This window comes from Actinoplanes italicus, from assembly GCF_003001815.1.
GTDB lineage: Bacteria > Actinomycetota > Actinomycetes > Mycobacteriales > Micromonosporaceae > Actinoplanes > Actinoplanes italicus.
Genome location: NZ_PVMZ01000009.1, coordinates 1 through 57,671 on the forward strand (window position 1 = coordinate 1; position 57,671 = coordinate 57,671).

The following is a 57,671-nucleotide window of genomic DNA, read 5'->3' on the forward strand; positions in this document are numbered from 1 at the left end:
ACCACGGACCCGGTTGAGACGACCGACCCGTTCGAGACCACGGACCCGGTTGAGACCACGGACCCGGTTGAGACCACGGACCCGGTTGAGACGACCGACCCGTTCGAGACCACGGACCCGGTTGAGACGACCGACCCGTTCGAGACCACGGACCCGGTTGAGACGACCGACCCGTTCGAGACCACGGACCCGGTTGAGACGACGGACCCGGTTGAGACCACGGACCCGGTTGAGACGACCGACCCGTTCGAGACGACCGACCCGGTTGAGACGACGGACCCGTTCGAGACCACGGACCCGGTTGAGACGACCGACCCGGTTGAGACGACGGACCCGGTTGAGACCACGGACCCGGTTGAGACGACCGACCCGGTTGAGCAGGCAGAGGCCGACTCCGGCACGGGGGAACCGACGTTCGCAGTGCCGGCGCGATGGTTGCCGTGACGGATCGGTGTGGCGCCGGGACAGTGGGCGCCTGAACGAGTGAAAAGCACAGGCCGCATCCCGAGACGGGGTGCGGCCTGTGACCGTTCGTACGGGGACGGCTCGTCAGCCGTACCCCCGGATTATTTGCTTGCCCAGATGTCCAGGTTGAAGCGTTCGAGCACGCCCGGAACGAACAGGCCGCCGATGGAGAGCAGGGAGATCACCGTGAAGGCGGTCCGGAGGATGACCACCTCGACCTTGCCGCCCACCTTGACGGCCATGCTGTTCGGGATGCCGATCATCAGCCACATGCGGCGTCTGATCGGGATCGGCCAGAGGATGGGTACGCCGTTCTTGGTGATCATGTCGCCGAGGATGTGGACGAAACAGCCGACCGCGACAGCCAGGCCCAGCAGGGGGTAGCCGCGGTCGCTGGGCAGGTTGGCGGCAGTGAACCAGGCGATCGCGGCCGAGGCCAGGGTCACGATGACCCAGCCGGCGCGTTCCGCCCAGTCGTCGAAGAGGCCGCGCAGGGCGAGGCCGCTCATGAAGAAGACGATGCCGATGACCGCCCAGTACCCGTAGCTGTCGGCCAGCGAGGTGGTGCCCCAGCCGAGGAGGGCGCAGAACGGCAGCGTGTGGGTGAAGGTGCGGTGGCCGTTGTCGCGGCGCGGGTCACGCTTCAGCTTGGTGGCGGTGTAGACGCCCAGCGAGAACTTCTCCACGACCTCGGCGACGAACAGTGACGCCACACCGAAGGTCCGGGCGACCGTCGCCCCGCCCTGATTGCGGGTCACCTTGCCGGACATGTCCAGGTCGGGCAGGAGGGCGCCGCCCGCACAGATCGCCGTGCCGACCGCCACCTCCAGCGGCGTCTGGCTCACGTTGGCGAACTGGTCGAGCGCCCAACTGCCGGCCAGCCAGGCGGCCGCGCCGGATAGCGCGTGCGACGGACCCATCATCTGCGTTGTCCCTCCCCGAACAAAACTCGGCCACTGTGGCAGAGAGAACGAAGAAGATCAACGACTGGATGAGCGTGTCGTACGTGGGGTCGGCCACCCGACAGCGGACGGTCAGTGCCGGACCCAGTGGCCGAAGCTGTACTCCGGGTTCCACCGGCCGTACCGGGCGTGCTTCACCAGCCCGATCACCAGGAACGACAGCGGAATGACCGGCCAGAAGAACTGGGAGCCCGACAGGATCCACAGTGCGGTGAGGACGCCCGCGGCGATCAGGATGAAGCTCGCGTGCCGGGTGAGCGATCGGCGTGTCGCGGCGCGGACCTGCGGGGTGCGGGCCAGTGCCCGGCGGCCCCCGTCCGGCAGATCGGCGGTCAGCGGCATCAGCTCGTCACGGAACTTGGAGGCGTACGCCCTGGTCAAACGCTCTTCGCCCTCGGTGAGGTCGAGGCGGCCCTCCGCCATGGCGGCGCGCACGATCTCGGCGACGGTCTCCCGTTCCGCGTCGGAGGTCCGCAGGCGGGTCGTTCCGGGGGCGGTTCCTTGGGGGTGCATGGCCTTCTCCTTCGCTGGCGGCGTTCTTGCCTGCCTCCAGAGTCGGCTGCGAGGCCTCCGGGCGCGTCGGTCCGGCGAAGCATCCGCCGGGCGCATGCGGAGTCGAATTCGATCTCTGCGGTACGCCCGGAGTCGTATCCGCCGCACGCCGGCTGCGCCCGTGGTGGTAGCCGCCGGGCACGCCCGCGGGCCGATGCCGGGCGGGGTGCGGGTGTCGTAGGTTCGGTGCATGAAGCCGGTCGACCGAGTGGACGGGTGCGACCCGCCCGAGCCCGTGAGCCGGGCCTCCGAAGACCTGGACTCCTGGTCGCGGCGCAGGCCCCGGAGGCACGCCGACTGGCCGCCCGGGGCTGCGATCGCCGCGACGATCTTCCACCTCGCCGGCACGCAGGACCTGGCCGACCGCGGGTTCGTCCACGTCGACTCCACACTGCTCTACTACGTGCTCCTGCTCGCGGGCCCCGTCGTGCTGCTCGGGCGGCGCAAGGCGCCGATCGCGACGTTCGTGGTCGCCGCGACGGCGTCGATCGCGTTCGCCACCCACGCCCAGCCCTACTGGATGTACGCGGTCGCCCCCGCACTGGCGCTGTTCAACCTGGCCAAGCTGGGCCGGCGCATCGAGGCGGCGATCGCCGGCGCCGTCGCGTGGGCGGTCTATCTGCTGGTCACCGTGGCGCTGGCCGGCCCGCTCGGCCTGCCCGGCGACGCCCGGCCCGACCTCCGGGAGGCGGTCCTGGCCGCGGTCGGGATCGCCGGTTCGGTCCTGATCGGCACCGTGTCGAAGGCCCGCCGCGAGCAGCTGGCCGCCCTGGCCCGCGCGCGGGAGGAACGGCAGCGGGCCCGCGACGAGCAGGAACGCCGGCAGGCCTCGGAGGAACGGCTGCGGATGGCGCAGGAGCTGCACGACGTGCTCGGCCACCACCTTTCACTGATCAACGTGCAGGCGGGAGTGGGGTTGCATCTGATGGACAACCGCCCGGAACAGGCCCGCGAGGCGCTGTCGGCGATCAAGACGGCGAGCGCGGAGGCGTTGCGGGAGGTGCGGTCGGTGCTGGGCGTCCTGCGGACCGAGGGGGAGGCGGCGCCCCGGCAGCCGGCCCTCGGGCTGAGCAGGCTCGCCGGGCTGACCGCCGACGCCGGCTTCCCGGTGCGCACCTGGATCGGCGGCGAGCCTCGGGTGCTGCCGGCCGAGGTCGACCGGGCCGCGTACCGGATCGTGCAGGAGGCGCTCACCAATGTCCGCCGCCACGCCGGGCCGGACCCGCATGTGCTGATCGAGATCACCTACCAGCCCGCCACCCTGGCCCTGTCGGTCACCAATACCGGCGCCACGACCGAGGGCAACGCCGCGGGCAGCGGCATCACCGGTATGCGGGCCCGGGCCGAGAGCCTGGGCGGACGGCTCACGGCCGGACCGCGGCAGGCCGGTGGTTTCGGGGTCACAGCCGTCGTGCCGGCTCCACCGGTTCCCGGAGCCGGCCCGCTCCCGGCGGGTTCGCTGCCCGAGTCGACCGGCCCCGAACCGTCGCCGTGGGGCACGCCGGTCACCCCGCCGTCCGCGCCCGAGCCGGTGGAGGAACCGGCCTGGCTGACGGCGCCCGTCCCGCCGGCTGAGCCGGTCGAGATGCCGGTGGTCCGCGCGCCCGAGCCGCCACCGGACTGGCGTCCCGGTCCATGCGCCCCACGCCGCAGCGACCTCGTTCCCGGCACGGCGCCGGATTCCGCGCCGGCGCCGGGTTCGGCGGCGCCCGGGGAAGCGGCAGGGCCGGGTTCGGCGGCGCCCGGGGAAGCGGCTCGATGATCTCGGTGGTGCTGGTGGACGATCAGGCCCTGGTGCGGGCCGGGTTCCGGGCGCTCCTCGACGCGGAAGAGGGCATCGAGGTGGTCGGCGAGGCCGCCGACGGCTTACGGGCGGTCGAGGTGGTCCGGGAGACCCGGCCGGACGTCGTTCTGATGGACATCCGGATGCCCGGCGTGGACGGCCTGGAAGCGACCCGGCGGATCGCCGCGGATCCGCAGCTGGCCGCCACCCGAGTGGTCATCCTGACCACGTTCGAGCTGGACGAGTATGTGTTCGAGGCGCTGCGTACCGGCGCGTCCGGGTTCCTCGTGAAGGACACCGAGCCGGTGGACCTGCTGCGCGGCGTGCGCGCGGTCGCCGCCGGTGACGCGTTGCTGTCGCCGAGCGTGACCCGCCGGGTGATCGGTTCGTTCGTCTCGGCGGCGGCCGGCGGCCGGCAGCCCGAGCCACCCCGCGAACTCGACCAGCTCACCGACCGGGAGCGCGAGGTGATGGTGCTCGTCGCCGAGGGTCTGTCCAACGACGAGATCGCCGCCCGCCTGGTGATCAGCCCGGCCACCGCGAAGACCCACGTCAGCCGCACGATGATCAAGCTGGGCGCCCGCGACCGGGCCCAGCTGGTCGTCCAGGCGTACGAGGCCGGCCTGATCCGCCCCGGCTGGCTCGGCTGAAAGCCCGCCGGCCGGGCTACGACCGGCGGGTGAGGGGTGTGGACGGGGACAGGACGGCGCGGTTGCGGCCGGCGGCCTTGGCGGCGTACAACGCCTCGTCGGCGGTGCGCATCAGGGCGTCCGGTTCGGGACGGCTCTCCGCGGCGGCGCCGATCGAGACGGTCACCGCCAGCAGGTCGCCGCCGACGTCGACGGGCAGGCCGGAGACCTCGGTGCGCAGGCGCTCGGCCAGGGCGAGCAGCTCGTCGGGGCCGGTGTGCGGGGCGAGCACCACGAACTCCTCGCCGCCGTACCGGGCGACCACCCCACCGGCACGGCTGCCCACGGTCAGCCGGCGGGCCACCTCACGCAGCACCTGATCGCCGGCCGGGTGGCCGTACCCATCGTTGACCTGTTTGAAATGGTCGACGTCGATGACGAGAAGGCCCACCCCATGGCCGGTACGCGCAGACCTGCGACATTCGACGGCGAGCGCCTGCGTGAAGTGCCGCCGGGTGTGCAGCCCGGTGAGCGAGTCGGTGACGGCGGCCCGGCGCTGGGCGGCGACGAGGCCGGACATCCGGGCCAGCACGAGCAGGAACATCACCGCGCAGGCGGCACTGATCAGCGGCACGCTCACCGGATCGTCGAACAGCCACTGGATGAACTGCACGCCGGGCGCCATCAGCACCGCGACGGTGAGCATGCCGAGCCGGCCCGGTGACGCGTCCGGCAGCGCGGTGTCGCTGCGCTGGTCGAAACGGCGGATGCCGGGATGCAGGGCGGCGGAGCCGAGCATGCCGAGCGAGATCATCCACATGGCGTCGAGGTACGACTCCGAGGCAGGGCTGCCGTCGGCGATGCCCTCGACCGCGTACGCGGTGTCCACCACGAACATCAGCGACATGCTGCCGAGCAGCAGATAGAGCACCGCCCCGCGGGTTCCGGTGCCCATGACCAGGCGGATCGCCAGGATGAAGACCATCAGATCCAGGACCGGGTACGCGGCCTGCGTGAGCTTCGCGTTGAGCGGCAGCCCGGAGTCGGCGGTGAGCGGTTCGAGGACGTAGATCCAGCTGAGCAGGCCGGCACTGATCGCCACGACCAGCGCGTCGACCCCGCTCGGGATGTCCCAGCCGGGCGCGCGGCGGCGGATGAACACCAGCACGGCGGCGCACAGCAGCAGGTAGTAGAGGAAGTAGGTGAGGTCGGCCGGGGTCGGCTCGAGGTAGCCGCCGAGCCAGCTGTCGTAGACGGTCATCCCGTCCGCGATCGCGTAGAGCACCTGGGCGGCGAACAGCAGGAACCAGCCGGCCCGGTGCGGCGGCCGATGCCACAGCGTCCCGATCAGGACGACGATCGGCACACCCGCGCTGACCACCATGTACGGCGCGATGGTGGCCAGGTACGGCGCCTCCACGATCCCGGACCACACGCGCATGGCGACACAGATCGTCAGCACACCGAGCCAGGCGAGCCCGGCCCGCCGATCACGTCGCACCAGCCGAGCATCCCGGCACTCGGTTGCATTCCGGGTGCGGAGCCGGAATCCCCCGGTTGCGGGAGCACGGTCAGAGGCGGCGGGCGCGCAGGTGCTCTGCGACCGACCAGGCCTGGAACGGGCAGCCGGTGGCCCGGTGCGGCGGGTCACCGTCGGCGGTCTCGGAGATCGAGCCGAGCCCGTGCTCGGACAGGTGGGCCTCGGCGTCGGTCAGCACGTCCTCGCCGCTCGCGCCGACCCGGTGCAGGGCGGTCACCCACGGTCCGGTCAGCCACGGCCAGACGGTTCCGGTGTGGTACGCCCGATCGCGCTCCGCCGGTGTGCCACGGTGCCGCCCCGAGTAACCGAGCTCGCCGGGCGCGAGACTCCGCGGCCCGAGCGGGGTGAGCAGCGCGGAGCCGAGCCGGTCCAGCGTCTCCCGGCCGGGCCGGGCCGGCGCGTGCGGCAGCGACCAGGCGAGCAGCTGGTTGGGCCGCAGCACCGGGTCCTCCCCGGAACCGCCGACCACGTCGTGGAGCAGGCCGCCGGGCGCCGGGAAGAGCCGGGCGAACCCCTCCCGGGCCTGCGGGCAGGCGCGTTCGGCGGTTCCGGGCGGGATCCCGGTCCGGGCGGACAGCTCCAGCACGGTGGCCAGTGCGTTGATCCAGAGCGCGTTCACCTCGACCGGCTTGCCGGCGCGCGCGGTCACCGGAACCCCGTCGACGCGCGCGTCCATCCAGGTCAGGGCCTTACCCTGGGCGCCGGCCCGGAGCAGGCCGTCGGCCGGGTCGGTGCGGATGCCGTACCGGGTGCCGGACAGGTGGTACGTGATCACGTCACGCAGTGCGGGCAGCAGTTCGGCGGCCAGGTCGTCGTCGCCGGTGACCGCCACGTGCCGGCCCGCCGCGTGCAGGAACCAGAGGGTGCCGTCGACGGTGTTGTATTCGACGGCCCCGGTGTCGGCGGTGTTCGCCAGCATGCCCTCGGACAGCGTCCCGGCGTACGCCCGGAGCAGTTCCCGCCCCTGCTCGGCCCGGTTCGTCGCCAGGAACAGGCCCTCGTAGGCGATCATCGTGTCCCGCGACCACGACCCGAACCACGGGTAACCGGCGACCACGTCCGGCCCGTTGCGGGTGCGGACCACGAACGCGTCGGCGGCCAGGGCCAGGGTCGCCTGGGTCTCGTCGGCAGGTGACGCCGCCAGGACGACCGCCCGGTTGCGGGTGCGGGCCGCGACCACGGCCGGACCGGCGGGTGGCGGCGGATCGTCGAGGTCGCCCGCCCAGGCCGACACCTCGGCGATGTCCCCGGGGGCCGGCAGATCCACATGGAAGCTTCCGCCGTACCAGAGATCCTCTGCCGAAGTGAGGCCTCGCTCGTCCTCCGTCCGGTGACGGACGTCGCGGAACCACTCGCCTCCCGGCGTGAAGCCCGGCCCCCTGATCCGGTAGGCGTTCTCGACCACGCAGCCGTCCGCCGTCGCGGTGACCGCCGGAGGCGCGCCGGCCGCCGTCCGCTCGCCGTGCGCGTCCCGCCAGGTGCAGAGCGCCTCGAGGGTGAGCCGGACCGGGCCGCCGGCGACCAGCCGGTGCACGATCGCGACCGCGGGCCGGCCGTGCACCGCGGCGATCTCCCGCTCGATCACCACCCCGCCGAGGCGCCACCGCCACCGCGGCACCCCGTCGATCAGGGCGAAACCGGCGAGCAGCCGGTGGCCGGCCGGGGCGATGGCGCCGTCGGCCCACTCGTGCACACCCAGCCGGACCACCGCGCCGGACGGCAGGGTGACGACCGGATCGAGGGACGCGAGGCCCAGATGGCGGGACGCGGGTGTGTCGCCCGCCACCACGAGCAGGCCGTGATAGCGGCGGGTCCGCAGTCCGCTGACCGTTCCCATGGCATAGCCGCCGACCCCATCGGGTACCAGCCATTCCCGTGTGGCGCCCTCGTTGAGGCGGGCGCAGACCTGAGGACCGAAAGTGATCGGGCGGACCGTAGACACGGGAAGAACCCCAATCGCGCCGAGGCTTACACACTTGACACATCAGCGTGACAGTCTTCAGGGTGATCGACTGCGGGATTCGGGTAGTGGGGGTGAGAACGGACGTGTCGGAGCGGGTGCGCCTGGCCCAGGCCGACTCCGGCGAGCAGCCGTGGCGGGCGTGGGGTCCCTACCTCGCGGAGCGCGCCTGGGGCACGGTTCGTGAGGACTACAGCGAACACGGGACGGCGTGGGACTACTTCCCGCACGACCACGCGCGCTCCCGGGCCTACCGCTGGAACGAGGACGGCATGGCCGGCCTCTGCGACGACCGGCAGACGTTCGCCTTCGCGCTGGCGCTGTGGAACGGCAAGGACCCGATCCTCAAGGAGCGGATGTTCGGCCTCGGCGGCGACGGCGGCAACCACGGCGAGGACGCCAAGGACTACTGGTGGTACCAGGACTCGACGCCGACCCACTCCTGGATGCGCTGGCGTTACCACTACCCGCAGGCGGCGTTCCCGTACGACCAGCTCGTGCGCGTCAACGGGGCCCGGTCCCGCAACGAGGGCGAGTACGAGCTCGTCGACACCGGCGTCTTCGACCACGACCGGTTCTGGGCCGTCACCGTCGATTACGCCAAGGCCGGTCCGACCGACGTCTGCATCGCGATCACGGTGAGCAACCGCGGGCCCGACCCGGCGGTGCTGCACGTGCTGCCCACCCTGTGGTTCCGCAACACCTGGTCGTGGGGGCTGCCCAACCGGCAGGCGCCGGCCATGACGGGCACGCCCGGCCGCCTGGACGCGGAGCACCGGTCGCTCGGCCACCTCACCCTCGACGGGCAGGGCGCGCCGGTCGCGCTGATGTGCGACAACGAGACGAACGCGCAGCGCCTGTGGGGACTGCCGGGGCGCAGCCCGTACCCGAAGGACGGCATCAACGACCACCTCATCCACCGCACGCCGACCGTCAACCCGAACGGCGTCGGCACCAAGGGTGCTCTGCACTACCGGCTGTGGATGGGCGCGGGGGAGACCCGTACCCTCCGGCTTCGTCTCACCCAGAGTGACCGCCCATTGCCTCCCGCCGACCTGGGGGACGGCTGGGCCGAGGTGATGCGGACCCGGCTCGCTGAGGCCGACGAGTTCTTCGGCGAGGTGCTGCCCGAGGCCGCGACCGACGACGAGAAGGACGTCGCACGGCAGGCCGTCGCGGGTCTGATGTGGGGCAAGCAGTTCTACCACTTCGACGTCAAACAGTGGCTGCGCGGCGATCCGGGCAACGCGCCGCCGCCACCGGGCCGGCGCTACGGGCGCAACAACGGCTGGTGGCACATGAACAGCTTCGACGTCATCAGCATGCCCGACCCGTGGGAGTACCCCTGGTACGCCGCATGGGACCTGGCGTTCCACTGTGTCAGCATCGCGCGCGTGGATCCGGGTTTCGCGAAGTCCCAGCTCCTGCTGCTGCTCCGCGAGTGGTACATGCACCCCAACGGCCAGATTCCGGCGTACGAGTGGTCGTTCTCGGACGTGAATCCGCCGGTGCACGCCTGGGCGGCCCTGCAGGTGTTCAAGATCGACGGCTCCCGCGACTTCGACTTCCTGTCCCGGATCATGCACAAGCTGCTGCTCAACTTCACGTGGTGGGTCAACCGCAAGGATGTCGGCGGCCACAACGTGTTCGAGGGCGGCTTCCTCGGCCTCGACAACGTCGGCCCGTTCGACAGGTCCGCCGCGCTGCCGGTCGCCGGGGTTCTCGAACAGTCCGACGGCACGGGCTGGATGGCCATGTACGCGCTCAACCTGCTCGACATGTCCATCCTGCTGGCCCTGCACGACCGGACCTACGAGGACATGGCCACCAAGTTCTTCGAGCACTTCACGTACATCGCCGAGGCGGCGTACCGGCAGGGGCTGTGGGACGAGGAGGACAGCTTCTTCTACGACGTGCTGCGCCTGCCCGACGGACACAAGGTGCCGCTCAAGGCGCGCTCCATCGTGGGCCTGCTGCCGCTCGCCGCCACCACCCGGCTCACCTCGGAGACGCTCAACCGGCTGCCGGGGATCAGCGCCCGGGTCCGCTGGATGCTGCATCATCAGGGCGAGTTCGGCGACGTGATCAGCGCGCGGCGCCTCGGCGGCGCCGATCGGCGCCAGCAGCGCCTTCTCAGCATGGTGGGTCAGGACCAGCTGCTGAGGATCCTGGCCCGGCTGCTGGATCCGGAGGAATTCCTTTCACCGTACGGCCTCCGCACGCTGTCCCGGGCCCACCTGGAGAAGCCGTTCACCGTGTCGCTCGGCGGCTCGGACTTCACCGTCGGCTACGAGCCGGCCGAGAGCACCAGCGGCCTGTTCGGCGGCAACTCCAACTGGCGCGGTCCGGTGTGGATGCCGGTCAACTACCTGCTGGTGCAGGCGCTGCGCGAGTACGCCGAGTTCTACGGTGACGACCTGAAGGCCGAGTACCCGACAGGTTCACAGTGCAAGAAGGGCCTCGGTGAGATCGCCGACGATCTGTCCCGCCGCCTGATCGGCCTGTTCGTGCCGGACGCCGAGGGGCGGCGGCCCATCTACGGCGCCACCGAGCTGTTCCAGACCCACCGGGACTGGAAGGACCTGATCGCCTTCCCGGAGTATTTCAACGGCGACAACGGCGCCGGTCTGGGCGCCTGGCACCAGACCGGCTGGACGGCGCTCGTCCTCGACCTCGTCTTCAACCTGAGGTCCGGCCCCGATCGCTAGAGATCGACGTCTGTCGCTGAGGTGGCCGAGTCGGGCCGGCCGCCGGGTGCCAGGCGCATCATGAGATTCCGGGCCGTCGCGCGACGCCCCGGAAAGTCGCGTTCACCGATCGGTGATCATCGCTAGAGTGTCCCCTCGGTCCGGCCGCGTCGGTCGGACCGTCGAAGGGGAGGCCGGATGGGCGTGCGGATCAGTTTTCGTGGCGGTGCCGGTGTGCTGCTGGCGACGGCGCTTGCAACCGGTGGCTGTGCTGCCGGGGACGGCGCCCGTGCGGTGAAGCCGGGCACCACCACCGTCAGCGCGCCGGCGAGCGCGGCCGCTGAGCGGACCGACGCGGCCGCCGCACTCGCCGCGTCTCTCGGGGCGCTGAAGACGGAGAACTACCGGTTCACCTCGTACATCGGTGAGAAAGGCACGATGACCGGCCTGATCAACCCGGCGAGCAAGAACCGCGAGTTCGTCGCCACCACCACGACATCCGGCAATGCGAGCACCATCACGATCCGGGACGTCGACGGGGTGGTCTATGTGAAGGTCGAGAAGGCGGACGGCAGCGGCGGGCCCGCCGACGGGAAATGGCACCGGATCGGCGACGACAGTCCGCTGAACTCCGTATCCAAGTTCGATCCGTCCGACGTGACCAAGCAACTCGAGACCGCCGCCGACGTGCAGTGGGCCGCCGCAGATACCGTCAAGGGCACGATCGACCTGACGAAGCTCATGCCGTTGGGCGGCGGTCCCGCCGCCAGCGGCACGCCGACCTTGAAGGCCATGCCGTTCGAGGCGAGCTTCGACGATGCGGGCCGGCTCGTGGACTACCGGTTCAAGCCGGAGGGGGACGCGGCGAAGGTGGCCGCCGGGACCGGCATGACGTTCTCCGACTACGGCGTCCGCGTCGGCGAGGTCGTGGCTCCGCCCGCCGCGAAGCCGCTGCCCTCCTGACCTGTCGCGTGTGGACCCCGGGTGCCCGGGATCCACACGACGGTCAGTGCGAGCGGGTAACGATCACCTCGGCCACGTGGCGCAACTGCTCGTGGTCGGGGTTGAAGCCGGCGGCGATGTCCGGGTGCAGGCCGGCCTTGGCCTGCTCCAGTAGCATTGCGGCGACCTGTTCGACGCTCTCCCCGGCGTAGTGCTGCTCGACCTTGACGGTCGCGGCCTGAAGAGCGGAACTGAGCTGATCCTCCAGCGGGCCGCGGAGCTTCTGCTCCACGGGGTTGAGGGTCTGCGGGTCAAGGGTCACATGCGGCTCGGCCAAGGTTCTCCTCCGGAGTTCAGCGACGCAAGCCCGGGTACCCGTACATGGGGCGACGGTAAACCCCGAAGGTCGGCTCCGCCCGGGTTTCACCTCGAAGAGGTAGTCGATCCTCATAGGGGTGACGGTCGCATCCCAGATCGCCGGCCTGTCCTCCCGTTCTGTCCTCCCGGCCCGGCGCCTCGGACACGATCGGCCCGTGCAGCACTCGGGCCGCGCCTTCGCCCCGCAGCACCGGCGACCTGATCCCCGGCCCGGCCAGCCTCCTCGCCGTCTCGCGCGACGCCCGGACCGATGTTGCCGGTTGACGGTCGGTGGGGTCGCGTGGGTGCCGATGTGGCCGGTTGAAGCCTGGCGCGGGGTCTGGGCGGGGTGTGATCATGCCGCCGCTGGGTGCCGGGGGACGGCTGTCCGCCGCGCCAGCCAGCTGCGTACAGGGCTGCCCGGACGTCCGCGATGACTTCCCGCGGGCGGTAGCGGACGGCCCAGCCGGGGAAGCGGAGCAGCCGGACACCGCTGATGGCGATCTCGTTGCCGGCTCGCATGTCGGCATACCACCCCACCCGTACACGTCCATGTGTTGTGCACCGTCGATCTCGATCTGCACCCGCCAGACGTCGAAATACACGTCGCGGTAGCGGTTACGGCCGGATCGGTCGCGCCGCACCGTCTGCCTGGACGGGCGTGGAAGTCCTGCCTGCCGGCAGAGACGGAGGAACTCGATCTCGTACGCGGACTCCGACCCTCCCGAGGCATCGGCCACCGCGGACTCGATGACGGATCGGCGGCGTATCCGCTGCTCGGCACCGAGCACGGCGTTCACCTCGGCCGCTGTGACCAGTCGCTGCTGGAAGGTGGCCGCAATGATCGAGACCGCGCCCGCATCGGTGAACGCCCACCGGGCCGCGTCGACCAGGGAACGTGCGGCCGTAGTACACGGTGGGGCCGTGTCGAAGCGAGCGTCGGCACGGGGAAGGTGCCGGCTGCGGTGCACCACCACACCCGGCGGAGGATCACGATCGGTCAGGTGGGCCGGGAGCAGGACGTGGACCGGCTCCGCGTCGTCGGGCAGGCGCAGGCCGAGCACCCGGAGAGCGGTGGAACCGCCGAGCAGCGCGGGCCGCCCGTTACCCACCGCCAGCGATGCCACCCACAAACCCTCCGCTCGGCCGATCGGTCCGGCGTGCGCCAGGAAAACGCCCCGGTGGACGCGACGCCAACTCCCGGAAGCGACCCGGTGGCGAACGGTGCTCTCGGACAGATGACGGCGAGCCTGCCGCCAGCTGATCACCGCACGCTGCCGGTCGAGGAGCGCGGTGAGGGCGGGGTCGGTGTCCCGGGTGGCGTTCACCGATCCAGCATTACGCCGCCGGAAGCGGCGTGTAAGCCCCTGTGGACAACCCAGGGAACGCCCGCCGGTCGCGACCTCGCACGGTGCTGTCCTGTGTGTGCTCCGGCCGTTCGCCAGCAGCGCTGGAGTCACACATTGCATGGTCGTGTGTGCGTCGCTCGCGCTTCTGGCGACGCTGAAAGCGCACGCTGGCGTTCCGCGGACGATGGCCGTCGCCATAGCGACGGTGGGGTCACTTGCACCCGTCCCGTGCGCGCCGAGCGCCCCGACGCGTAAGCGGAGTCACAGCGCGCTACCCAAGGCGGCCGGTCCGTGCCGGGTGGCGGTCCGTGCTGGGTGGTGATCGGCGCCGAAGGCGGCCGTGCAGGTCAGTCGGCAGAGCCGGAGGGCACGGGCGAGCCGGTCCCGGACGGAAAGACGTAGCCGGAGTACGAAGGAAAGGCTGCGTGGCCGAGCAGGGCCGGGTAGGCCGGAGGGCGGGACGAGAGAGTTGAGTGGGAGAAAAGGGTCGGTGGTCCAAGGAGAGGCTCTCGATCGCCTTGGACCACCGACACTGTTTCGCTACCCGGGAATCGCGGGGTTAACCATGTGGGCGAGAAGTGGTGGAAGAAGTTCGCGGAGGATGTCGACGCCGTCGCGGCTCAGTACGGACTCCGGGTGGAACTGGACGCCCGCGAAGCCGTCACCGCGCAGCGCGTGGACGGTGCCGTCGGCGGGATCGACGGCCAGGTCGACGGGGCCGTGAGCAGTGATCACGCCGGTGGTGGAGCCAGGCGGTGCGGGGACGGCGGAGCTCACGGGTGCGGCGGAGCCCGGGCATGCGGTGATGGCAGAGCCGGAGGATGCGGTGGCGGAGGATGCGGTGGCGGAGAATGCGATGGCGGCGGAGTCGGAGGATGCGGGGGGAGCGGTGGCCACCGCGGAGAAGCTGGAGTAGAAGCCGACTCGGCGGTTCGTGCCGAACAGGCTGACGTCGCGGGCGAGACCCTGGTAGGGCGAGTCCCGGCGGGCCAGGGGCAGCCCGAGCAGCGAGGCGAGGATCTGCTGGCCGAGACAGACCGCGAAGAGCGGATGCTCCGCCGCGAGAGCCGCGGTGACGAGCCGGTGCAGGGTCGCCATCTTGGGGTCGCCGAGGTCGGACGGGTCACCGGGGCCGGGCCCGAAGAGGATCAGATCCGCCGAGGCGAGGACGTCCGGCAGCACCGGTGATCCGCCGGGGACGGGCACCGACGAGGAGGCCAGGGATTTCCAGGAGTGGACGGTGACGGTCAGGCCCAGGGCTTTCAGCTGGTGGGCGAGCATCGCCGTGAAGGTGTCCTCGGCGTCGACGATCGCGGCGTGCCGGCCGGCCAGGGACGGGACCGTCAGCGCTCCGGGAGCCCGGGAGTCGAGCCAGAAGCGGGCCAGCTCGTCGTTGCGGGCGGCCAGAAGCGACTGGACCTCCGGCGAGTGCGCGTCACTGCGTACAACATGAGGGTTTGCAGGAACCGCGCCCAGCGCGGACAGCAGGCCGGACGCCTTGGTGTGAGTTTCCGCCACCTCGCCCGCCGCGGTGGAATGGCGGACGAGCGTGGCGCCCACCGGCACGCGCAGGACACCGTCGGGGGTGATCTCGGCGGTCCGGATGAGGATCGGCGCGTCCAGCGTCTGCCGGCCGGAGTCGTCGTGGTCGAGCAGCGCCAGTACGCCGGCGTAGTAGCGGCGGCCGCGGCGTTCGTGGCGGGCGATGACGCGGCAGGCGTTCTCGATGGGGCTGCCGGTGACGGTGGGGGCGAACATGGTTTCACGCAGCACCGCCCGCACGTCCAGGGAACCGCGACCGGCCAGCAGGTACTCGGTGTGGGTGAGCCGGGCCATCTCCTTGAGGTACGGGCCGGCGACCTGACCGCCGTGTTCGGCGACGGTGGCCATCATCTTGAGTTCCTCGTCGAGGACCATGTACAGCTCCTCGATCTCCTTGGGGTCGCGCAGGAAGTCGAGGATGTCGCCGGAGCCGTTGCGGAAGGTGCCGCTGATCGGGTTCATCATGACGATGCCGTCGAGGACGCTGACGTGCCGTTCGGGGGTGGCGCCGACGAGGATCCGGTTGCCGGTGTCGACCAGGAACGTCCAGTAGGTGCCCTGCTCACCGGCGAGCAGCCGGCCGAACGCGGCGCGCGGGTCGCCTTCGAAGCGTGCCGTGTAGGTGCGGTGGATGACGAAGTTGGCGCCTTCGCCGTGCCCGATCTCGTCGCGGAGCACGTCCTCGACGATGCTGCCGTACTCGTCGTCGGACAGGTCGAAACCGCCGTCGCGCAGGGTGATGTCGCCGGGCGGGAAGTTCTCCAGCGGCTCACGATGCCGTGACCTGACCAGCAGGCATTCCAGCGGGGCACCGTCGTCGACGCAGTCGAAACCACGTTCGGTGATCTGCCGGTACCCGATGACGGCCAGCACGGGTGTGCCGGGCGTCATCGGGATCTCGTCGAGCGTGCCGACGGTGACCACGTCGCCGGTGAGGACGTCGACGTGGTCGGCGCCGTCGCGGTGCAACAGGGCGTATGGCATGGTCCCTCGTTTCTGGTGAGGGCCACCGGGCCGAGATCCGGCCACGAAAAAGGCCGCCTCAGCGAGGCGGCCGCGGTGTGTAGCGCGCGGGAAGGGGCCGCCGGTCAGGCGGGCCACCACATGGTCAGTCTTGCGCGCATGGCGGGAAGCTTACGGTGGGCCGGGGACTTGTGCCAGACCCTTCATCTGTACGGGAATCGCGGACCCGTACAGACGAAAGGTCTTCTCAGGCGGCGAAGGCGAGCCGGATCGCATCGCGGGCCCACAGCATGCGCCCGATCGCGCAGTCCGGGTGTTCGCCGAACTCCTGGGCGACCATCTCGGCACACCCTGTCTCGCCGATCCGGCCCACTACGTCCGTGACCGCGGCCCTGATCAGTTCGGGCGTCGGTTTCCAGGAGCGCTGCAGGTCGGAGGCGAAGAGGGCTTCGCAGCGGATGTCGTCGATCGTCGCGTTCATCGGTTCCTCCCAGCCGTTGTCGTGCGCGGTGGTGTGTTCGGAACTCAGCACACCGTCCGCCGGCTGCAGACCGGGCACGCTGCGGTTGCGGGCTGGTTGCGGGCCAGATTTGCGAACATCACCAGCATCAGGGGGTATATCAGGATATGGTCCGAACACACATAGCCAACGGACCGGGGGATTCCGCGTGACGACCGTTCTGGTGGCCGACGACGACGCTGACATCCGCGATCTGGTCGCCTTCAAGCTGGAGCAAGCCGGGCTCGAGGTGCTGGCGGTCGGTGACGGTCAGGCCGCCGTCGAGACGGCACGCAGCCGCCTTCCGACGCTGGCGGTCCTGGACGTGTCGATGCCGGGGCTCTCGGGCATCGACGTGTGTCGCACGTTACGTGCGGATCCGGCCACCGCCGGCATGCTGATCATCATGCTCACCGCGCGGGTCCAGGAGCAGGACGTCGAGGGCGGGTTCAGCGCGGGCGCCGACGACTATGTGACCAAGCCGTTCAGCCCGCGTGAGCTGGTGTCCCGGATTCAGGCCCTGCTCACGCGGGCTCGCACGTGATCTTGCGCTAGTTCGCCGCCTCGACCAGCTTGTCCAGGTCGGCGGCGCTCAGCGGGCTCCCCGGGAACGACGCCATCCGGCTCAGCGGCAGGCTCCCCAGCATCATCAGCATCTCCGGGTTCGCGGTCATCGCCGACATCGGCCCGTCACCGGCGGACGCCGCGAACGCCGCGCCCAGCACCTCGGCGCCGCGCGGGTCGGCGAACCACTCCCCGACGCTCGACTCGGTCGTCAGCGGCACCCGGGCCGGGTCACCGGCCACGTGCACGGTCGTCGAGGCGCGGACGTCCCGGGACGAGGCGCCGACCTCGATCAGGTACTCCCCGCCCTCGACGATCCACCGGCCGAGCCGGGTGTCCCAGTAGGCGAGGTCCTCCCGCTCGACGGTCAGCACGGCCTCGGCGGTCTCGCCGGCCGCGATCGGCACACTGGCGAACGCCTTCAGCTCGCGCGGGGCGCGCCGGACCTTCGAACCGGGCAGGCTCACGTACACCTGCACCACCTCGCGACCGTCCCGGCCGCCGGTGTTGGTGACCGGCACCCGGATCTCGACGCCCGACGCGGTGGCCGTCGCGCGGGCGGCGCCGTAACCGAACGTGGTGTACGACAGCCCGAATCCGAACGGGTACGCCACCTCCTGCCCGCGCGCGTCGAAGCCGCGGTAGCCGACGTGCAGACCCTCGCCGTACCGGACGTGGCCGTGCTCGCCGGGGAAGTCGAGGTAGGACGGGTGGTCGGCGAGCTTAAGCGGGATGGTCTCGGCGAGCCGGCCGGACGGGTTGACCCGCCCGAACAGCACGTCGGCGATCGCGCTGCCGCCGGCCTGCCCGAGCAGCCAGCCCTCCACCAGGCCGGGCACGCTCGCGTCCCACGGCTTCGTGGCGATGACGGCGCCGTTGGAGAGCACGACGACCGTGTTCGGGTTGACGGCGGTGACCCGCTCGATCAGCTCGAGCTGGGCGGCCGGCAGGTCGAGCGAGTCGCGGTCGGCGCCCTCGGTCTCGTGCAGGCTGCCGACGAAGACGATCGCCACATCTTTCTGGGCGGCGACCGCGACAGCCTGGTCCAGCAGGGCCTCGCCCTCCACCGTGTAACCGGGTGCGAAGTTCACCTCCGCGGTGGTCGAGGCGGTGATCGCGGTGAGCGCGTCGTCGAGCCTGGTCGGGGTGATCTGCGAGCTGCCGCCGCCCTGGTAGCGCGGCGTCCGGGCGAACTCGCCGATGACGGCGACGCTCTGGGTGTCGTTCAGCGGCAGCAGGTCACCGTCGTTCTTCAGCAGGACGATCGCCCGTCCGGCGATCTCCCGGGCGAGTGCGTGATGGGCGTCCGCGTCATAGGTCCCGGCAGGCCGTTGCCCGGCCTTCTCGATCATCTGCTGTACGAGAGAAGCGCTCTTGCGCAGAGCCGCCGGATCCAGCCGGCCCGACTCGACGGCGTCGACCAGCGCCCGGTCGCCCTCGGTATCCGGCCCCGGCATGGTCAGGTCGAGACCGGCCTCGATCGCCCTGACCCGGTCGACCACGGCGCCCCAGTCGGACACGACCAGGCCCTCGAAGCCCCACTCGCCGCGCAGCACCTCGGTGAGCAGCCAGTGGTGCTCGCTCGCGTACACCCCGTTGACCTTGTTGTAGGCACACATCACGGTCCACGGCTGCGCCCGGGTCACGACCTTGTGGAAGGCCCGCAGATACATCTCCCGCAGGGTGCGCTCGTCGACGTCGGCGCTGACCCGCATCCGGTCGGTCTCCTGGCTGTTGACCGCGAAGTGCTTCAGCGAGGCGCCGACGCCCCTGCTCTGCAGGCCGCGCACCCACTCGGTGGCGAGCACGCCGGTCAGGATCGGGTCCTCGGAGAAGTACTCGAAGTTGCGGCCGCCGAGCGGGCTGCGCTTGAGGTTGACGCCCGGGCCGAGCAGCACGGCCACGTCCTGTGCCCGGCACTCGTCGCCGAGGGCCTCGCCCATCCGGCGCAGCAGGTCGGGATCCCAGGTGGAGGCGCTGGCCACGGCCGGCGGGAAGCAGGTGGCGGGCACCCCGGCCAGCAGGTCGTCGCCGGAGGCCTGCATGCGGACCCCGTGCGGGCCGTCGGTCACGGTGACGGAGGGAATCCCTTGGGACTCGACCCCCTCGGTGTGCCAGAAGTCGAGGCCGCTGGTGATCGCCGCCTGTTCCGAGGTGCTCAGTCCCATCGGATCCCGTCCTTACTTAGTACCTACTAGGTATTAACTGCTTTGAAACATAGCCCAAGGGATTGCTGGTAGGAAAGACACGTGCAGACCTCCCCACCGTTCCGTCGCGACCGCGCTCGGTTACCCGCCGCCGAACGACGCCGTCAGATCCTTGAGATGACCACGAAACTGATCGCGGAGAGGGGTTTCTGGGGTCTTTCGATGCAGGACGTGGCCGACGGCTGCGGTCTGACCGTGCCCGGCATGCTGCACCACGTCGGCTCCAAGGACAGCCTGCTCGTCGCGGTGCTGGAATACCGCGACGAGCAGGACTCCCTCTCCCTTGCCGAGAAACTGGGCCGCCCTCTGCACCAGCTCTTCAGCGACGGCCGGATCAGCCTGGCCGAGGTGTGCGACGCGGTGGTCCGGCGCAACGCCGAGCAACCGGAGATCGTCCGGCTCTTCGCGGTGCTGGAGGCCGAGTCGCTCGCGCCCGGTCACCCGGCACACGCCTACTTCAAGACCCGCCAGCGGCGCACCCTGGACGAGTTCGCCGCCCTGGCCGAGGGCGTCGTCGACGACCCCCGCGAACTCGCCGCGCAGGTCGTCGCCATGATGGACGGCCTGCAGATCCAGTGGCTGCGCGAGCCGGAGACCGTCGATCTGGTCAGCGCCTGGCAGCCGGCGGCGCGGCGCCTCTTCGAGCGCTAGGCCCTAGGCCTTCGGGTCGGGGGCGCCCAGCCAGGAACGCACCTGGGCGCACTCCTCGTCGGTCAGGGCGATCGCGGCCGCGTCCGCCCGGTTCAGCACGTTGTCGGCGAACGCCGTGGCGATCTCCTCGGCGTCCGGCGGCGGCTGCCGGTAGAGCGGCGCCCCGCCGAACGCGGTGCCCCGGGTCACGAACGCGATCGCCGACCGGCTCACGTCGACCCCCTGCTCGGCCAGCAGGTCACGGGCCCAGCGGGTGGCCTCGGTCAGGTTGAAGTGGTGCGACGCCGCATAGTCGGCCAGCGCCCGATAGACCGGCGGCCACATCTCCCGGGGCAGCCGCGGCAGGCCCAGCGGCGCGCTGAGCCGCACGATCGACTCGGGGGCGGGCCCGGTGGCGGCCGACGTCTCCGGCGGGCCGTGCCGGCTGTCGTCCCAGACGAAGTGGTTCGAGAACTTGGCGTGCGGCAGCCGCAGGCTCTCCAGGGCCCGGACGAACCCGCCGAACCCGAACCAGTTCGACGAGTCCACCCCGTTGCCCAGCTGCCGCCGCAGGTCGTGCGCCAGCGAGGCCAGGTTGAGCGGGCCCGGCGCGGCGGCGAAACGCCAGCTCACCAGGTCACGGAACTGCTCGTAGGAGGCCTCCGGCTCGGGCTCGCCCGGCGGGCTCACCACCACCGCCTCCTCGCTGTCCACCGGCTCGCCCTGCACGAGCTCCAGCAGCTCCTGGCTGGTGATCAGCCGGTCGGCGATCGAGGTGAAGGCCAGCGCCGCGTCGGCCGGCGAGACGATCGTGGTCCGCCGGTCGGACCGGCGCAGCCGCACCAGCAGCGGGGTCATGTCCGAGTCGCCGGAGGCGATCACGAACTCCTCGTACCTCACGGGGTCGGCCAGCGCGTCCACCGCGTCGACCACCATCCGGATGTCGGCGGCGTTCTTGGTGTGCGTCAGGCGCGGGCAGTCGATGACCTCGAAACCCGCGTTCACGAAGTACGGCCGGAAGCGCGAGTAGTAGAGCCGCTGCAACCCGCTCGACGGGTCCGGGTGCGGCACCCATCCACCCGGGTTCATGTAGCAGCGCAGGATCAGCCAGCGCCGCGGCGCCTCCACCGTCAGCGACGTGGTCAGCCGCGACAGCCAGGCACCGGGCTCCTCGGCGAACTGGATCGCGACATCCGGGTCCTGTCTGATGAGGGCGCTGAACACGTTGTCGAAGTCCAGGTACAGCGCGGCACGTACGCGGTCCATGACCGAAAACCTACCCCGCGTCGCACACCGGGGGCGGTCGGCACGCTCCGAAAGCCGGTTGACTGCGGCGACGCCACCGCCGACGGATCGGAGCCACCCGGTGCACCTCGCCCAGGCACTCGACGTGCTGGAGACGCTGTTCGCGGCCTCGGGGCACCCGGAGATCGAGGCGGTGGAGCGTTTCGGCACCGACGCGGCACCGGGCGGTCCGTCACCCGCAGGGGTACGCCTGCGGTACGCGGGCGGCGCTCTCGCGTACCTCTGGGGTGCCGTGTGGCCTTCGGAGACGGATCTGCCGACACCCGAGCGACTGCCGCCACCGCGCGGCAACCGGCCGGACCGCGCGGTCGTGCTGGCCGCGCTGCTGCTCGACGCCGCCCGCCCGCCGGAGTTCCGCTCGTGGCAGCTGGTGGCGCTGGCCGACCTGGGACCGACCGGGCAGCGCGGCAAGGTGCCCCGCGGCCTGCGGATCGTCGCCGCCGACGGCACCTCGCTGCTGCTGCGCGCCACCGCGGCCGGCGGCCCGGACCGCGACCCTTCGGACGAGCCCTACCCGGACTGGCGGGTGCCCTCCTTCAGCGCAGACCTCAGCGCAGGCCTCAGCGCAGGCCTCAGCGCAGGCCTCAGCGCAGGCCTCAGCGCAGGCTGAACACCGGGCCGCGTGGGGTGAACGGCAGGCGGGCGCCGCGCGGCATCAGGAACGCGTGCGGCCGGCGGATCCGCAGCACGTCGCACTCCCCGTCGGTGATGATCAGGATCGGTCCGGACGGGGGGAAGTCCTCGGCGCGTTGCAGCAGCTCGATCGCGGGCTGCAGGACGGTGCCGCCCCGGCCGCGGACCCGTACCCGCCCGGCGATCTCCTCGACCCGCAGATAGCCGGCGTCATAGGCGGCCGCGTCGCAGAACACCACCCGCGCCGCCGGCACGTCACGGGCCGTCGAGTAGGACGCGATCGAGCCGAGCGCTTTGCCCATCAGCTCGGCGCCCATCGACCCCGAGGTGTCCACCACCACGCCGAACGTGCTCCGCGGGACCGCCTCCTCGGGACGGTGGCGGCCGGGACGCGGGATGTCCGGCGTGGCGGCCTGGCGGCGGGACATCCGGGCGTACGACCGGACCGGCTCCACCACCGGCACGTGCTCGTCGAACCAGCGGGCCAGTGCGACGTCCCACGGCGGGGGAGGCTGTTCGAGCACCCGGATCTCGGCGACCAGCCCGGACGGCAGCAGCCCTCGCCCGCTGCTCTGGTGATAGGCGTAACCGGTCAGCAGGGCGCGACGGCAGTACTCGTCCAGGTCCACGCCGCCACCCCGCCTGCCGGCCCACGGCAGCGGCTCACCCAGCATGTCCCCGGCGCCGTGGCCGCGCAGCGTCGCGAGCTTGCGCATCCGGCGCAGGTCGCCGGCGATCCGGTCGTAGACCTGCTCGGCCGACGCACCGGCGAACTCCGGGTCGTGCAGCACCCCGTCCGGCAGCACCCCGACGCCCATCTCGACCAGCCAGCCGTTGATCACGAAATCACAGGCCACGTTCCACAGGTACGGGTCACGGGCACCCGACCGGTCGGCGTGCCGCAGCGCTACGTGCAGCAGCTCGTGGGCCAGCACGAACCGCCACTCGCCCTCGGTCATCGACCGCCACGGGTTCACGTAGATCTCGCCGGCCTCGGCCGACACCGCTGCGATCGAGATGTCCCAGGCGCGAGCCAGCGGACCCTCGGCGACCAGCGTGAACCCGGCCGCCACCGCGCCGAGCAGCGGGTACGAACCGATGAACCAGCTCATCGCCAGCTCCCACGGCTGCCGTACCGGAGCGCGGCCGTCCACCGACTCGCGGGCGCCGCCGGCCACCTCCACACCGGCGGCCGCCGCCGCGGACAGGCCCAGCGCGAACCGGTCCGCCCAGACCGGCTCGTGCCCGTCCCGGAACCGGACCGGCGTGAGATCCAGATCGGGCGCCACCGACAGGTCGGCCGGGACGCCGTGCCGCCGCCAGCGCTCCGCCAGATCCACCTCGTCGGCCGACGGCAGGAGCTCAGGCAGCGGGTCCGGCTCCCGGCCCAGCTTCACCGCACGCTGGAACCGGGACACCGCGAGACAGGCCGCCGCCCGGGACGCCTCATCGGGCTCGCCCTCCGGCGTCAGGTGGTCGAAGCCGAGATGGAGCAGGCTGTGCGCGAGAACCCAGCGCCACTCCTCCCGCGTCAGCCGCCGGGCGCGGCTCACCACGATCTGGCCGTCCACCGACACCCGGGACAGGGCGGTCATCGGCTTGTCGATCATCGTGACCGACACCTCGGGTCGCGGATAGGTGCGCTCGGTCATCGGGGCGAACAGTGGATGACCGGCCAGTTCGTTCCAGGCGGCGCGGAACTCCAGCGTGTTCGGGTCGGCCTCCGGCTGCCGCTGCTTACGGGCCATCCCCGCGCCGCCCGCTCAGGCCCGCGCCGCGACCAGGCGCGGCAGGTCGCGGCTCACCTCGACCAGGAACCAAGCCGGCAGCACCGGGTGGCCGTCGTTGTCGGGGGCGATCACCAGCCGGCCGCACTCCAGGGACAGCTCGGAGAGCTCGACCAGCATCGCCTTGGCCCGGTGCGCGAACTGGCGCAGGTTCGCCGAAGCGTGTGCCTTGCCGGCCGGCAGATCCTTGATCAGGCGGGCGCGGAAGGCCTCGGCCAGGAAGTAGAGCAGGTCACGATCGTCGGGGCGGGACGGCCAGCCGGCGTCGCCGCGAACGATCGCGTCCAGGCCGTACCGATGCCGGACGATCTTGACGTAGCCGCCGAAGGCGGTGGCATGCGCCGGCGTGAGCGTGCCCGCGGCAAGCAGGCCGACCGTCTCCTCGTCGATGCCGTCGCCATAGGACCGCAGCGCGTCGGAGAGCATGTGCCAGCTGCGCGGGGTGGAGAACGGCTCCTCCACCTTGGGCGGCGCCGACCAGAGGTGATCCGGGCGCTCGGTGAGATAGCCGAGCACCCACTGGTGGATGCCGGCCTCCCGCGCCCAGGCCGACCAGTCCGCCCAGGCCGCACGCAGGTGCACGTGGATCAGGCGGTTGACCAGTGCCGACGCCATCGGGCGGGCGAGCGCGTTGTCACTCGAGCGGTTGCCCGCGCCGATCACGATCGAGCCGGGCGGAAGCTCGTACGCCCCGATCCGCCGATCGAGGATCAGCGAGTAGAACGCCTTCTGGACCTCCGGGCTCGAGGAATTCAATTCATCGAGAAAGAGGCAGTACGGCTCGTCGCGCGCGATCGACTCGGGCGGCGCGAACCGGCTGCGGCCGTCCCGCAGCTCCGGCACCCCGATCAGGTCCTCGGCCGCCAGTTGCGTGCCGACCAGGGTCACGCACTCCAGGCCCAGCGAGTCGGCGAAGTCACGGACCAGCGAACTCTTGCCGATGCCCGGCGCGCCCCACAGGAACACCGGCCTGGCCACCGCGACGTGCAGAAGCAGGCCGGGCAGCTGGGCGGGAGTCACCGTGATCGCGGAGTGCACGCCGATCAGTCTGGCCTTTCCGCTGCTCGGCCTGCATCCGTATTAATCGCCGGACATCCTCACCCACCGGACATCGAGGCCCCCACACCATTGCCGGTGGACAGATAGTCGGTGCCGGGCAGCTTCGCGGCCGCGGTGCGTGCCCCCTCGGCGGTGGACGCGTCCTCCGAGCGGAAGGTCAGGCCCGGCTCCTGCCAGCTGTTGTTGCTCGGCTTCGCCCCGGAGGACAGCGCCTGCTCACCCCGGGTGTTGCCGACCGACGCGTTGTTGCGCAGCACCGCCGGGGCGGTCGTCATCGAGAAGCCGAGACCCGTGTTGCGGTACGCGGTGTTGTTGCCGAGTTCGATCGCCGCCGCGTTGCCCTCGTCGACGAAACCATGACCGTCATTGCCCCATGACGCGTTGTGCCGGACCTGATGAGCGGCCGCCGCCGGATTCGGGGAACCGCCGCCGACCGCGAACCCGTTCGCCCCGTTCCGGAACGACCAGTTGTACTGCACCTGCACCCGGCTGCCGAACGCGCCCAGGTTGATGCCGTCGCCGCCGTTGCGGAACGCCCGGTTGCCGCGCAGCAGATTGCCGTCACCGTCGCCGAACTGTACGGCCAGACCGGACCCGCGGTTGGCGTAGAAGTCGCCGTCCAGCACCTGGTTTCCGGCCGTGCCGGGGTCGCGCAGCATCAGGCCGACACCGGCGTTGTCGTGCACGGTCAGTCGCTCGAACACGTTGTTCGTGCAGGCCAGGCACGTCCAGGTGGCGTTGCGGGCGCCGGTCACCGCCAGGTCGCGCACGGTCCAGTACGACGCCCGCTGGGTGATCGCCCACTCGTCGGCAGGGATGCCGGAGGCGTCGATCACGGCGCGCTCGGAGCCGTACCCGGCCAGGGTCACCCGCTGCGCCGCGGTGCCGCTCGTGGTGATCGAGAGCGGACTCGTGGGGCGGTGGGTGCCGCCGCGCAGCGCGATCGTCTGTCCCGGCTTCACCACCGAGACGGCTTTGGCGATCGAGGCGTACGGGCGGGCGAGGCTCCCGTCACCGTCGTCCGAGCCATCCGGTGCCACGAAGATGTCGGCCTTGGCCACGCCCAGCCCGGTGACTGGCCGCTGTGTCGGCGTCTGGGTAGGCGTCGCTTTCGTATCGCTGCTCTTCGCCGGTGCCGCGGTGGTGATCGTGGGTGCCGGGTTGGTGACGGCGGGCAGGGGTGCGCTCGCCTGCGGGGTGTCCGGCTCGTTCACCACCGCGAGACTCAGGCCGCCGCCGGCCACGACCGCGGCCGTGACCGCGGCCACCAGGGTCTTGTGCTGCACCAGCGTGTGCGCGACCAGGGTCGGCGCGGCGGCCAGCGCGGGCACGGTCGCTCCGCTTTGGAAGGCCGACTGGATGCCGGCCCACAGCGCCACCGGCACCGGCATCGCCGCCATGCCGAGCAGCAGCCGCTCCGGAGACACCATGCCGGACTGGTGGGAGTGGCACTTCGGGCAGTCCCGCACGTGCCGGGCCAGCCGCTTGCGCCACACCGAGTCGGCGTTGCCGTCCCAGAACCGCATGGTGCTCGCGAGCTCCGGGCACACCGGGTTGGCCCGCAGCGCCCGGACCACCCCGCGGGAGAGCTCCAGCTGCGCCTTCATCCTCTGCACCCGCACCGCGGCGTGCTTGGGCTTCACGTCGAGCACGGCCGCCAGCTCGGCCCGGGTCAGATCGCCGCGGGCCTCCTGCCACCACAGGGCCAGCAGCTCCCGGTCGCCGTCCTCCAGCCAGCGGATCGCCTCGCCGAGCTCGCGCCGCTGATCGGCGACGACCAGCTCGGCGGTGGTCCGCTCGGCGAAGTCCCCGACCGGGTCCGGCACGTCCACCGGTTCCGGATGGTGGCGCATCAGCGTCATCTTGCGCGTGCGCAGGTGCATCTGGACCCGCCGGTAGGCGATCGTGACCAGCCAGGACCGGAACCGTTCCGGGTCGCGGAGCCCGCCCAGCGCGTTGATCGCCTGGAGCATGGTGTCCTGCACCAGATCGTCGACGTCCGGATGGCCGTTGAGCGCGCGGCCGATGATGTTGTAGATCAGCGAGAGGTGGTCGGTGATCAGCTGATCAAGGGCGTGCACGTTCCCACGTTGCGCGTCACGGACCAGGCCCGAGACGTCGGGCGCCATGGTGATCTGACTCTCCGTCACCGTCCCGCTTCCTTCGTCGAAGTGGCCCCGCGGGCCGGCGATATCGGCGTCGATGGCTGCCTTGCTCGGGGAGTCGTGCCCGCTAGCTGCGAGAATGCGTATTCACTTGTGGCTTCGCCGTATCGTGGCACAGCCTCAGGAGCCGTGTAAAGCGACTCTCACGTCTGATTGGTAGCGCTCCCATGCGTGGGGGTCTACTCTCTGCCACGGTCGGGGTTGCCGCTTTTGGTCTTATCCGGGGTTCACGCTGCAGTGGTGCTCTCCGTGGCTTCCGCGTGCTTCCTTGCTTCCGCGTGCTTCTTTGCTTTCGCGTGCTTCCTCGGTCCCGCGTAGTTTCCTCGGTCCCGCGTAGCTTCCTCGGTCCCGCGTGCTTCCTCGGTCCCGCGTAGCTTCCTCGGTCCCGCGTGCTTCCTCGCTCCGGAGTGCTCCCTTGCTCCCGCGTGCTTTCCATGCTTCGGGTCGTTGCGTGCCTCGGGTCGCTGCACGCTTTGGTCGCCGCACGCTTTGAGTGGCTGACCGTTTTGGGGTCTCTGCGCGGTTTGAGCCGATTCGCGCGTGCGTGTCTTTTCCGGGTTTTTGTGGCGTTCTCTGCTCTTGCGCTCTCTCCGCCTCGTCTTGGCCCGGCTGCGGCTGTCCTGCCGCCCTTTGGTGCCATGGCCGTCATGGTTTGTTGTGCTGGGTGTCGTGGCTGCGGTTGTTTTGTCGTACCCGGTGCCGGGCTGCAGTTTTTTGTCGTACCCAGTGCCTAGGCTGCGGTCGTGAGGAGGGAACCGAGCATTCTGCATGTCGACCTCGACGCGATGTTCGCCGCCGTCGAGCAGCGCGACAAGGTCTCGCTGCGCGGCAAGCCGGTGATCGTCGGTGGGGTCGCCGGGCGCGGCGTGGTGTCCACCGCCTCCTACGAGGCCCGTGCCTATGGCGCCCACTCGGCAATGCCGATGGCCCAGGCCCGGCGGCTCTGCCCACCCAACACAGCGTTCCTGTCGCCACGGTTCCCGGCGTACCAGAGGACCAGCAAGGTGGTGATGGCGCTGCTGGCCGAGGTGTCACCGCTGGTCGAGCAGGTCTCCATCGACGAGGCCTACGTCGACCTCGCCGTCACCGGCCACGACCTGAGCCTCACCGGCGTCACCGAGCTGGCCGGCCGTCTGAAGACCGAGATCGCCATCGCCACCGGCGGTGTCACCGGCTCGATCGGCGCCGCCTCCAGCAAACTCCTCGCCAAGATCGGCTCCGACCTCAACAAGCCCGACGGCCTCACCATCGTCCCCGCCGGCGCCGAGCTCGACGTGCTGCACCCGCTGCCGGTCCGCAGGCTGGGCGGCGTCGGCCCCGCCACCGAGCAACGCCTGCACAGAGCCGGCGTACGCACCGTCGGACACCTCGCCGCCGTACCGTTGGACGACTTGATCGACTGGTTCGGCACCGCACACGGCCACGGCCTGTTCCGCCTGGCCCGAGCCGAGGACAACCGTCCCGTGGTGAGCGAGCGCGAGGCGAAGTCGGTCTCCGCCGAGGAGACCTTCGACGTGGACCTGACCGACCCCGCCCGCCTCAACCGCGAACTGGACCTGCTGGCGGCACGGGTCGCCGGCCGCCTGAGCCGCTCGGGCCTGACCGGCCGTACCGTGAACATCAAGGTCCGCCACCCCGACTTCACCACCGTGACCAGGGCCATCACCAGAGACCAGCCCACCGACGACGGTCGCCTGATAGCCCAGCTGGCCCGTCGCCTGCTGGCCGAGCTGGACACCTCCGGCGGAGTCCGCCTACTGGGCGTCGGAGTCTCCACCTTGGCCGACTTCGCTCAGGACGACCTGTTCACCGCCGCCGGCGAAGACCCACCCGTGCCGTCGTTCCCCTTCCCCGAGGAGGACACACCCACCCTGTTCCAGCAGGCCCCGACCGCACCGCCCCCGGCCGTCAGTCTCCCGTCCTCGGCCGTCATTCCGTCGTCCTCGGCCGTCATTCCGTCGTCCCCGGCGGTCATTCCGTCGTCCCCGCCCGTCATTCCGTCGTCTTCGGCCGTTGTTCCGTCGTCCCCGGCCGCAGCACAGTCCTCTCCAGCCGGCACCGAGCTATCGCCCGACAGCTCGGTGCTGACTCCGGCCTTCGCCGAAATCGATACGGTTGCTTTGCCGCCCGCCATCCCGCAGCGTCCACCGGCAGGCACCCCCGGCCTGGCGGAACGACTCGGGCCCTCACCCACGGGAACCTCCGAATCGCCCGGCCCGAAGCGATCCGCGTCCACCGCCCCAGCACCATCCACCCTCGCCGCCCCCACACCATCCACCGTCGCGGCGGCCCCAACACCATCCACCCTCGCGGCACCAGGACCGGTTCCGCTGCCCTCGGCGGAACCAACTTCGCCCGGTCCAGCGGGATTGCTTCTGCCGGGTCCAGCGGGATCGTCCTCGTCCGGTGCGGCGGAGTCGCGTCTGCCGGGTCCAGCGGGATCGTCCTCGTCTGGTGCGGCGCAGTCGCGTTTGTCGGGTTCGGCGGGGCGGTCCTCGTCTGGTTCGGGGGAGTCGCGTCTGTCGGGTTCGGCGGGGCGGTCCTCGTCTGGTTCAGGGGAATCGCTTCCGCCTGGTTCGTTGGGATCGTTCTCGTCTGATCCGACGGGATCGCGTCCTTCAGGTTCGGCGGAATCCCATTCGTCTGGTCCGGCGGGATCGCTTCCGCCCGGTTCGGTGGGGTCATCCTCGCCTGCTCCAACGGGAACGTCTTTGCCAGGTTCGGCGGAGCCATCCTCGTCGGGCCCGCCAATGGTGCCCGAATCTGATCCGGTGGGACTGCCTTCGCCATCCCTTTTGCCGCCACCGCCCTTGCCGGTATCGCCCGCGCTCGTGTCAGCGGGTCGGTCCGCTACCCCGGGAACACCCGTGCCGGCGGCCGTTCCGATTTGGCGTCCGGGCCAGGATGTCCGGCATGAGGACTATGGCGCCGGGTGGGTTCGCGGCAGTGGGGTCGGCCGGGTGACTGTCCGTTTCGAGGGCCCGCATACTCCACCGGGCCCCGTGCGTACGTTCTTCGTCGACGATCCGAAACTCCAGCCCGCGGACCCGCCCGACTGGATTGTTCCGGCCACCGCGATGCCGTCGTGACGGCGAGGGCCGTCCACCGTTTCCGATGCGATCTGCCCTGACCCGCCAGCGAACGACCGGGCCCACACCTGGGAACATCGGCAGTGGTGCGCTGATCTCGCGCGTCGCCCCACACCACCGTGCCGCGTCGCCGCACCGCAGCGTCGGCCGCGCCGCACGGCACCGCAGCGTCGGCCGCGCCGCGCCGCACGGCACCGCCGCACCGCAGCGTCGGCCGCGGCGCACGGCACCGCCGCACCGCAGCGTCGGCCGCGGCGCACGGCACCGCCGCACCGCAGCGTCGGCCGCGGCGCACGGCACCGGCGCGCCGCCGCGCCGCGCCGCGCCGCGCCGCCTCATGCCACCGTGCCGCGTTGCCGCACCGCAGCGTCAGCCGCGCTGCACGGCGCCGCCGTGCCGCCGTGCCGTCCCGCGCCGCCGTGCCGCCACCTCGCCGCGCCACTTCGTAGATCTTGCGAGCTTCTGCCGTATGAGCAGCCGTAACTGCACAAGATCAGCTGAACGGTGGGGTTGGGTGACCAGGTTCGCTGTCCGCTGCAGAAATCTTGCTGGTTTTCGCCCTCTGGTCGACCCCAACCTCACAAGATCGACGACGGGCGGTGGAGGGCGGCTGCGGGAAGGGGCGGATGGCAGCGCGCGGCGGTGGATGACGCGAGTGGTGGATGACGTGAACAGTGGTGAAGCGGGTGGTGGATGACGTGAACAGTGGTGAAGCGGGTGGTGGATGACGTGAACAGTGGTGAAGCGGGTGGTGGATGAGAGCTGGCGGTGGATCGTGGCGGCAGGTGGAGTGGACGGCGGGTGACGCGGCGGGCGGGGTGGTAGAGGGCGGCGCAGGCGGTGGAGTTCAGAGGGACACGATCGTGAGCCAGTCGGCCGAGCGCGGCCGGTAGCCGTAACGCGCGGCGAGGCCGTGAACGACGGCAGGCATGTGTCCGGCGCCGTAGACGACGGCCACCTCGATGTTCTCGGTGCCTCGTTCCTCGTGCAGGCGGTAGAGCGCCTCGAGCAGCATGGCGTCGCGGTCGCCGAGGAAGGCGTTCTCGAGTTCGGGGTGGCTGTCGAAGATCGCCTCCTCCTGTTGTGACGGCAGATCGTTCTGTTCGGCGGCGGCCCGTGTCCAGATCAGCCGGGTGCCGCCGAACAGCCGCAGCAGGATGACGACGGGCAGCACCAGGAACATGGTGGAACGATCGCGGAGCGGGACGCGGCGCCAGCTGTGGCCGAACTCCTCGTCGGTGGCGTCCGGGTGCACGATGGTGGCGTCCAGCGAGTCGTAGTCGATCTCCTGCTGGACCAGGTTCCCTGCTCGCCGGTTGAATCGCAGCACGCTGTAACTGAGCGTCAGCGCGCGCACGACGACCGAGGCCCGGCCGGTGCCGTCGCCGACGCCTTCGGTCACGATCACGTCGGCGGTCCGCAGGCGCCGGGACACGGACCGGTAGAACTGCGCCTCGCCCATGTGGATCATCGGATAGAGCACGAACGTCATCGGCGTGTCACGCCGCTTGAGGCGGATCACGGCTGACCGTACCGCCAAGTCACTGACCTCGACGATCTGCATGGCGTCAGGGTGACATCGGCATTCAACGGGGTATGCGGCCCTGCGCCGCCGTCCGCCGCCGGGTTGTGCGCATGGTGCACGGCCCGGGTCTTGATCGACGACCGTGAGTGTGACTCGGGTTGGCAAGCAGGTCGGCGGGGAGTACGAACAGTCCAGGGAGGACTTTCGATGACCGCTGTTTCCCCTCGCCCCGTGGAGTCGCGGCCGTGGCCGGTGCGGCGTCAGGTCAGAGGCTCGTGGCTGGCCAGGACGATCCGCACCACGGACGCGAAACAGATCGGCATCATGTATCTGTTCACGGCCCTCGCGTGGTTCGTGATCGGTGGCCTCATGGCGCTGCTGATGCGCGCCGAGCTGGGCCGGCCGGGCATGCAACTGCTCTCTCCTGAGCAGTACAACCAGCTGTTCACCATGCACGGCACGATCATGCTGCTGTTCTTCGCGACGCCGATCGTGTTCGCGTTCGCCAACTTCGTCGTGCCGATCCAGATCGGGGCGCCGGACGTGGCGTTCCCACGGCTCAACTCGTTCGCGTACTGGCTGTATCTGTTCGGTGGTCTGCTCGCGTTCGGCGGGTTTCTGGTGCCGGGCGGGGCGGCGGACTTCGGCTGGACCGCGTACACGCCGCTGAGCACGTGGCAGCACTCGCCGGGGTACGGCGGCAACATGTGGGTGGTCGGGCTGGCGCTCTCCGGTGTCGGCACGATCCTCGGCGCGGTCAACATGATCACCACGATCCTGTGCCTGCGGGCGCCCGGGATGACCATGTTCCGGATGCCGATCATGACGTGGAACATCCTGCTCACGAGCGTGCTCGTGGTTCTGGTCTTCCCGTTCCTGGCGGCGGCGCTGTTCGCCCTGGCCGCCGACCGGGTGCTCGGCGCGCAGGTCTTCAACACCGAGACCGGCGGGCCGATGCTGTGGCAGCACCTGTTCTGGTTCTTCGGCCATCCCGAGGTCTACATCATCGCGCTGCCGTTCTTCGGGATCATCACCGAGGTCGTCCCCGTGTTCAGCCGCAAGCCGGTCTTCGGGTACAAGACGCTGGTCGCGGCCACGGTTCTGATCACCATGCTCTCGATGAGCGTGTGGGCGCACCACATGTTCGCCACCGGCCAGGTGCTGCTGCCGTTCTTCAGCCTGCTCAGCTACCTGATCGCGATCCCGACCGGCATGAAGTTCTTCGTCTGGATCGGGACGATGTGGCGGGGGCAGCTGACCTTCGAGTCGCCGATGCTGTGGGCGATCGGGTTCATGGTGACGTTCCTGCTCGGCGGTCTGACCGGCGTGCTGCTCGCTTCTCCGCCGGTCGACTTCCACGTCACCGACAGTTACTTCGTGGTGGCGCACTTCCACTACGTGCTGTTCGGGACGATCGTGTTCGCGGTCTTCTCCGGCATCTACTTCTGGTTCCCGAAGATGTTCGGCCGGATGCTCGACGAACGCCTCGCGAAGGTGCACTTCTGGCTGACCTTCATCGGCTTCCACGCCACGTTCCTGGTCCAGCACTGGGTCGGCAACGAGGGCATGCCCCGGCGGTACGCCGACTATCTGGAGAGCGACGGCTTCACGGCGCTGAACATGGTGTCCACGGTCGGATCGTTCGTGCTCGGCGCGGCCACGCTGCCGTTCATCTACAACGTGTGGAAGTCGTACCGGGTCGGCCAGGTCGTGACCATCGACGACCCGTGGGGGCACGGGAACTCCCTCGAGTGGGCCACCACCAGCCCGCCGCCGCTGCGCAACTTCGACCGGATGCCGCGGATCCGTTCCGAGCGGCCCGCGTTCGATCAGAAGTTCCCGCAGCTGGCGGCCGGTGGACAGTCGGAGGCCGGGCCGCCTGAGGGTGGCGCGCGACCGCTCACCGAGGAATCCACCGGCGGTGCGAGCTATCCGGAGGACCGCTCCGATCGTTGAGATAGGCGGTTTACGAGTGAACTGTCTGGTTTGAGCGTAGATGCTCATCGTGAAAGAGGCTCGAAAGCCCCGTAGCTAGCAAACCGTGCACAGCGATGAGAGATCGGACAACTCGCCCCTGCCGGAAGGGACCTCATGCCGATCGCTCTGCACGCGCTCATGGTCGCCACTCTCACCATCCCCGCCGTGCCCGCCGCCATGACACCCCAGGACTGCACGGTCGGGGACTTCACCGCCCGTACCCAAGCCGATCTTGTGAAAATCAAGGTCCTCGAGGCGGGACCGCACGCTCTCGCCGGCATCCGCCTCGCCTCCGCCAAGGGCACCGTCGACAGCTCCGCACGGCCTTACAAGAGCATCGCCTCCGGTCTGCACGCCGGAGGAGCGGGCGCCCGGCACGCGGCGCCCGGCCGCGGCGGGCCCGACGAGAAGCAACTCGTCGCGTTCGACGCCGCCGGACTCGCCACCGCCGGCGCCGGGAAGTCGACCGCCCACGCCACCTGGGACAACTCCTACCGCTGCGGTGCGAGCGGGCCGCTGACCAGGGCGGCGACCATGCTCGGCGGACTCTCGGTGCTCGACTCCGGCATGACCGCCGGCAACCACCGGACCAGCCTGCTGCGGATCGGCCCGACCGGGTCCGCGCAGAGCGCCACCGACCTGATCCCGCTCGGGAACGGGCGGATCGGCGTACGGTCCGGCGCCGGCGTGGCACTCGGTGACATCAGCCTCCTCGCCGGCACCCCGCAGGAGGTCTCGATCAAGGTTGTCACCCAGCCCACGCTGGAGGTCGTCGCGGGCGGCGACCGGCACCGGGTCGACTACCGGCCGGCCGTGCTGCGGGTGACCGCCGCCGGGCAGCCCGTCCAGGTGCTCAAGGACTCCGGCGCGACCGTCTCCCTCGGCCTCCTCGGCGGCGTCGGCCAGGGCGCGCCCGCGGCCCTCGAGGCGAGGATCTCGCTCGGCGAGGTCCGGGAGTCCCGTGCCGGGCGGCAGGTCCAGGCCGAGGCCGCGACCCTGCGCGTCGAGGTCAAAGCCGGGATGACCCACCTGCTCGACCTCGCCCTCGGGCAGCTGTCGGTCGCGGCCTGCGCCCCGGCCACTGCCTCGGCCTCCGCGGGCAAGCCGCGTCCCCGCAAGGAGCCGCGCCCGGCGTCGGTGTCGTCGCCCTCCGCCTCGCCCTCCGCCTCGCCTTCGGCATCGGAGCCGACCGCCGATCCGGTCCCGGTTTCCGAGCCCTCCGTTCCCTCTTCGGGTACGGGTGGAGGCGACCTGGCGTTGACCGGCTCCGACGTGAGCATCTTCGGATTCGCCGGCGCCGGTCTCATCCTCGCTGGTCTGATCTCCCTGCTCCTGACCCGTCGCCGCCGCCCGAACTAGGATTGCGGCATGTCGCTGGCGACCGGGACCGATGCCACCGTTGACGAGTGGCAGGCGCGACTGATCGGTCTCAGTCACAGCCTGCACGCCGAGCCGGAGGTCGCGTTCGCCGAGCACGAGTCGGCGGCGAAACTGGCGACGCTGATGGCCGCAGCCGGATTCGAGATCACCAAGGGTGTGGCCGACCTGCCGACCGCGCTGACCGCCTCGTACGGCGAGGGTGACCTGACGATCGGGCTGTGCGCGGAGTACGACGCGCTGCCCGGAATCGGTCACGGCTGCGGACACAACATCATCTGCGCGGCGTCGGCGGGCGCGGCGATCGCGTTGCGGGCCGCCGCCGACCGGCACGGGTTCCGGATCCTCCTCCTCGGCACCCCCGCCGAGGAGAGCGGCGGCGGCAAGCAGCTGATGCTGGAACGCGGCGCCTTCGACGACGTGACCGTGGCGATGATGGCCCACCCCGGCCCGGCCGCGGACACCGCCGGCAGTACCCAGGCGTGCACACGGTTCGAGGTGACGTTCGGGGGGCGTCCGGCACACGCGGCCGGTGCCCCGTGGGACGGCGTCAACGCGGCCGACGCGGCGGTGATCGCGCAGGTGGCGATCGGCCTGCTGCGGCAGCAGACCCCGTCGAACTACCGCATCGCGGGATTCGTCCGGTCCGGCGGGGAGAAGACCAACATCATTCCGGAGAAGAGCGTTCTGGAGTACGAGGTACGCACTCCCACCACCGACCAGCTGGACGCGTTGCGGCGGCGTGTCCACGCCTGCTTCGAAGCCGGCGCGCTGGCCACCGGGGCGACGGTCGAGTTCCGGCGCTCCGAACCGGACTACCTCGACCTGCGCAACGACGACTGGCTCATCGGGACGTACGCGGGACACCTGCCGGCGTTCGGCCGCGCCGTCGTGCCCCTGCCCGGCGGGATCACCACGGCCTCCACGGACATGGGCAACATCAGTCACGTGGTGCCGTCGATCCACCCGATGATCGGGCTCCGCGGAGTGACCGCCGTGCCGCACACCCACGAGTTCGCGGCCCACGCGATCAGCCCGGCCGGCGACGAGGCGCTGCTGCACGCGGCGAAGCTGCTCGCTCGTACCGCCGTCTCCCTGGCCGCCGACCCGGAACACCGGGCCGCCTACGTCGCCCGCCACCGGGACCGCCGACCCGCCTGACGCTCAGGCCGGCCGCTCGGCGCATTCAGTCCGGTTGCCCGGCTTGTTGAGGGTGGTGGTTCGGCGCATTCGGTCTGGTTGTTCGGCGTGTTCAGGGCGGTGGTTCGCCGCATTCAGTCTGGTTGTTCGGTGTGTTCAGCGCGGTGGTTCGGCGTGTTGTTCAGCGCGGTGGTTCGGCGTGCTCAGCCCGGTTGCTCGGCCAGGAAGTCGGCGAAGGACCGGCGTGGGGCCCAGCCCCGCCCTCTGGCCCGGCCGATGTCCAGGACGACCGGACTGGTGAGCTGCTCCACGGCGTACCGGGTCAGCAGCGCCGGACGCCGCGTGACCCGCGAAGCCGCCGTGAGAATCGTCGCGGCCGCGTCGACCAGCGGAATCGGCAGATGCATGACCGGTGCCCCACAGACTGCCTCGATCATCTCGTCCCGCCGGTAGGCATCCGCGTCCGCGATGTTGTAGATGCCCGCCGGCCAGTCCACCGCGGCCAGGCAGGCGTCCGCAAGGTTCTCCACCGCCGTGAGACTGAGTGATATGTCCGGCCCGGGAAGCAGAGCCCGATTGCCGCGGACCACCCGTCGCAGCCTGGGCAGCAGATGCGGATCACCCGGTCCGTAGACCGCCCGCGGCCGCAGCACCACCGCTCCCGCGTCGAGCGCGAGCCGCTCACCGGCCGCTTTCGTACGCCCGTAGGCCGTCATCCCGCCGAGCGGATGGTCCTCACTGATCGGATTCGGACCAGCGGGCGCGTAGACGCTGGCGCTGCTCACCCACACCACCGGACGGCCGCCGGCGGCCGCGATCAGCCGAGCCGTGCCGTCCACGTTGACCGCGCGGAAGGCCGCCTCCGACGCGCGGCCCGGCGGTGGGTCACCTACGGCTGCCGCGAGATGCAGCACGACGTCGGTCCCGCTCAGATCCGGCGGTGTCCGGGCAGCGTCCCAGAACCGCTGCTCGCCGACGGGTCCGGGTCTACGGCTCAGGCAGACCACCGTGGCGCCGCTCCCGGCGGCGGCCCGGGCCACCACGCTCCCGCAGAATCCGCTGGCCCCGGTCACGGCGATACGGAGCGGCGGCATCGCGCGATCCTCTCATTCCCGGCCGTCCCGTGGCACGGCGATCTCGTCCGGTTGCGCCGCCGTGGCAGCCGGAAACGCACACGATCTGCCGCGAGGCGGGCGTCCCGGGCAGATGTCGTCGCGAGGCGGGCGTCGCCGGAAGGCAAATGTCGCCTTGAGGCGGGCGCCGCCGGAAGGCAAATGTCACCTTGAGGTGGGCGTCGCCGAGAGGCCGCCGTGAGACGGGGTGCCGCCGGGAGGCGAACGTCGCCGTGAGACGAGCGTTGCTAGTGAGGCGGGCGCAGCCGGAAGGCAAATGTCGCCTTGAGGCGGGCGTCGCCGAGAGGCCGCCGTGAGACGGGTGCCGGGAGGCGAACGTCGCCGTGAGACGAGCGTTGCTAGCGAGGCGGGCGTCGTCGGAAGGCAAATGTCGCCGCGAGGCGGGCGCCGATCGGCGATCTTGGGATGTTGCGCCATTCGATCAGCCACAACCCGACAAGAATCCGCCGGAAGGCGGACACCCACCGGAACGCTGCCGTCAGGCAGATCTTGTGCGGTGGTGGTCGCTGAGAGGGCGCAATGTCACAAGATCGGCGACGGGCTGCGGTGGGTGGTGCTGCGGGTGGTGGCGGTGGCTGTGGCGGTGGTGGAAGTGGCAGTGGTGGCGGTGGCTGTGGCGGTGGTGGCTGTGGCAGTGGCGGTGGCGGTGGCTGTGGCGGTGGCTGTGGTGGCGGTGGCGGTGGCGGTGGTGGCTGTGGGGGAGATCTTGTGTGGAAGTGGTTGCTCTGGCGGCGCAACGTCACAAGATCTGCGCGGGGGGCGGCGGGCAGTCGCGCCGACGGTCCGATCTTGGTGAGTTCGGCCGTCCGGGCGACCACAACCTCACAAGATCGGCGAGAAGGGGCGGGCGGGACGGGCGGGGCGGGCGGGGCGGGCGGTGCCGGTGGGGCGGGTGGGGCGGGTGGGGCGGTGGAGGGCGGGTGGGGGTGACGGTAAGGAGGGCCCAGCCCGGCAGGGCGCTTCGCCGATCCACCCGCGCCGACCGCACGACCGGCCGATAGGCGGCCAGCGCCACCAAGGCGTCAGCAAGCTGCAGGCGAGCCAGCCGAGCGCCCGGGCAGGCGTGCGGCCCGGCCCCGAACACGAGCTGCGCCACCTGGGGCGGAGCGGGTTCCGCGGGTGACGGGTCACGGCGGTGACCGTCGACGGCGTGCCGGGCCACCAGGATGAGCCGGTCGCCGCGGCGGACCGCCCGCCCGGCGAGGGAACCCGACGCGGCGGCCACCCGCGGAAGCAGCGGTGTCGGTGCCGTGACGCGGAGAAGTTCGCTGGTCAACGCTTCGAGGTCGGTTTCCGCGTACGCCCAGAGGTCCGCGTCGGCACACCAGGCCGCGGCGCGCGGCAACCCGGCGACCGTCGTGTTGATCGCGGCCACCGCGAGCATGGCGGCCAGCCCGTCCCCGTCCCCGTCGCCGAGCAGCGAGTTCAGGTGTGCCGCGGCGCGCTGAGCGGCGCGCCGGGCGCCGGGCAGCGGCAGTCCGGGCAGGTGCTCACGCGCTCCTGCCGAGGCGGCCTCGCGGGCGGCGGCGGCCAGCGTCCGGGCGTCGACGTCGAGTCCGAGGAGCGCGGCCGCGGTGGCGCCGGAGAGTTCCGCGGCCACGTCGACCAGGTCGACCGGCCGGCCGGCGGCGAGCGGTGCGAGACGACGGTCGAGGACCTCGAGCCAGATCGGCCGGAGCCGGGTGACGCCGTCCGCGCCGAGCGATTCGGCCAGCCCCCGGCGGGTGCCGCGGTGGGCGTCGCCCTCCTGGTCGAACAGCAGGCCACCGCCGGTCAGCCGGCCGGCGGCGCCGCCGGTGGTGCCCTCGGCGGTACGGTCCAGCGGCACCCGGGTCAGCCCGTCCACGAACGCAGCCCGCGAGTGGGCCAGAACGGTCCCGCCGACCCGGAACGCCGGACGGCGACGGGTGGCCGCGAGCAGGGCGAACAGCACCGGGTGGCTGCGCAGATAGACCCGCCGGTCGCGACGGCGTGCCCTCATCGGACGTGGACCTGGAGCGAGGTGGGCGGACGCCAGCGACGGTCCCAGTACCAGAGCAGGGTGCGCCGGGCGCCCCACGCACGCAGCCGGCGCAGGCTGGCCTCGACGACCAGGTCCTCGGCGCGGGCGATCCGGTCGGTCTCGCGGCGGGCCCGGTTGAGCAGCGTGACGTCCTCGGATCCGTCCTCGAGGGCCTCCCGCGCGGTGCCGCCGCATCGCTGGTACAGGTCGGCTGTCAGGGCCAGGTTGTGCCCGTGGACCAGCACGTACGGGGTCCGGAACTCGGGTGTGCGATGCGATTTCCGGTAGCGGCCGTACAGTGCGGCGAGCCGGACGGCGGCGGGGAAGACGTGGCGTTCGGCCCAGCTCGGGCGCTCGTCCCGGCGCGGCACACTGCGGCCACAGACGAGTTCGAAACCGTTTCCGATGTACGTCCGAAGCGTCGCCACCCAGTCGGGCGCCGGCAGGCAGTCGGCGTCGGTACGGGCGAGCAGTGTGGCCCCGGTCGCGATGGCGTGCCGGAACCCGGTGTCGGCCGCGGTACCGGCTCCCGGCTCGTCCTCGGTGACGATCTCGACCGGGAACGGCGCTGTGGCCGCGAACCGGCGGACGACCCCGGCCGTGTCGTCGGTGGACGCGTTGTCGACGACGACCAGCCGGAACCCGTGATCGGTCTGCCGCGCGAGCGCCTCCAGGGTGGCCCCGATCGACGCCGCCTCGTTGTAGGCGGGCACGACGACAGCGATCACGGCTTCCTCTGGTGGGGGATTCCGGAGGGCCGGGGATTGCCGGAGGGGCGACGGGGGACGCCGGAGGAGCGGCGCGGAATGCCGGACGAGGCCGTGACGAGGGACGCCGCCGCGGCCCGGTCGGGTTTGCGGGAGCGACCGGCGAGCGGGACCTCGGCGAACACGACCCGGTCGGGGCGGGCCGAGCCCATCCGCTGCAGCGGTTCGCGGAGTGCGGCCTCGACCCGCTGCCGGCTAGCGTCGGGAGTGGTCTCGATCAGCGCGACGACGTGCTCGTCACCGTCGCCGGCCGGCACCCCGACCAGCACGGCGAGGGAGACGCCGGGCACGTGCAGCGATGGCTCGTACAGCCCGGGATAGATGTTCTCCGCCTTTCGCAGGATCATGTCCTTGGCGCGCCCGGCCAGGACGACCCGGTCGCCTTCGAGGTGCGCGATGTCGCCGGTGGCGACCCATTCGTGCGGGTCCGCGCCGAGATAGCGGTCGCACACGCCGGCTCCGGCGAGCAGCAGCTGGCCGGTGTCGTCGAGGCGGCCGCGCACTCCCGGGAGCAGGCTGCCGACCAGGTCGCCGTCGCCGTCGAAGCCGCTCTTCTCCCGGGATTCGGCGGCCGCGGCCGGGAAGACCTCGGTGAGTGCGTAGACGCCCCACGCCTCGTCGGCGCCGGCGGCGCGTACGCGTTGGAGCAGGTGTGCCGAGACCGGCGCGGAACCGCTGTAGACGCGGCCGGTGAACGGCGTCCCGGCGTCGAGGGCGGTCCGCAGCTGCGGGGGAGTGAGGTAGGTGGCCTGCGGCCGCAGCCCGGTGACCTGCCGGGCGAGCGCACGCGGCCGGCCGGCCGGTGCGGCGACCGGGGCGCCGGCGGCCAGCGACGGCACCATCACGAAGAACGTGCCACCGAGCACCGGCACGCCGGGGACCGGCCGGACCAGGTCGGCGACCGCCCGCAGGCCGGTCGCGAGGCCGGCGCGGGTGTGCACCACGGCGCGCGGGCTGCTGGTCGTCCCCGAGGTGAAGATGATCACCGCGTCGCCGTCGCCGTCGTACGCCGCCGGCAGCGGCCCCGGCGGCAGCGCCAGGGGGGGTGCGTTGCCGGGCAGGCGCGGGCCGACCGTGGCGGTGGGCCCCAGCGCCGCGAAGTCGGGCAGGGCGAGCCCGGCCCGGCGGGCCAGCGGCGCCGCCCATCCGGCGACCGCCTGGGCGGCCGCGTCGGCGACGATCAGCGCGGGCCGGGCCAGCGACAACCGGGCGGTGAGCACGTCCGGGCCCGCGGTCGGGTCGAGCAGGGCGACCCGGACGCCCAGCCGGTACGCGGCGAGCACCATGGCCAGCGCCCGCGGACCGGGGCGGATGGCCAGGCCGAGGGTGTCCCCGGTGGTCAGGCCACGGGCGTGCAGGGCTGTGGCGTACCGGTCGCGGAGATCGGCGAGATCGCCGCGCGTGATGGTCCGCCGGCCGCGCAGCAGCGCCGGGGTGTCGTCGCCGGTGCGCAGACCGGAGCTCAGCTCGTCGAGCAAGGGTTCCCCTATCGCGGGTCGGGGGTCAGGGGCCCGCTGCCACGGTCGAGGTACCAGCGGGCGGTCCGCAGCACCCCGTACGCGCGCAGCCGCCGGGTCGAGTTCTCCACCACCATCGACCGGCTCCGCACGATCGATGAGGTCGTCTGCCGTACGCGATTGAGAAAAAGGCGATCGGTCGGGGAGGGCCGCCGCGGCATCCCGCCGCACGCCTCGTACAACCGTGCCGTGATCGCCATGTTGTTGCCGGCGTGCATCCGGTAGGGCGCCCGGAATCCGCTGCCGCGATGGGCCGGCCGGATCCGTCCGAAACCCGCCGCGAGTGCCACGAGCAGCCCGAACACTGCCCGTCCGGCCGGTCCGTGCTCGTCGTGGCGGGCGGTGATCCGGCCGCACACCATGTCGGCGCCGCCGGTCAGCGCCGCGCGGGCCGCCGCCACCCAGCCGGGCCGGGGCAGACAGTCGGCGTCGGTGCGGGCCAGCAGGGTGGCGCCGGCCGCGATGGCGTGCCGGAACCCGGTGTCGACCGCGCAGCCGACACCCTTCTCCGGCTCGACGAGCACGTGCATCGGGAACGGCGCGCACGCCCGGAACGCCTCGGCCGCGGTCACCGTCGTGTCGGTCGAGCCGTTGTCGACGACGAGCAGGGTGAAGTCCGTGTCGGTCTGCGCGGCCAGCGCGTGCAGGGTGGCGCTGATCCGGCTCGCCTCGTTGTAGGCGGGCACGATCACCCACAGGTCGGTCACGAGTGCTCCCACACCATGGTCATCATGCTGACGCCGCCCCCGAGGCCGATGAAGAGCACTCGGTCACCGGGCGAGAGATACGGAAAAGCCCGATGCAGCTGTACGCCCAGAGTGGCGCTCGCCATGTTGCCGAGCGAGGTCACCGTCACCTCGAGACGGTCCTTCGGCACCCCGGTGACCTCGATGAACCGCTCCAGATACGGCAGGGTCACCTGGTGCACGAGGATCCGCGCGTAATCGGTGAACTCGAACCCGGTCCGGACGCGCACCCGATCCAGGATGCTCGGCCCGATCGTCTCGAACACGCCGCGCAGCCGGTGCCCGTCCCCGGTGAAGTAGCTGTACTCGTCGCCGCGCGGATGCCGGGACCCGCCGCCCGGGATCCCGCCGACCGTCCAGTGCTCGGAGTACGTCTCGGTGTCGATGTCGAGGATGCCGCCCCGCTCCACCGGTTCGACGACCACGGCCGCTCCGGCGTCGCCGAACGTGTACCCGGCGAACGCCTGCCGCGCCTCGGCCATCCCGGTGACCCGCGGTTTCATCACCCGGCTCGGTGTCTCCCCGGTCACCACCAGCGCCCGCCGTGCCCGCCCGGCCAGGATCATCGACCGGGCCAGGTCGATCCCGTTGACGAAGCTGTTGCAGGCGTTGGTGACGTCGAGCGCGTGCGCCCGGCTGCCGAGCGAGTCCTGGAGGATGTGCGCGGTGGCCGGCTCGACCATGTCCCGGCTCGCCGACGCGAACAGCAGCAGGTCCACGTCGCCGGGATCGAGTTCGGCGCTGGTCAGCGCCGCACGGGCCGCGTGCAGGCCCAGCGTCGACGCGTACTCGTCGGCGGCCGCGATCCGCCGCCGCTCGATGCCGGTGAGACGGGCGAGCAGACCGCGGGGCAGCTTTCCGATCCGGTCCTGCAGCTCGGTCGTGGTGACCTCGCACTCCGGCAGATGGGTTCCGACCCCGGTGATTCCGACCCGCACTATCCCCCCACACCTATCCCGGCCTCTCAGCATGACGGCCCAGTTTCCGATATGACGACCGTGCCGGAACAGCTTTTTCTGCTGGGAAACCTGGGCACCATGATCGCTTACGCGGCGATCATGGTGGCGATCACAGTGCCGGTCGCCCGCGCCGGGCAGTTGCGCAGCAACCGGCTCGCGGTCGCGACAGCCCTCATCTTCCTCACCGCGGCGGTGGGGCACGGGCTGCACGCGTATCTCGCCTTCGGCAATCTGGACCGCGCCGAACACTCCGTCGCGATTGGCTGGGTCTGGGCGCTGGCCTGCTGGAACGTCGTCACGGGAGCGGTCGGCGTCTACTACTGGACGGTCCGCAGACGCAACCGGACCCTGATGGGCGCGATGTACACCGACCCGCAGCGGCAGCGGCTGCTCGACGAGGCCGAGACGCAGCGGGCCACCCTCGAGGCGGTGGTCCAGTACACCGACGACGCGATCATCGGGGTCAGCCTGGACGGTATCGTCACCGCCTGGAACGGCGGAGCAGAACGTCTGTTCGGCTGGCCCGCGGCGGAGATAGTCGGCCGGCCGGTCACCGTGCTGAGCGACGACTTCGGGGCCGAGGAGCAGCGCGCCATCATGCAGCGCATCAAGGAGGGGGAGCGCGGCGTCTCGTACGAGGCACGGCGGTTCCGCAAGGACGGCACCCCCGTCGAGACCTCCCTGAGCGTGGCGGCGATCCGTGACCTGTCCGGGCGGCCGACCGGGATCTCGGCGGTCGCCCGCGACATCACCGCCATCAAGGAGGCCGCCGAGCGGCAGCGGGCCATCGAGGAACGCACCCAGCAGGCCCAGCGGATGGAGAGTCTCGGCAAGCTCGCCGGTGGCGTGGCGCACGACTTCAACAACATCCTGGCGATCATCGCGAACTACACCGACTTCGCGCTCGAGGAGGCGGCCGGGAACGACGCCCTGGCGACCGACCTCACGCACGTGCGCAGCGCCGCGGACCGGGCGATCAACCTGACCCGGCAGCTGCTGACCTTCACCCGCGGCGACACCATCCAGCCGCAGGACGTCGACCTCAACGCGGCGATCGCCGAGGTGCACGCGATGCTCGGCCGGACCATCGGCGAGCACATCAACCTGCTGGCCGTCCCGTCCGCCGAACCGATCGTGGTGCACGCCGACCCCGGCCAGCTCCAGCAGGTGCTGCTCAACCTGGCGATCAACGCCCGCGACGCGATGCCCGACGGCGGCACCCTGGTCCTGGAGACGAACGTCGCGGCCCTCGACGGCGGCGAACTCGACATGCAGCCGCCACTGCCGGCCGGAACCTATGCCCGCCTGCTGGTCAGCGACACCGGCGAGGGCATGACCGCGGACGTGGCCGCGCACATCTTCGAGCCCTTCTACACCACGAAACCGCGCGGCAAGGGAACCGGACTGGGCCTGTCGACGGTCTACGGCATCGTCGCCGAGGCTGGTGGCAGCATCAACGTCTACTCCGAGGTCGGTGTCGGCACCACGTTCCGCATCTACCTGCCGATCGCCACGACCGGCGGCGGGAACATCCCCGCGGTGCTACGCCAGGACGAGCCGCCGTCGGGCTCCGGCCAGACGATCCTGGTCGTCGAGGACGAGCCGGCGCTGGCCCGGGTGGTGACCCGCATCCTCGCCGGAGCCGGATACCACGTCCTGACCGCCACCGGCGGCCCGCAGGCGCTCACCCTCTTCCGCCAGCACGGCTGCGACGCCCTGCTGACCGACGTGATCATGCCGGAGATGTCCGGCCGCCGCCTCGCCGAACTGATCCACCGGACCGCGCCCGGCCTGCCGGTCCTCTACATGTCCGGCTACAGCAACGGCCTGCTCGGCACCACCCACGTCCTCGACGGTGACATCGCGTTCCTCGAGAAGCCCTTCACCGCCCATGACCTCCTGCACAAGATCGCCGAGGTCGTCCCATCATTCATCGGTACGGAACAAGCGTCCCGCTGAGCAGCCGGCGGGCCCGGGGTCATGCGCCGGGGCGTGGGCCGAACGAGGCGAGGACGACGGTGAACCGGGTCAGCTGGGCGGCCCAGGCGTCGCGGGCGGCGCGCCACTCGATCACGTAGGAGCGGCCGCCGCTGCTGGTCACCCGGCGCAGCCCGCGCATGGCGGTGCCGTCGGAGTCTTTGAACGTGAACTCCCACACGGCCGACCGCTCCGGCAGCGCCTCGATCCGCAGGCGCTTGTAGTCGTCGAAACCGGCCTCCAGCTCCGCCTCCTGCAGGGCGGCCACCACGTCGTCCGGCGCCCCGGGCAGCGGGGTGATCGCGAGCATCGCCCGGTCACGTCCGGCCCGGAACGTCAGGCCTCCGGTGGACACGTCCCGGCGCCAGCCGACCGGCACTGCCACGCGGTACCCGCCCGGCTCGGTCCACCAGGTGAAGCCGGTCGGCAGCGCGGTGTCCTTGATCCCACCGGTCGGCAGCGTGGTGTCCTTGGGTTTACCGGCCGGTGAGGCGGACGCCGCCGTGGACGGCGACGCGTAGGACGTACCCGCGCGGGTCTCGCCCTCCGCCGTTGCCGCGACCATGGTGAGCGTCGTGGCGACCGCGGCCGCCGCGGCGATCGACGGGATCCGGCGCAGAGCCGCCGACCGTGGCCGGCGAACCGCGTCGACGATGCCCCGCAGAGCCGCCTCCGCCTCGGCCGCGGTCATGCGGTCCGCGGGATCGCGGCGCAGGAGCCCGGCCAGCACCGGAGTCAGCGGGCCGGACCGTCGCGGCGCCTCCGGCTTCGCCTCACCGACCGCACGCAGCACCTCGGCCGTGGTGGCCCGCTGGAATGGCGGCCGGCCCTCGACGGCGTGATAGAGCGTCGCACCGAGTGACCAGAGGTCGGACCGCCCGTCGGTGACGTGGTCGAAGATCCGTTCCGGGGCGATGTACTTCGGCGAGCCGAGGATGATGCCGGCGTCGGCCAGGGTGCGGATCCCGTTCGGCGTGACCGTCGGGCTGAAGTCGGTGAGCACCGACCGGCCGTCCGCGGCGATCAGCACGTTGCCCGGTTTGACGTCGAGGTGCAGCACCCCGGCCCGGCCGGCGCCCGCCAGCGCCGCCAGCAGGTCCAGCCCGATGCGGGCCACCCGGGCCGGGGGCAGCGAGCCGGACTCCGCGATCAGCTGCTGCAGCGAACGGGAGGGCAGATATTCCATGACCAGCCACGGCCCGTCCCACGCGGGCAGGACGTCCAGAGCGCGGATTACGTTGGGGTGGCGCACCCGCGCGGCGGCGACCGCCTCCGGCAGCACCCAGTCGCGGATCAGCTCATGCTGGCCGCGGGTCAGCCCCTGCGGAATGACGCAGTGCTTGACCACCACCCAGCCCGGACGGGTCTCGCTGTCGCCCGCCTCCTCGTCGGAAGCCAGCCAGACCCGGCTCGTCCGACCGGAGACGAGCGGCCGGACAAGCCGATAGCGCCCCCCGACGACCTCTCCTACCGCGGCCATGCCGTCACCCCGTGTTTTGAAGCTGTTCACGCTGCTCAGATCCACAGTAGACATTACCCTGAGCGCACTACCGCGCAGTGCCGTTGTCACTCTCAGCGTGCATGTGACTATCCACTGTGACCAGCCCCGAGACTGTCGCTTCCGCGACGCAGCGCGCGACGCGCCGCAGTTTCCCCACGATCCGGGTCTAAGGGCGAAGCGGGCCAACCGCACCGTTCCGAACGGTGTCATCGCAGACGGGAACGGGTCACCGGCGTCGCCGGTGACCCGTTCCCGTGGCGGTTCGTGTCAGCGGAGCGGGACGTCCACGTAGGAGCCGCCCGTGATGGTGATGGAGTCGCCGGAGGCGTTCTCGTCGTAGTAGAGCGGGTCGACCGTGTCCACGACGAGGGTGAGGGAGTGGCCGGCCGGCAGGTCGTAGGCGGTGGCCGGGAATTTCAGGTCGACGCCGCGGCTGCCGGAGCCGCTGAGCCAGCTCACCGGGGCGTGAGTGATGAGCTTGGCGTTGCCGATCGCGTCCAGGTCGTAGAGGTAGGCGACGACGGTGCCGGTCGGCTCGGTGCCGGTCAGTTCCAGGTGCGCCTTCGGGATGCCGCGGATCCGCTGGACCGAGGACGGCCGTTCGGCGGCCCAGACTCCGGCCCGGCCGCGGTCCACGAACGGCAGCCAGATCTTCGGCTGTTCGCCGGTGATCGCCGCGGCGCCGTTGGTGATCAGTACGACTCCGCCGCTCGCGACGGTGTCCCGGTCGGCGGGCAGGGTCTTGGTCCAGCCGCTGCTGACGGAGCCGCCGAGCAGTCCGGTGCCGTCCAGGGCCCTGATCCGGCCCAGCCCGTACCGGGTGGTCGACGAGGACTGTGCCGACCAGGCCGGATACGACTCGGCGGAGGCGTTCAGCGGTTTGAGGTAGATCGGGTTCGCGGAGGTCGTACCGCCGGCGAGATGGGTGTCCAACCAGGAGTAGAGGCTCGTCCACACCTCGTTGGGCAGGCCGAGCACACCGGTCAGCTCGGCGATCGCGTGATCGCCGGGGCGCAGTTCGAGGCGCTTCGGGGTGGTCAGCTTCCCGTAGAAGTCGACCAGCTGGTTCGGCGGGAAGAACGTGTCGCCCCAGCCGTTGGCGATCAGCACGGCGGGGTTGTTCGCGTTGATCCGGTCGAGGTAGGTGGCGGCCGAGCGTACCTTCGCCCAGGCCATCACCCCGGCCACGTCGGTGCCGGAGTTGAAGTCGGCCATGTTGCCGGTCAGCTCGGCGCTCGGCTTGCCGACGATCTGCGCGGCGAGTTCGAGCAGGCCGGCCGACTGGCGGTGCCGGGTCTGGTCGGCGTAGAGCGAGTAGACCAGGTCGGTCCAGCCACTGAGCACACCCACCACGCGGATCCGGCTGTCGAACGCCGAGCCGAGCAGGCTGATGCCGGCGCCGTACGAGATGCCGGCCGCCCCGATCCGTGCCGGGTCGGTGGCCGTGTTCGCGATGGTCCAGTCCACGACCTTGCTCAGGTCGGCCATGTCCTTCGGGCCGGCGGTGTCGATCTGCCCGCCGGACAGCCACCAGCCGCGCGGCGTGTACGAGACCACGACGTACCCGCGCCCGGCGAGGATCTTGGCCTGGGCGAGGTATTCCAGATCGTTGAGTCCCCAGCTCGACGGGAGGATCACGGCCGGGTGCCGCCCGCTCGCTGCGGGCGCGATGACGTTGGCCTTGAGGGCGACTCCGCCGTCACCCGTGATCTCGACGGCCTTGAACCCGGTCGTGCCGGCGGCGGCCCGGGCCGGCGAGGTCGTGAGTGTGACCGCCACCAGGACGGCGACGGTGAACATTGTGAACAGACGGCGAAGCGCCATCAACACTCCTCGATGGAGGTGAGCGAACGTGGCGGCAGCGTAGGAAGCGGTTCCGAGAATTTGAAGATGGTGACATTCTCGTTACCAGCGAGTAACGTAACTCGTCGGTAGCAAGGGGGTGCAGGTGCTTTACGGAACCCCGGCAGCGCGTCGACGTGACGCCCAACGCAACCGCGCGGCCATCCTGGAAGCCGCCAGCGAGGTGCTGGCCGAGGACGGTGCCGTCGCGCTGATGCCCGAGATCGCCCGCCGCGCCGGCATCGGGCAGGCCACCCTCTACCGCCATTTCGCCGATCGGCACGCCCTCACCACCGCGGTGCTCGGCTACCAGCTGGATCTCCTGGAGACCCGGGTGGCCGCCCACGCCGGGCACCCGGCCGGCTTTCGTGACCTGCTGCGCGAGACCCTGCACTCCCAGATCGAGCTGCGCGGTCTGGTCAAGCTGGTGCGCCGCTTCGACAACGCGCTGCAGGAGCGCTACCGGCAGCGGGTGATCGCCGCCTTCGCCGGGCCGATGCGGGCCGCCCGCGACCACGGGTACGTCCGCGCCGACCTGGTTCCCGAGGACCTGTCCCTGCTGTTCACGATGGTTCAGGGCGTCGCCGAGGCGACCGGGGACGTGGAGGCCGCCCGCGCCGCCGCCGACCGTTCCGTCGATCTCGTGCTGGAGGGCGTGTTCCAGCCGGATCCGGGCCTCGTCTCAGATGGTCCCTGACTCTGCCGATCAGCACCCAGGTCGTTGAGTGACAGGGTGGTGTCGCGGTGCGGAGTCCCGAGATCGATCAACTCGACGCGTCCGAGCGTGCGGAGCTGGAGTTGCTGCGGCAGGTCATCTCGACCGGGCCGACCGGGTTCGTCGCGATCGACGCCGACGGCGTCATCCGGACCTGGAACGACTCCGCGGCCGGTCTGCTCGGCTGGGCCGCCGACGAGATCGTCGGCCGCCCGCTCGCCGAGACGCTGATCCCGTCCGAGCTGCGGGAGGCGCACGAGGCCGGGATGTCCCGGTTCCTCAGCACCGGCGGGGCCAAGGTGATCGGACGGCCGATCACGCTGCCCGCCCTGCACCGCGACGGCCGCCGGGTCGAGCTCGAGTTCACGATCTGGCCGTCCTGGGTCGGCACCGAACGGCAGTTCTACGCGTTCCTGCGCGACATCTCCGAGCGCCGGGCGGCCGAAGCCCGTCTCCATCAGCAGGCCGCCCTGCTCGAACTGATCCCGGCCGCGGTGATCGTCCACCGTCTCGACGGCACCATCCTGTGGTGGAACAGTGGCGCCCAGCGCCTCTACGGCTGGTCCGCCGACGCGGCCCGCGGACGGCGTACGCACCGGCTGTGCAACACCACCTTCGAGGACGGCGGCTCGGTCGCGGAACAGCGGGCCGCCCTGGAGCGCGACGGGCACTGGGAAGGCCAGATGCGGCGCCTCACCGCGACCGGCAGGTTCGTCACCGTGCTCTGCCGGCAGGTCGTCTACGCGCCCGTGCATCCCTCCGGAGGCGAGCCCGAGGTGCTGGAGATCAACACCGACGTGACCGCGGCCCGCGCCGCCGAGCAGGCCCTCACCCTCAACGAGCAGCGATTCCGGGCCCAGTTCACGCATTCCGCGGTGGGGCAGCTGATCCGCGCCCTGGACGGTTCGCTGATCGCGGTGAACAAGGCGTTCGCCGGCATGCTCGGCCGCCGGTCGGAGGACCTGGTCGGACGGGTGGTGGACGCCGACCTGGTGCATCCCGACGACATGGCCTACGGCCAGCACCAGGTCGCCGGGCTCTATGCCGGTGAGGCCACCTCCTACACGCACGAGATCCGGTTGCGGCACGCCGACGGTCACTGGGTGGATGCCGAGGCCACGGTCTCGCTGGTGCGGGACTCCCAGGACCGGCCCAAGCACCTGATCGTGGTGGCCACCGACATCTCGCAGCGCCGGATCGCCGAACATGCCCGCGACCAGGCGGCCGCCGCCCTGGCCGAGCGCAACACCGCCCTCGAGGTCGCGAACCACCTGAAACTCGACATCATCGGGATGCTCGGGCACGAGATCAGCAACCCGTTGTCGGCCATCCTCGGCTACACCGACCTGCTCGCCGACGAACTCGGCGAGGACCACTCGGCGGCCGGGCCGATCGCCGTGATCAGCCGGCAGGCCCAGCGCCTCGACGAGATCGTCCGCGAGGTGCTGTCCATGGTCAGCATCGACGCCGGCGACCTGTCGGCGGTCCGCGGTGAGGTGCGGCTGCGGGCGGAGATCGCCAAGGCGCTGGAGAGCACCGGCAATGCCGGCGTGCCGGTGACCGGCCCGGACGTCACGGTCTGCTTCAACCCGAGCCACCTTCAGCAGATCATGGTCAACCTGCTCTCCAACGCCGGCAGGTACGCCGGCGGCGCGACCGCGATCCGCATCGTCGACGCCGGTGGCGGCCGGGTGCGGCTGCGGGTCGAGGACCGGGGGCCCGGCGTGCCGGAGGAGTTCCGGCCGCGCCTGTTCGACCGGCTCACCCGTGCCGAACGTGACTCCGGCCGGGTGCGCGGCACCGGCCTGGGTCTCTACATCGTCCAGGCCCTGGCTCAGGCCAACCACGGTGAGGTACGGCACGAGCCGAACCCCTCCGGCGGATCGGTCTTCGTCCTCGACGCCGAGGCGGCCTGAACCAGCTGACGCGGCCTGAACCAGGCGAGCGGCTGAACCGGGCGGCTGCTCGTGGTGGGAACACGACGGTCTCCGAACACGACCGTCCAGCCCTCGCGCCGGCCCCGCGTGACCGTCTCGGCCTCGGGTGCTGGGCCTGGCGGGTTGACGAGCGCCGCGCGCCGGACGAAAAGATCGAGGAAATCGCCGAGATCGTTTTCCGGGCCCGGTGCTGCGGTCGGCACCGGACGCATCTTCCGACGGTTCGAAAAGGCTTCCGCGGATGTAGTCGATCGCCGCGCCACCGGCCCTGCTCTCGATCTCGGTAAAACCGTCCGAGAGCCGGCCCCATCCGGTGTCAATTACGGTTTCCGGAATTGTTCTCGTCAATTACCGGGCAGCGTGGAATCCGGGAGATGTGATCTCCGACTCGCGTCACGCTTGCGGCGGTGTCGTCCTGGGCAATCTCTCAGCAAGCCTGGGTAGCCTGGGACCTTCGTCTCTTAGTGAAGGAGTTGATGTCCGCCGTGGGCGGATACGGCTGGCAAGTTGTCCTGGTCGTGGTGCTGGTGCTGCTCAACGCGGCGTTCTCGGGAAGCGAGATGGCTCTCATCTCGCTGCGGGAGAGCCAGTTGCAGCGTCTCGAGCGGCAGTCCCGCACCGGAAGGACCCTCGCCAAGCTGGCGCGGGACCCCAACCGGTTCCTCGCAACCATTCAGATCGGCATCACCCTGGCGGGCTTCCTCGCCTCGGCTGCCGCGGCGGTGTCACTGGCACAGCCGCTGATCGAACCTCTCGGCTTCCTCGGCGACGCCGCGAGACCGGTCTCCATCTTCCTCGTCACCCTCGTCCTGACCTTCTTCACCCTGGTCGTCGGCGAGCTGGCGCCCAAGCGCATCGCCATGCAGCGGGCCGAGGGCTGGGCCATGCTGGTCGCCCGCCCGCTCGACGTGCTGGCCACCCTGTCGCGCCCGGTCGTCTGGCTGCTCGGCAAGTCCACCGACCTGGTTGTGCGCCTGACCGGCGGTGACCCGGACGCCGGTCGTGAGGAGGTGAGCACCGAGGAGATCCGCGACATGGTCGCCCAGCAGCAGGACTTCACCGCCGAGCAGCGCACCATCATCAGCGGCGCCTTCGAGATCGCCGACCGGATCCTGCGCGAGATCCTCATCCCGCGCCGTGACGTGCTGATCCTCCCGGCCGACCTGCCCGCCCCCGAGGCGCTGGCCCGGCTCGTCGAGGGCGGCCACTCGCGCGCCCCGGTGACCGGCCCGATGGGCCTGGACGACGTGCTCGGTGTCGTGCACCTGCGTGACCTGATCACCGCCGAGGGCCTGGTCCGTGACCACATGTTCACCCCGCTGTTCCTGCCCGAGACGCTGAAGGTGTCCGACGCCATGCGCCAGCTGCGTGGCCAGCGCCAGCAGTTCGCCCTGGTCGTCGACGAGCGCGGGGCCATCGACGGCATCGTCACCATGGAGGACCTGGTCGAGGAGGTCGTCGGCGAGATCTACGACGAGAGCGACCGGGACGTGCAGTCGGTGATCCACGAGGACGACGGGGCGATGCTGCTGCCCGGCACCTTCCCGATCCACGACCTGCCGGACATTGGCGTCGACATCGAGGAGACCGACGCCGGCGACTACACGACGGTGGCCGGTCTGGTGCTGGCCCGTCTCGGCCACATCCCGACCGTCACCGGCGAGACCGTTGCCATCGACGGGCACACCGCCGAGGTCGTCGAGATCACCGGCCGGGCGATCACGAAACTGCGCCTGCGGCCTCTGCCCGACCACGCCACCGAGGAGGCGGCGGTCTGAGCATGATCATCGCGCTGATTCTGCTCGGCGCGGTGCTCGGGTTCGCGGTGGTACGTCCACGCGGACTCCCGGAAGCCACGGCCGCGGTGCCCGCCGCACTGCTGGCCGTGGCGTCCGGCCTGGTCACGCCGGCAGGTGCGGTCGGCGAGATCCGGGAGCTCGCGCCCACCGTCGCCTTCCTGGCCGCGATCCTGGTGCTCGCGTTCACGGCGGAACGGCACGGCGTCTTCGGCTACCTCGGCGCGCTCGTCGCGCGGTCCGGCCGGGGCCGCCCGCGCCGCCTGCTCGGCGCGGTCTTCGGTGCGGCCGCGGTGACCACCGCGGTGCTCAGCCTGGACGCCACCGTCGTCCTGCTGACCCCGGTGGTCTTCGCGGTCGCGGCGCGGGCCGGTGTCGGCCACCGTCCGCACTCCTACGCGTGCAACCACCTGGCCAACTCGGCGTCGCTGCTGCTGCCGGTCTCCAATCTCACCAACCTGCTCGCCTTCACGGCGAGCGGGCTGACCTTCGCCGGGTTCGCGGCGCTGATGGCCGCGCCCTGGCTGGCGGTCATCCTGGTCGAGTTCCTGATCTTCCAGTTCTTCTTCGCGACGGATCTGGCCCGGCCCGGTGACGCGACGGATCTGGCCCGGCTCGGGAACACGGCCGCCGACGGACCCACGGTGGCTCCCCGCTATGCCCTCGCGGTGCTGGCCGTCACTCTGGCCGGGTTCGCGGGGCTCCAGCCGTTCGGCGTCGAGCCCGCCTGGGTCGCCGGCCTGGGTGCGATCGCGCTGGCCGTACCGCTGCTCAAGAACCGGGAGATCCGCCCCGGTGAGCTGATCGCCCGGGCCGACCCCGCGTTCTGTGCCTTCGTCCTGTCCCTCGGCGTCGTGGTGCTGGCGGTCCGGGTCAACGGGCTCGGCGACCACATCGAGACACTCCTGCCGCAGCACGCCGACCTGCTCGGACTTCTCGGCGCGGCGGTCCTGGCCGCGGTGCTCGCGAACCTGCTCAACAACCTTCCGGCCACGCTGGTGCTGCTGCCGGCGGTCGCCGACTCGCCGGGACTGCTGCTGGCGGTGCTGATCGGTGTCAACGTAGGACCCAACCTGACGTACGCGGGTTCGCTGGCGACCCTGCTGTGGCGGCGCATCCTGCACGCGCGGGACGCGGCGCCGCGTACATCGGAATTCTTGAAGCTCGGCGCCGTGACCGTCCCGCTGAGCCTCCTGGCCGGTGTGACCGCGTTGTGGGCGGGGCTCCACCTGGCATGATCGGCGGAGATCCGGCACGCCCACCCCGACGAGACCCCGGAGGACCCGTGTGACTCGTGTCCTGGTGGTCGACGACGATCCGCAGATCGTCCGCGCACTGCGGATCAACCTCAAGGCCCGCGGGTACGACGTCGACGTCGCGGGGGACGGCGCGGCGGCCCTGCGCGCGGCCGCCGACCACCATCCCGACCTGGTGGTGCTGGACCTCGGCCTCCCGGACATGGAGGGCGCCGAGGTGATCTCCGGCCTGCGCGGCTGGACGTCGGTGCCGATCATCGTGCTCTCCGGCCGGGCAGGCAGCTCGGACAAGGTGGACGCGCTGGACGCGGGTGCCGACGACTACGTGACCAAGCCGTTCGGGGTGGACGAGCTGCTGGCCCGGATCCGCGCGGTCACCCGGCGCGGCCGGCCGGGTGAGCCCGAGGCGCGGGTGGTCCGGATCGGTGACCTGGAGGTCGACCTGGCGGAGCACACGATCAGCGGGGACGTGCGGCTCACCCCGACCGAGTGGCAGTTGCTCGAGCATCTGCTGCGTCATCCGGGCAGACTGATCACCCAGCGGGAGCTGCTGCACGATGTATGGGGCCCGCAGTACCGGAACGAGACCAACTATCTGCGTCAGTACATGGCACGGTTGCGGCGCAAACTTGAGGCCGACCCTGCCCGGCCGCGCCATCTGCTGACCGAACCGGGGATGGGATACAGGTTCCGCCCATGATCGCTGACTTGACGGGTAGCCGGCCCCCCATGCGCCTCGGAGTGCTCGACGTCGGTTCCAACACGGTCAACCTGGTGATCGCGGAGGCCGACTCCGGCCTGCCGCTGCCGGTGCACACCTGGGAGCAGCGTCCCCGGCTCGCGCACCGGCTGCCGGCCGACGGGACGATCGGGCCGGCGGCGCTCCAGCGCATGATCGGCTCCGTGCGGGGCGCGGTCGTCGAGTCCCGGCTCGCCGGCGTGAACCGGATGTTCGCCTACACCACCGCGGTGGTCCGCGACGCACCCAACCGCGAGGAGGTGCTGACCGCGGTCTCGTCGGCCACGGGCGTACGCCTGGGCACGCTCACCGGCATCGAGGACGCCCGCCTCACGTTCCTGGCGGCGCGGCGCTGGCTGGGCTGGCAGGCCGGTCCGATGCTGATGGTCGACATCGGCGGCGGCTGTCTGGAGGTCGCGTTCGGCCGGGACCGGCTGCCCGAGTCGGCGATGTCGCTGCCACTCGGTGCGGGCCGGCTCACCCGCGAGTTCCTGGCCGACGGCGACCCGCCCTCGCCACGCGCCGTCCGGCGGCTGCGCCGGCACGTGCGCGAGCGGTTCGCCGAGGTCGCCGCCCGCACCTCCTGGGAGGCTCCGCGCACGTCGGTGGCCGCCTCCAAGACCTTCCAGCAGCTGGCCAGGCTGACCGGCGCCCCGCCGCTGAGGCTCGGGCCGTTCGTGCCGCGGGAGTTGCGCGCTTCCGCGCTGCGCCCGTGGATCAAGCGGCTGGCCGTGATGCCCAGCCCGAAGAGGACCCGGCTGCCCGGGGTGTCGCCGCACCGGGCGCGGCAGATCCTGGCCGGCGCCATCGTCGCGTACGAGGTGATGCGCCGCCTCGGCGTCGAGTCGCTGATCATCTGCCCGTGGGGCCTGCGGGAGGGCATCCTGCTGCGGGAACTGGAGGCCCGGCAGCCGCCGCTGGTCAACGCCGCCTGGGTGCCCTGGGACTGATCGTCTGCTAATCAAGCCCGCACATGCGCCGATGGTGGAGTTGACGTGCCCCGCCTCGGTTAAGGAGAACCCCCATGCGGCTTTTCGGTTCCCGGGCGGCCGGTCCCGAGGCGGAGCGCCCGACCCCGCGTGAGGTGGAGGCGCTGGAGCAGCTGGTGCTGGCTCTCGACGCGGCCACCGACGAGGACAGTGCCTGGCGGATCACCGTGGAGAGCACGGTCAAGTTCCACAAGTTCGGGTACGGCGCGGTCTGGGTGCCGGACGGCGGCGGCCGGATGCGGGTGCTGCACGAGTGCGGTGAGCTGCGGGCACAGCTGGCCGCCGTGGCCGAGGCCGAGCTGGTTGCGCGGGCCTTCCGCAGCCGGACCGCGGTGTTCGAGGAGGATCCGGAGAGCACTACCGGCTGCCGCCGCTGGCAGGCCGCTGCCCGGGCCGGCATGGTCGCGGCGGTCGTGCTGCCGGTGCACAAGGGCACCGAGGTGCTCGCGGTGTTCGAGTACTACTCGCCGGCGCCGGTCTACGCCGACAGTTCCCGGCAGGAGAAGTTCGCGGCCATCATCCGGGTCGCCGAGCGGGCCCGGACCAGCGCTGTGGCCGCCGCCGAGCTGCGACAGGTGGCCAACGACCGGGAGGCGGTGACCACGGTCGTGAGCCGGGTCGGTGCGGCGTCGGACAGCCAGACCACGATCCGGTCCGCGCTGGACGCGGTGCGGACGGCGTTCGGCTGGGCGTACGGCTCGTACTGGGAGATCGACGCGAACCTGAACGTGCTCAAGTTCCACCTGGAGTCGGGGTCGGCCGGTGACGAGTTCCGCCGGGTCACCCTGGCCGCCGAGTTCGCCGAGGGCGTCGGTCTGTCCGGCCGGGCCTGGCGGGCCAGGGATCTGGTCTTCGTCCGGGACCTCGCGGAGGTCACCGACTGTGTACGGGCACCCGCCGCGCAGCGGGCCGGGGTGCGTTCCGGCGTCTGCTTCCCGATCATGAGCGGCGACCGGATCGTCGGCACCATGGACTTCTTCACCACCGAGTACATCGACCTGTCCGAGTCCCGGGCGGCCGCGCTGCGCAATGTGCAGCAGTTGGTGTCGCAGCGGCTCGACGTGGTGCGCGGCACGGAGCGGGCCTCCGCCAACGCCCGCGACCTGCTCGACACGGTCCAGCGGCTGCGCAGCGCGAGTGACGACGCGACCACGGTCGCCGAGCAGGCGGTGAGCCGGGCCTCGGCGATGACCGCCGAGGTGGCGGCGCTGGGTCAGGCGTCCAACGCGATCGGCGACGTCATCAAGATCATCTCGTCGATCGCCGAGCAGACGAACCTGCTGGCGCTCAACGCGACCATCGAGGCGGCCCGCGCCGGGGAGTCCGGCAAAGGCTTCGCGGTCGTCGCCGGCGAGGTCAAGGAGCTGGCCAGGGAGACCGCCGAGGCGACCCAGAAGGTGGCCGACCAGATCGCCGGCATCCAGGCCAGCGCAGAGACCGTCGCCGCCGGCATCCACACCACGAGCGAGACGATCGGCAGGATGGACGCCGTGCAGGCGCGGATGAACGACGTGCTCGCCGAGCAGGCCGAAATGGCACGTGCGCTACAGGGTTGACCCCTTCCGATCGAACATTCGTCCTAGACTCCCCAGGGTGACGCAGAGCACATCATGATGCGTCTGTATGCCTTTCTCGAGGGGAGTGCACATGAGCGGTGTTCGATTGCTGGTCGGGACCCGGAAGGGACTGTTCATCCTGACCTCGGATGCGTCCCGGCGTGACTGGAAGGTGGACGGCCCGCACTTCGGCGGCTGGGAGATCTACCACGCCAACGGCTCACCGGTGGATCCCGACCGGATCTACGTATCGCAGTCGGGCGGCTGGTTCGGTCAGCTGATACAGCGGTCCGACGACGGCGGGGCGACGTGGCAGCAGGTCGACCACGACTTCGCCTACAGCGGCGAGGTCGGCGACCATCTCTGGTACGACGGCACCCCGCGCCCGTGGGAGTTCAAGCGGATCTGGCACCTGGAGCCGTCGCGCACCGAACTCGACGTCGTCTACGCCGGCGCCGAGGACGCGGCACTGTACAAGAGCACCGACGGCGGGCAGAAGTGGGTGGAGCTGACCGGCCTGCGTACCCACGCGTCGGCCCCGAAGTGGCAGC

The 57,671-nt window shown here is 71.2% G+C and carries 41 protein-coding genes and 1 pseudogene (1 of these 42 running past the window's edge); 21 read left to right on the plus strand and 21 right to left on the minus strand.

Translation table 11 applies throughout. The features are described from left to right. Positions 1-444 (plus strand): annotated as a pseudogene (locus tag CLV67_RS52725) (hypothetical protein); the annotation flags it as partial. Between the two features lie 122 nt (positions 445-566). Here CLV67_RS52725 and CLV67_RS22135 read toward each other — a convergent pair. Together CLV67_RS22135 and CLV67_RS22140 are read right to left on the minus strand one after the other, a co-directional pair. Continuing rightward, positions 567-1,388, minus strand: coding sequence for a metal-dependent hydrolase (locus CLV67_RS22135; protein WP_106321393.1), 822 nt, complete (start codon positions 1,386-1,388; stop codon positions 567-569). Positions 1,389-1,499: 111 nt separating this feature from the next. Continuing rightward, positions 1,500-1,940 (minus strand): DUF1707 SHOCT-like domain-containing protein, encoded by a 441-nt coding sequence (locus tag CLV67_RS22140; protein WP_106321395.1) that lies wholly within the window; start codon positions 1,938-1,940, stop codon positions 1,500-1,502. A gap of 229 nt (positions 1,941-2,169) precedes the next feature. On the opposite strand from CLV67_RS22140, the gene CLV67_RS22145 reads away from it, so the two are divergent. Together CLV67_RS22145 and CLV67_RS22150 are read left to right on the plus strand one after the other, a co-directional pair. Then, on the plus strand, positions 2,170-3,741 hold the full coding sequence (locus CLV67_RS22145) for a sensor histidine kinase (protein ID WP_146169258.1): 1,572 nt from the start codon (positions 2,170-2,172) through the stop codon (positions 3,739-3,741). Then, positions 3,738-4,412 (plus strand): response regulator, encoded by a 675-nt coding sequence (locus tag CLV67_RS22150; protein WP_106321397.1) that lies wholly within the window; start codon positions 3,738-3,740, stop codon positions 4,410-4,412. The genes CLV67_RS22145 and CLV67_RS22150 overlap by 4 nt, the downstream gene beginning before the upstream one ends. 16 nt (positions 4,413-4,428) lie before the next feature. Here the strand turns inward: CLV67_RS22150 and CLV67_RS22155 are convergent, their stop codons facing one another. After that, positions 4,429-5,892: a GGDEF domain-containing protein gene (locus CLV67_RS22155; RefSeq protein WP_239166430.1), complete on the minus strand. Its 1,464-nt coding sequence runs from the start codon at positions 5,890-5,892 to the stop codon at positions 4,429-4,431. A gap of 70 nt (positions 5,893-5,962) precedes the next feature. After that, on the minus strand, positions 5,963-7,873 hold the full coding sequence (locus CLV67_RS22160) for an amylo-alpha-1,6-glucosidase (RefSeq protein WP_106321399.1): 1,911 nt from the start codon (positions 7,871-7,873) through the stop codon (positions 5,963-5,965). 92 nt (positions 7,874-7,965) lie between these two features. Here CLV67_RS22160 and CLV67_RS22165 point away from each other — a divergent pair, with 92 nt between their 5' ends. Then, complete coding sequence (locus tag CLV67_RS22165) at positions 7,966-10,599, plus strand: MGH1-like glycoside hydrolase domain-containing protein (protein WP_106321401.1); 2,634 nt, start codon at positions 7,966-7,968, stop codon at positions 10,597-10,599. Positions 10,600-10,776: 177 nt separating this feature from the next. Continuing rightward, the gene (locus tag CLV67_RS22170; RefSeq protein ID WP_106321403.1) at positions 10,777-11,541 is read left to right on the plus strand and encodes a hypothetical protein; all 765 of its coding nucleotides are present in this window, start codon (positions 10,777-10,779) and stop codon (positions 11,539-11,541) included. Positions 11,542-11,584: 43 nt separating this feature from the next. Here CLV67_RS22170 and CLV67_RS22175 read toward each other — a convergent pair whose 3' ends face one another. From CLV67_RS22175 to CLV67_RS22190, 3 genes are all read right to left on the minus strand, one after another. Continuing rightward, complete coding sequence (locus tag CLV67_RS22175; RefSeq protein ID WP_106321405.1) at positions 11,585-11,857, minus strand: hypothetical protein; 273 nt, start codon at positions 11,855-11,857, stop codon at positions 11,585-11,587. 1,909 nt (positions 11,858-13,766) lie between these two features. After that, positions 13,767-15,752, minus strand: a complete 1,986-nt coding sequence (locus tag CLV67_RS22185) for an anthranilate synthase family protein (RefSeq protein WP_106321407.1) — start codon at positions 15,750-15,752, stop codon at positions 13,767-13,769. Positions 15,753-15,978: 226 nt separating this feature from the next. After that, complete coding sequence (locus CLV67_RS22190) at positions 15,979-16,290, minus strand: hypothetical protein (protein ID WP_239166431.1); 312 nt, start codon at positions 16,288-16,290, stop codon at positions 15,979-15,981. Positions 16,291-16,399: 109 nt separating this feature from the next. Here CLV67_RS22190 and CLV67_RS22195 point away from each other — a divergent pair, with 109 nt between their 5' ends. Continuing rightward, the gene (locus tag CLV67_RS22195) at positions 16,400-16,774 is read left to right on the plus strand and encodes a response regulator transcription factor (RefSeq protein WP_106321409.1); all 375 of its coding nucleotides are present in this window, start codon (positions 16,400-16,402) and stop codon (positions 16,772-16,774) included. A 7-nt stretch (positions 16,775-16,781) separates the two neighbouring features. On the opposite strand, the gene CLV67_RS22200 is transcribed toward CLV67_RS22195, so the two are convergent. Beyond that, on the minus strand, positions 16,782-18,962 hold the full coding sequence (locus tag CLV67_RS22200; RefSeq protein WP_106321411.1) for a glycoside hydrolase family 3 C-terminal domain-containing protein: 2,181 nt from the start codon (positions 18,960-18,962) through the stop codon (positions 16,782-16,784). A 156-nt stretch (positions 18,963-19,118) separates the two neighbouring features. On the opposite strand from CLV67_RS22200, the gene CLV67_RS22205 reads away from it, so the two are divergent. Continuing rightward, positions 19,119-19,652 carry a TetR/AcrR family transcriptional regulator gene (locus CLV67_RS22205; RefSeq protein ID WP_106321413.1) on the plus strand — a complete coding sequence of 178 codons (534 nt, stop codon included), beginning with the start codon at positions 19,119-19,121 and terminating at the stop codon, positions 19,650-19,652. A 3-nt stretch (positions 19,653-19,655) separates the two neighbouring features. Here CLV67_RS22205 and CLV67_RS22210 read toward each other — a convergent pair whose 3' ends face one another. Then, on the minus strand, positions 19,656-20,897 hold the full coding sequence (locus tag CLV67_RS22210; protein ID WP_106321415.1) for an NYN domain-containing protein: 1,242 nt from the start codon (positions 20,895-20,897) through the stop codon (positions 19,656-19,658). A 100-nt stretch (positions 20,898-20,997) separates the two neighbouring features. Between CLV67_RS22210 and CLV67_RS22215 the strand changes: the two genes are divergently transcribed. After that, positions 20,998-21,546 carry a hypothetical protein gene (locus tag CLV67_RS22215; protein ID WP_203737186.1) on the plus strand — a complete coding sequence of 183 codons (549 nt, stop codon included), beginning with the start codon at positions 20,998-21,000 and terminating at the stop codon, positions 21,544-21,546. On the opposite strand, the gene CLV67_RS22220 is transcribed toward CLV67_RS22215, so the two are convergent. The 3 genes from CLV67_RS22220 to CLV67_RS22230 form a co-directional block, all read right to left on the minus strand. Beyond that, positions 21,533-23,317: a DUF2201 family putative metallopeptidase gene (locus CLV67_RS22220; RefSeq protein ID WP_106321417.1), complete on the minus strand. Its 1,785-nt coding sequence runs from the start codon at positions 23,315-23,317 to the stop codon at positions 21,533-21,535. The two genes, CLV67_RS22215 and CLV67_RS22220, sit on opposite strands and share 14 nt — an antisense overlap. Before the next feature lie 15 nt (positions 23,318-23,332). Continuing rightward, positions 23,333-24,376, minus strand: a complete 1,044-nt coding sequence (locus CLV67_RS22225) for an ATP-binding protein (RefSeq protein WP_203737187.1) — start codon at positions 24,374-24,376, stop codon at positions 23,333-23,335. A gap of 77 nt (positions 24,377-24,453) precedes the next feature. Further along, a complete protein-coding gene (locus CLV67_RS22230; protein WP_106321425.1) occupies positions 24,454-26,565 on the minus strand; it encodes a sigma-70 family RNA polymerase sigma factor in 2,112 nt (703 codons plus the stop codon). Positions 26,566-27,323: 758 nt separating this feature from the next. On the opposite strand from CLV67_RS22230, the gene CLV67_RS53490 reads away from it, so the two are divergent. Then, positions 27,324-29,669 carry a DNA polymerase IV gene (locus CLV67_RS53490; protein ID WP_239166432.1) on the plus strand — a complete coding sequence of 782 codons (2,346 nt, stop codon included), beginning with the start codon at positions 27,324-27,326 and terminating at the stop codon, positions 29,667-29,669. Between the two features lie 847 nt (positions 29,670-30,516). Here CLV67_RS53490 and CLV67_RS22245 read toward each other — a convergent pair. Beyond that, a complete protein-coding gene (locus tag CLV67_RS22245; RefSeq protein ID WP_106321427.1) occupies positions 30,517-31,233 on the minus strand; it encodes a hypothetical protein in 717 nt (238 codons plus the stop codon). Positions 31,234-31,401: 168 nt separating this feature from the next. On the opposite strand from CLV67_RS22245, the gene ctaD reads away from it, so the two are divergent. From ctaD to CLV67_RS22260, 3 genes are all read left to right on the plus strand, one after another. Beyond that, positions 31,402-33,150, plus strand: coding sequence for an aa3-type cytochrome oxidase subunit I (gene ctaD, locus CLV67_RS22250; protein ID WP_106321429.1), 1,749 nt, complete (start codon positions 31,402-31,404; stop codon positions 33,148-33,150). A 135-nt stretch (positions 33,151-33,285) separates the two neighbouring features. Beyond that, positions 33,286-34,530 carry an LPXTG cell wall anchor domain-containing protein gene (locus tag CLV67_RS22255; protein WP_106321431.1) on the plus strand — a complete coding sequence of 415 codons (1,245 nt, stop codon included), beginning with the start codon at positions 33,286-33,288 and terminating at the stop codon, positions 34,528-34,530. 9 nt (positions 34,531-34,539) lie between these two features. Then, entirely contained in the window at positions 34,540-35,709 is a 1,170-nt protein-coding gene (locus CLV67_RS22260) for a M20 family metallopeptidase (RefSeq protein ID WP_106321433.1), read from the plus strand. Positions 35,710-35,891: 182 nt separating this feature from the next. On the opposite strand, the gene CLV67_RS22265 is transcribed toward CLV67_RS22260, so the two are convergent. The 6 genes from CLV67_RS22265 to CLV67_RS22295 all read right to left on the minus strand — a co-directional run bounded on the left by CLV67_RS22265 (position 35,892) and on the right by CLV67_RS22295 (position 42,791). Beyond that, positions 35,892-36,782 (minus strand): NAD-dependent epimerase/dehydratase family protein, encoded by an 891-nt coding sequence (locus CLV67_RS22265; protein WP_106321435.1) that lies wholly within the window; start codon positions 36,780-36,782, stop codon positions 35,892-35,894. Between the two features lie 778 nt (positions 36,783-37,560). Further along, positions 37,561-38,802: a cytochrome P450 family protein gene (locus CLV67_RS22275; protein WP_249037960.1), complete on the minus strand. Its 1,242-nt coding sequence runs from the start codon at positions 38,800-38,802 to the stop codon at positions 37,561-37,563. Next, a complete protein-coding gene (locus CLV67_RS22280) occupies positions 38,799-39,551 on the minus strand; it encodes a glycosyltransferase family 2 protein (RefSeq protein WP_106321439.1) in 753 nt (250 codons plus the stop codon). Before CLV67_RS22280 ends, CLV67_RS22275 begins: the two co-directional genes overlap by 4 nt. Beyond that, positions 39,548-41,068 carry a class I adenylate-forming enzyme family protein gene (locus CLV67_RS22285; protein WP_106321441.1) on the minus strand — a complete coding sequence of 507 codons (1,521 nt, stop codon included), beginning with the start codon at positions 41,066-41,068 and terminating at the stop codon, positions 39,548-39,550. The genes CLV67_RS22280 and CLV67_RS22285 overlap by 4 nt, the downstream gene beginning before the upstream one ends. 8 nt (positions 41,069-41,076) lie before the next feature. Next, on the minus strand, positions 41,077-41,814 hold the full coding sequence (locus CLV67_RS22290) for a glycosyltransferase family 2 protein (protein WP_106321443.1): 738 nt from the start codon (positions 41,812-41,814) through the stop codon (positions 41,077-41,079). Next, the gene (locus CLV67_RS22295; protein ID WP_106321445.1) at positions 41,811-42,791 is read right to left on the minus strand and encodes a 3-oxoacyl-ACP synthase III family protein; all 981 of its coding nucleotides are present in this window, start codon (positions 42,789-42,791) and stop codon (positions 41,811-41,813) included. Before CLV67_RS22295 ends, CLV67_RS22290 begins: the two co-directional genes overlap by 4 nt. A gap of 99 nt (positions 42,792-42,890) precedes the next feature. Here CLV67_RS22295 and CLV67_RS22300 point away from each other — a divergent pair, with 99 nt between their 5' ends. Further along, positions 42,891-44,771: a PAS domain S-box protein gene (locus CLV67_RS22300; protein WP_239166433.1), complete on the plus strand. Its 1,881-nt coding sequence runs from the start codon at positions 42,891-42,893 to the stop codon at positions 44,769-44,771. 19 nt (positions 44,772-44,790) lie between these two features. Here CLV67_RS22300 and CLV67_RS22305 read toward each other — a convergent pair whose 3' ends face one another. Together CLV67_RS22305 and CLV67_RS22310 are read right to left on the minus strand one after the other, a co-directional pair. After that, positions 44,791-46,269 (minus strand): serine/threonine-protein kinase, encoded by a 1,479-nt coding sequence (locus CLV67_RS22305; RefSeq protein WP_170153956.1) that lies wholly within the window; start codon positions 46,267-46,269, stop codon positions 44,791-44,793. Positions 46,270-46,557: 288 nt separating this feature from the next. Further along, positions 46,558-48,114, minus strand: a complete 1,557-nt coding sequence (locus CLV67_RS22310) for a CocE/NonD family hydrolase (protein ID WP_106321451.1) — start codon at positions 48,112-48,114, stop codon at positions 46,558-46,560. 124 nt (positions 48,115-48,238) lie between these two features. Between CLV67_RS22310 and CLV67_RS22315 the strand changes: the two genes are divergently transcribed. The 8 genes from CLV67_RS22315 to CLV67_RS22355 all read left to right on the plus strand — a co-directional run. After that, positions 48,239-48,829, plus strand: coding sequence for a TetR/AcrR family transcriptional regulator (locus tag CLV67_RS22315; protein ID WP_106321996.1), 591 nt, complete (start codon positions 48,239-48,241; stop codon positions 48,827-48,829). Positions 48,830-48,876: 47 nt separating this feature from the next. Then, positions 48,877-50,763 carry a sensor histidine kinase gene (locus CLV67_RS22320; RefSeq protein WP_106321453.1) on the plus strand — a complete coding sequence of 629 codons (1,887 nt, stop codon included), beginning with the start codon at positions 48,877-48,879 and terminating at the stop codon, positions 50,761-50,763. 497 nt (positions 50,764-51,260) lie between these two features. Continuing rightward, complete coding sequence (locus tag CLV67_RS22330) at positions 51,261-52,562, plus strand: hemolysin family protein (protein ID WP_106321455.1); 1,302 nt, start codon at positions 51,261-51,263, stop codon at positions 52,560-52,562. Further along, positions 52,559-53,818 (plus strand): ArsB/NhaD family transporter, encoded by a 1,260-nt coding sequence (locus tag CLV67_RS22335; protein ID WP_203737189.1) that lies wholly within the window; start codon positions 52,559-52,561, stop codon positions 53,816-53,818. Before CLV67_RS22330 ends, CLV67_RS22335 begins: the two co-directional genes overlap by 4 nt. Positions 53,819-53,867: 49 nt before the next feature. Next, a complete protein-coding gene (locus tag CLV67_RS22340; protein ID WP_106321459.1) occupies positions 53,868-54,536 on the plus strand; it encodes a response regulator in 669 nt (222 codons plus the stop codon). Further along, complete coding sequence (locus tag CLV67_RS22345) at positions 54,533-55,525, plus strand: Ppx/GppA family phosphatase (protein ID WP_239166434.1); 993 nt, start codon at positions 54,533-54,535, stop codon at positions 55,523-55,525. Before CLV67_RS22340 ends, CLV67_RS22345 begins: the two co-directional genes overlap by 4 nt. Before the next feature lie 74 nt (positions 55,526-55,599). Then, the gene (locus CLV67_RS22350) at positions 55,600-57,120 is read left to right on the plus strand and encodes a methyl-accepting chemotaxis protein (protein ID WP_106321463.1); all 1,521 of its coding nucleotides are present in this window, start codon (positions 55,600-55,602) and stop codon (positions 57,118-57,120) included. Positions 57,121-57,211: 91 nt separating this feature from the next. After that, positions 57,212-57,671 carry the start of a WD40/YVTN/BNR-like repeat-containing protein gene (locus CLV67_RS22355; protein ID WP_106321465.1) on the plus strand. The gene runs 656 nt beyond the window's last position, so only the first 460 of its 1,116 coding nucleotides appear in the window; the start codon lies at positions 57,212-57,214; the stop codon falls past the right edge of the window.

Excerpts from the sequence above, each read along its gene's own strand:
- CLV67_RS22135 (WP_106321393.1), bottom strand. The coding sequence starts at position 1,388 with ATGATGGGTCCGTCGCACGCGCTATCCGGCGCGGCCGCCTGGCTGGCC.
- CLV67_RS22170 (WP_106321403.1), top strand. The coding sequence starts at position 10,777 with ATGGGCGTGCGGATCAGTTTTCGTGGCGGTGCCGGTGTGCTGCTGGCG.
- CLV67_RS22350 (WP_106321463.1), top strand. The coding sequence starts at position 55,600 with ATGCGGCTTTTCGGTTCCCGGGCGGCCGGTCCCGAGGCGGAGCGCCCG.
- CLV67_RS22310 (WP_106321451.1), bottom strand. The coding sequence starts at position 48,114 with ATGGCGCTTCGCCGTCTGTTCACAATGTTCACCGTCGCCGTCCTGGTG.
- CLV67_RS22260 (WP_106321433.1), top strand. The coding sequence starts at position 34,540 with ATGTCGCTGGCGACCGGGACCGATGCCACCGTTGACGAGTGGCAGGCG.
- CLV67_RS22245 (WP_106321427.1), bottom strand. The coding sequence starts at position 31,233 with ATGCAGATCGTCGAGGTCAGTGACTTGGCGGTACGGTCAGCCGTGATC.
- CLV67_RS22185 (WP_106321407.1), bottom strand. The coding sequence starts at position 15,752 with ATGCCATACGCCCTGTTGCACCGCGACGGCGCCGACCACGTCGACGTC.
- CLV67_RS22210 (WP_106321415.1), bottom strand. The coding sequence starts at position 20,897 with ATGGACCGCGTACGTGCCGCGCTGTACCTGGACTTCGACAACGTGTTC.
- CLV67_RS22140 (WP_106321395.1), bottom strand. The coding sequence starts at position 1,940 with ATGCACCCCCAAGGAACCGCCCCCGGAACGACCCGCCTGCGGACCTCC.
- CLV67_RS22255 (WP_106321431.1), top strand. The coding sequence starts at position 33,286 with ATGCCGATCGCTCTGCACGCGCTCATGGTCGCCACTCTCACCATCCCC.
- CLV67_RS22275 (WP_249037960.1), bottom strand. The coding sequence starts at position 38,802 with ATGAGGGCACGCCGTCGCGACCGGCGGGTCTATCTGCGCAGCCACCCG.
- CLV67_RS22300 (WP_239166433.1), top strand. The coding sequence starts at position 42,891 with ATGATCGCTTACGCGGCGATCATGGTGGCGATCACAGTGCCGGTCGCC.
- CLV67_RS22305 (WP_170153956.1), bottom strand. The coding sequence starts at position 46,269 with ATGGCCGCGGTAGGAGAGGTCGTCGGGGGGCGCTATCGGCTTGTCCGG.
- CLV67_RS22345 (WP_239166434.1), top strand. The coding sequence starts at position 54,533 with ATGATCGCTGACTTGACGGGTAGCCGGCCCCCCATGCGCCTCGGAGTG.
- CLV67_RS22145 (WP_146169258.1), top strand. The coding sequence starts at position 2,170 with ATGAAGCCGGTCGACCGAGTGGACGGGTGCGACCCGCCCGAGCCCGTG.
- CLV67_RS22330 (WP_106321455.1), top strand. The coding sequence starts at position 51,261 with ATGTCCGCCGTGGGCGGATACGGCTGGCAAGTTGTCCTGGTCGTGGTG.
- CLV67_RS22220 (WP_106321417.1), bottom strand. The coding sequence starts at position 23,317 with ATGGCCCGTAAGCAGCGGCAGCCGGAGGCCGACCCGAACACGCTGGAG.
- CLV67_RS22200 (WP_106321411.1), bottom strand. The coding sequence starts at position 18,962 with ATGGGACTGAGCACCTCGGAACAGGCGGCGATCACCAGCGGCCTCGAC.
- CLV67_RS22265 (WP_106321435.1), bottom strand. The coding sequence starts at position 36,782 with ATGCCGCCGCTCCGTATCGCCGTGACCGGGGCCAGCGGATTCTGCGGG.
- ctaD (WP_106321429.1), top strand. The coding sequence starts at position 31,402 with ATGACCGCTGTTTCCCCTCGCCCCGTGGAGTCGCGGCCGTGGCCGGTG.
- CLV67_RS22205 (WP_106321413.1), top strand. The coding sequence starts at position 19,119 with ATGACCACGAAACTGATCGCGGAGAGGGGTTTCTGGGGTCTTTCGATG.
- CLV67_RS22150 (WP_106321397.1), top strand. The coding sequence starts at position 3,738 with ATGATCTCGGTGGTGCTGGTGGACGATCAGGCCCTGGTGCGGGCCGGG.